This window comes from Acinetobacter sp. WC-141 (assembly GCF_000313935.1).
Classification (GTDB): Bacteria; Pseudomonadota; Gammaproteobacteria; order Pseudomonadales; family Moraxellaceae; genus Acinetobacter.
This window is the reverse complement of sequence record NZ_AMSS01000073.1, coordinates 1-55,503: the sequence shown is the minus strand read 5'-3', so window position 1 is coordinate 55,503 and position 55,503 is coordinate 1. Positions and strand designations below refer to the sequence as shown.

General features: G+C 40.4%; 52 protein-coding genes, 2 rRNA genes and 1 pseudogene. 24 read left to right on the top strand and 31 right to left on the bottom strand.

The window, feature by feature from the left end; all coding sequences use genetic code 11:
• Window positions 1-77: ribosomal RNA gene (locus ACINWC141_RS14855) — 23S ribosomal RNA — on the top strand; the annotation flags it as partial.
• A 186-nt stretch (window positions 78-263) separates the two neighbouring features.
• Window positions 264-378: ribosomal RNA gene (gene rrf, locus ACINWC141_RS14850) — 5S ribosomal RNA — on the top strand.
• A 151-nt stretch (window positions 379-529) separates the two neighbouring features.
• On the opposite strand, the gene ACINWC141_RS14845 is transcribed toward rrf, so the two are convergent.
• Entirely contained in the window at window positions 530-1,231 is a 702-nt protein-coding gene (locus ACINWC141_RS14845) for a TIGR04219 family outer membrane beta-barrel protein (protein WP_009392414.1), read from the bottom strand.
• 644 nt (window positions 1,232-1,875) lie between these two features.
• Here ACINWC141_RS14845 and ACINWC141_RS14840 point away from each other — a divergent pair.
• Together ACINWC141_RS14840 and ACINWC141_RS19785 are read left to right on the top strand one after the other, a co-directional pair.
• On the top strand, window positions 1,876-3,354 hold the full coding sequence (locus tag ACINWC141_RS14840) for a sodium-dependent transporter (RefSeq protein WP_009392420.1): 1,479 nt from the start codon (window positions 1,876-1,878) through the stop codon (window positions 3,352-3,354).
• A 12-nt stretch (window positions 3,355-3,366) separates the two neighbouring features.
• The gene (locus tag ACINWC141_RS19785; protein ID WP_009392435.1) at window positions 3,367-3,510 is read left to right on the top strand and encodes a methionine/alanine import family NSS transporter small subunit; all 144 of its coding nucleotides are present in this window, start codon (window positions 3,367-3,369) and stop codon (window positions 3,508-3,510) included.
• 39 nt (window positions 3,511-3,549) lie between these two features.
• On the opposite strand, the gene rsmB is transcribed toward ACINWC141_RS19785, so the two are convergent.
• Window positions 3,550-4,854, bottom strand: coding sequence for a 16S rRNA (cytosine(967)-C(5))-methyltransferase RsmB (gene rsmB, locus ACINWC141_RS14835; RefSeq protein WP_009392425.1), 1,305 nt, complete (start codon window positions 4,852-4,854; stop codon window positions 3,550-3,552).
• The gene (fmt, locus tag ACINWC141_RS14830; RefSeq protein ID WP_009392378.1) at window positions 4,851-5,813 is read right to left on the bottom strand and encodes a methionyl-tRNA formyltransferase; all 963 of its coding nucleotides are present in this window, start codon (window positions 5,811-5,813) and stop codon (window positions 4,851-4,853) included. Before fmt ends, rsmB begins: the two co-directional genes overlap by 4 nt.
• Window positions 5,814-6,161: 348 nt before the next feature.
• Between fmt and ilvD the strand changes: the two genes are divergently transcribed.
• From ilvD to ACINWC141_RS14815, 3 genes are all read left to right on the top strand, one after another.
• Window positions 6,162-7,991 carry a dihydroxy-acid dehydratase gene (gene ilvD, locus ACINWC141_RS14825; protein WP_034678775.1) on the top strand — a complete coding sequence of 610 codons (1,830 nt, stop codon included), beginning with the start codon at window positions 6,162-6,164 and terminating at the stop codon, window positions 7,989-7,991.
• Window positions 7,992-8,309: 318 nt separating this feature from the next.
• The gene (locus tag ACINWC141_RS14820; RefSeq protein WP_009392423.1) at window positions 8,310-9,599 is read left to right on the top strand and encodes a hypothetical protein; all 1,290 of its coding nucleotides are present in this window, start codon (window positions 8,310-8,312) and stop codon (window positions 9,597-9,599) included.
• 78 nt (window positions 9,600-9,677) lie between these two features.
• The gene (locus ACINWC141_RS14815) at window positions 9,678-10,409 is read left to right on the top strand and encodes a sulfite exporter TauE/SafE family protein (protein ID WP_034678773.1); all 732 of its coding nucleotides are present in this window, start codon (window positions 9,678-9,680) and stop codon (window positions 10,407-10,409) included.
• A gap of 9 nt (window positions 10,410-10,418) precedes the next feature.
• Here the strand turns inward: ACINWC141_RS14815 and ACINWC141_RS14810 are convergent, their stop codons facing one another.
• From ACINWC141_RS14810 to ACINWC141_RS14795, 4 genes are all read right to left on the bottom strand, one after another.
• On the bottom strand, window positions 10,419-11,309 hold the full coding sequence (locus tag ACINWC141_RS14810; RefSeq protein WP_009392385.1) for a LysR family transcriptional regulator: 891 nt from the start codon (window positions 11,307-11,309) through the stop codon (window positions 10,419-10,421).
• 79 nt (window positions 11,310-11,388) lie between these two features.
• Window positions 11,389-12,684, bottom strand: a complete 1,296-nt coding sequence (locus ACINWC141_RS14805; protein ID WP_009392374.1) for a solute carrier family 23 protein — start codon at window positions 12,682-12,684, stop codon at window positions 11,389-11,391.
• Between the two features lie 298 nt (window positions 12,685-12,982).
• Window positions 12,983-15,667: a phosphoenolpyruvate carboxylase gene (gene ppc / locus ACINWC141_RS14800; protein ID WP_009392449.1), complete on the bottom strand. Its 2,685-nt coding sequence runs from the start codon at window positions 15,665-15,667 to the stop codon at window positions 12,983-12,985.
• A 171-nt stretch (window positions 15,668-15,838) separates the two neighbouring features.
• Window positions 15,839-16,462 carry a TetR/AcrR family transcriptional regulator gene (locus tag ACINWC141_RS14795; RefSeq protein WP_009392461.1) on the bottom strand — a complete coding sequence of 208 codons (624 nt, stop codon included), beginning with the start codon at window positions 16,460-16,462 and terminating at the stop codon, window positions 15,839-15,841.
• A 150-nt stretch (window positions 16,463-16,612) separates the two neighbouring features.
• Here ACINWC141_RS14795 and ACINWC141_RS14790 point away from each other — a divergent pair, with 150 nt between their 5' ends.
• The 4 genes from ACINWC141_RS14790 to dnaJ all read left to right on the top strand — a co-directional run bounded on the left by ACINWC141_RS14790 (window position 16,613) and on the right by dnaJ (window position 22,574).
• On the top strand, window positions 16,613-17,719 hold the full coding sequence (locus ACINWC141_RS14790) for an efflux RND transporter periplasmic adaptor subunit (RefSeq protein ID WP_009392401.1): 1,107 nt from the start codon (window positions 16,613-16,615) through the stop codon (window positions 17,717-17,719).
• The gene (locus tag ACINWC141_RS14785; protein WP_009392386.1) at window positions 17,716-20,841 is read left to right on the top strand and encodes an efflux RND transporter permease subunit; all 3,126 of its coding nucleotides are present in this window, start codon (window positions 17,716-17,718) and stop codon (window positions 20,839-20,841) included. The genes ACINWC141_RS14790 and ACINWC141_RS14785 overlap by 4 nt, the downstream gene beginning before the upstream one ends.
• 139 nt (window positions 20,842-20,980) lie before the next feature.
• Window positions 20,981-21,358 carry a hypothetical protein gene (locus ACINWC141_RS14780; protein WP_009392393.1) on the top strand — a complete coding sequence of 126 codons (378 nt, stop codon included), beginning with the start codon at window positions 20,981-20,983 and terminating at the stop codon, window positions 21,356-21,358.
• A gap of 103 nt (window positions 21,359-21,461) precedes the next feature.
• The gene (gene dnaJ, locus ACINWC141_RS14775; RefSeq protein ID WP_009392415.1) at window positions 21,462-22,574 is read left to right on the top strand and encodes a molecular chaperone DnaJ; all 1,113 of its coding nucleotides are present in this window, start codon (window positions 21,462-21,464) and stop codon (window positions 22,572-22,574) included.
• 111 nt (window positions 22,575-22,685) lie between these two features.
• Here the strand turns inward: dnaJ and ACINWC141_RS14770 are convergent, their stop codons facing one another.
• Window positions 22,686-23,045: a hypothetical protein gene (locus ACINWC141_RS14770; RefSeq protein ID WP_009392471.1), complete on the bottom strand. Its 360-nt coding sequence runs from the start codon at window positions 23,043-23,045 to the stop codon at window positions 22,686-22,688.
• Between the two features lie 184 nt (window positions 23,046-23,229).
• Between ACINWC141_RS14770 and dapB the strand changes: the two genes are divergently transcribed.
• Both dapB and ACINWC141_RS14760 read left to right on the top strand, forming a co-directional pair.
• Window positions 23,230-24,051 carry a 4-hydroxy-tetrahydrodipicolinate reductase gene (dapB, locus tag ACINWC141_RS14765; protein ID WP_009392410.1) on the top strand — a complete coding sequence of 274 codons (822 nt, stop codon included), beginning with the start codon at window positions 23,230-23,232 and terminating at the stop codon, window positions 24,049-24,051.
• A gap of 50 nt (window positions 24,052-24,101) precedes the next feature.
• Window positions 24,102-24,755 carry an START domain-containing protein gene (locus ACINWC141_RS14760; protein ID WP_009392418.1) on the top strand — a complete coding sequence of 218 codons (654 nt, stop codon included), beginning with the start codon at window positions 24,102-24,104 and terminating at the stop codon, window positions 24,753-24,755.
• A gap of 39 nt (window positions 24,756-24,794) precedes the next feature.
• Here ACINWC141_RS14760 and ACINWC141_RS14755 read toward each other — a convergent pair whose 3' ends face one another.
• Both ACINWC141_RS14755 and dkgB read right to left on the bottom strand, forming a co-directional pair.
• Entirely contained in the window at window positions 24,795-25,985 is a 1,191-nt protein-coding gene (locus ACINWC141_RS14755; RefSeq protein WP_009392390.1) for an MFS transporter, read from the bottom strand.
• A 4-nt stretch (window positions 25,986-25,989) separates the two neighbouring features.
• Window positions 25,990-26,793, bottom strand: a complete 804-nt coding sequence (gene dkgB / locus ACINWC141_RS14750) for a 2,5-didehydrogluconate reductase DkgB (protein WP_009392437.1) — start codon at window positions 26,791-26,793, stop codon at window positions 25,990-25,992.
• Between the two features lie 120 nt (window positions 26,794-26,913).
• Here dkgB and ACINWC141_RS14745 point away from each other — a divergent pair, with 120 nt between their 5' ends.
• A complete protein-coding gene (locus ACINWC141_RS14745) occupies window positions 26,914-27,816 on the top strand; it encodes a LysR family transcriptional regulator (protein WP_009392422.1) in 903 nt (300 codons plus the stop codon).
• On the opposite strand, the gene ACINWC141_RS14740 is transcribed toward ACINWC141_RS14745, so the two are convergent.
• Window positions 27,800-28,174: a hypothetical protein gene (locus ACINWC141_RS14740; RefSeq protein ID WP_009392445.1), complete on the bottom strand. Its 375-nt coding sequence runs from the start codon at window positions 28,172-28,174 to the stop codon at window positions 27,800-27,802. The genes ACINWC141_RS14745 and ACINWC141_RS14740 overlap by 17 nt on opposite strands.
• 90 nt (window positions 28,175-28,264) lie before the next feature.
• Between ACINWC141_RS14740 and ACINWC141_RS14735 the strand changes: the two genes are divergently transcribed.
• Window positions 28,265-29,689: an aminotransferase-like domain-containing protein gene (locus ACINWC141_RS14735; protein WP_009392417.1), complete on the top strand. Its 1,425-nt coding sequence runs from the start codon at window positions 28,265-28,267 to the stop codon at window positions 29,687-29,689.
• Between the two features lie 2 nt (window positions 29,690-29,691).
• Here ACINWC141_RS14735 and ahr read toward each other — a convergent pair whose 3' ends face one another.
• The 8 genes from ahr to ACINWC141_RS19775 form a co-directional block, all read right to left on the bottom strand.
• Window positions 29,692-30,720, bottom strand: coding sequence for an NADPH-dependent aldehyde reductase Ahr (ahr, locus tag ACINWC141_RS14730; protein ID WP_009392436.1), 1,029 nt, complete (start codon window positions 30,718-30,720; stop codon window positions 29,692-29,694).
• Window positions 30,721-30,757: 37 nt separating this feature from the next.
• Complete coding sequence (locus tag ACINWC141_RS14725) at window positions 30,758-31,318, bottom strand: DNA-3-methyladenine glycosylase I (RefSeq protein WP_009392434.1); 561 nt, start codon at window positions 31,316-31,318, stop codon at window positions 30,758-30,760.
• A 30-nt stretch (window positions 31,319-31,348) separates the two neighbouring features.
• Window positions 31,349-31,594, bottom strand: coding sequence for a hypothetical protein (locus tag ACINWC141_RS14720; RefSeq protein ID WP_001287364.1), 246 nt, complete (start codon window positions 31,592-31,594; stop codon window positions 31,349-31,351).
• Window positions 31,595-31,603: 9 nt separating this feature from the next.
• Window positions 31,604-32,140: a M23 family metallopeptidase gene (locus ACINWC141_RS14715; protein WP_009392391.1), complete on the bottom strand. Its 537-nt coding sequence runs from the start codon at window positions 32,138-32,140 to the stop codon at window positions 31,604-31,606.
• Window positions 32,141-32,187: 47 nt separating this feature from the next.
• Complete coding sequence (mutY, locus tag ACINWC141_RS14710; protein ID WP_009392408.1) at window positions 32,188-33,222, bottom strand: A/G-specific adenine glycosylase; 1,035 nt, start codon at window positions 33,220-33,222, stop codon at window positions 32,188-32,190.
• Between the two features lie 143 nt (window positions 33,223-33,365).
• Window positions 33,366-33,728, bottom strand: coding sequence for an HIT family protein (locus tag ACINWC141_RS14705; RefSeq protein WP_005300389.1), 363 nt, complete (start codon window positions 33,726-33,728; stop codon window positions 33,366-33,368).
• Between the two features lie 183 nt (window positions 33,729-33,911).
• Entirely contained in the window at window positions 33,912-34,649 is a 738-nt protein-coding gene (locus ACINWC141_RS14700; protein WP_009392412.1) for a dienelactone hydrolase family protein, read from the bottom strand.
• Between the two features lie 170 nt (window positions 34,650-34,819).
• On the bottom strand, window positions 34,820-34,978 hold the full coding sequence (locus tag ACINWC141_RS19775; RefSeq protein WP_000490267.1) for a DUF1328 domain-containing protein: 159 nt from the start codon (window positions 34,976-34,978) through the stop codon (window positions 34,820-34,822).
• A 192-nt stretch (window positions 34,979-35,170) separates the two neighbouring features.
• Between ACINWC141_RS19775 and ACINWC141_RS14690 the strand changes: the two genes are divergently transcribed.
• From ACINWC141_RS14690 to ACINWC141_RS14680, 3 genes are all read left to right on the top strand, one after another.
• Complete coding sequence (locus ACINWC141_RS14690) at window positions 35,171-35,629, top strand: YcgN family cysteine cluster protein (RefSeq protein WP_009392380.1); 459 nt, start codon at window positions 35,171-35,173, stop codon at window positions 35,627-35,629.
• Window positions 35,630-35,739: 110 nt separating this feature from the next.
• Window positions 35,740-36,912: a PQQ-dependent sugar dehydrogenase gene (locus ACINWC141_RS14685; RefSeq protein ID WP_034678766.1), complete on the top strand. Its 1,173-nt coding sequence runs from the start codon at window positions 35,740-35,742 to the stop codon at window positions 36,910-36,912.
• A gap of 105 nt (window positions 36,913-37,017) precedes the next feature.
• Window positions 37,018-38,283: a replication-associated recombination protein A gene (locus ACINWC141_RS14680; RefSeq protein ID WP_009392433.1), complete on the top strand. Its 1,266-nt coding sequence runs from the start codon at window positions 37,018-37,020 to the stop codon at window positions 38,281-38,283.
• A gap of 38 nt (window positions 38,284-38,321) precedes the next feature.
• Here ACINWC141_RS14680 and ACINWC141_RS14675 read toward each other — a convergent pair whose 3' ends face one another.
• The 5 genes from ACINWC141_RS14675 to dapA all read right to left on the bottom strand — a co-directional run bounded on the left by ACINWC141_RS14675 (window position 38,322) and on the right by dapA (window position 41,963).
• Complete coding sequence (locus ACINWC141_RS14675; RefSeq protein WP_009392381.1) at window positions 38,322-39,158, bottom strand: formate/nitrite transporter family protein; 837 nt, start codon at window positions 39,156-39,158, stop codon at window positions 38,322-38,324.
• Window positions 39,159-39,297: 139 nt separating this feature from the next.
• On the bottom strand, window positions 39,298-39,501 hold the full coding sequence (locus ACINWC141_RS14670; protein WP_009392451.1) for a hypothetical protein: 204 nt from the start codon (window positions 39,499-39,501) through the stop codon (window positions 39,298-39,300).
• Window positions 39,502-39,692: 191 nt separating this feature from the next.
• Entirely contained in the window at window positions 39,693-40,412 is a 720-nt protein-coding gene (gene purC, locus ACINWC141_RS14665) for a phosphoribosylaminoimidazolesuccinocarboxamide synthase (RefSeq protein ID WP_009392416.1), read from the bottom strand.
• Window positions 40,413-40,448: 36 nt separating this feature from the next.
• Complete coding sequence (locus tag ACINWC141_RS14660) at window positions 40,449-41,054, bottom strand: lipoprotein-34 precursor (NlpB) (protein ID WP_081400179.1); 606 nt, start codon at window positions 41,052-41,054, stop codon at window positions 40,449-40,451.
• 15 nt (window positions 41,055-41,069) lie between these two features.
• The gene (gene dapA / locus ACINWC141_RS14655) at window positions 41,070-41,963 is read right to left on the bottom strand and encodes a 4-hydroxy-tetrahydrodipicolinate synthase (RefSeq protein WP_009392466.1); all 894 of its coding nucleotides are present in this window, start codon (window positions 41,961-41,963) and stop codon (window positions 41,070-41,072) included.
• Between the two features lie 329 nt (window positions 41,964-42,292).
• Here dapA and pncA point away from each other — a divergent pair, with 329 nt between their 5' ends.
• Both pncA and ACINWC141_RS14645 read left to right on the top strand, forming a co-directional pair.
• Window positions 42,293-42,937 carry a bifunctional nicotinamidase/pyrazinamidase gene (pncA, locus tag ACINWC141_RS14650; protein ID WP_009392459.1) on the top strand — a complete coding sequence of 215 codons (645 nt, stop codon included), beginning with the start codon at window positions 42,293-42,295 and terminating at the stop codon, window positions 42,935-42,937.
• Between the two features lie 40 nt (window positions 42,938-42,977).
• A complete protein-coding gene (locus ACINWC141_RS14645; protein ID WP_009392474.1) occupies window positions 42,978-43,940 on the top strand; it encodes a bile acid:sodium symporter family protein in 963 nt (320 codons plus the stop codon).
• Window positions 43,941-43,944: 4 nt separating this feature from the next.
• On the opposite strand, the gene ACINWC141_RS14640 is transcribed toward ACINWC141_RS14645, so the two are convergent.
• A complete protein-coding gene (locus ACINWC141_RS14640; protein ID WP_009392413.1) occupies window positions 43,945-44,415 on the bottom strand; it encodes a 2-thiouracil desulfurase family protein in 471 nt (156 codons plus the stop codon).
• 529 nt (window positions 44,416-44,944) lie between these two features.
• Between ACINWC141_RS14640 and hppD the strand changes: the two genes are divergently transcribed.
• Window positions 44,945-46,000 (top strand): 4-hydroxyphenylpyruvate dioxygenase, encoded by a 1,056-nt coding sequence (gene hppD / locus ACINWC141_RS14635; protein ID WP_009392376.1) that lies wholly within the window; start codon window positions 44,945-44,947, stop codon window positions 45,998-46,000.
• A gap of 65 nt (window positions 46,001-46,065) precedes the next feature.
• Here the strand turns inward: hppD and ACINWC141_RS14630 are convergent, their stop codons facing one another.
• The 4 genes from ACINWC141_RS14630 to fahA all read right to left on the bottom strand — a co-directional run bounded on the left by ACINWC141_RS14630 (window position 46,066) and on the right by fahA (window position 49,630).
• Window positions 46,066-46,845: an IclR family transcriptional regulator gene (locus ACINWC141_RS14630; RefSeq protein ID WP_005300427.1), complete on the bottom strand. Its 780-nt coding sequence runs from the start codon at window positions 46,843-46,845 to the stop codon at window positions 46,066-46,068.
• Between the two features lie 292 nt (window positions 46,846-47,137).
• Window positions 47,138-47,686, bottom strand: coding sequence for a VOC family protein (locus ACINWC141_RS14625; protein WP_009392377.1), 549 nt, complete (start codon window positions 47,684-47,686; stop codon window positions 47,138-47,140).
• A 17-nt stretch (window positions 47,687-47,703) separates the two neighbouring features.
• Window positions 47,704-48,336, bottom strand: coding sequence for a maleylacetoacetate isomerase (gene maiA / locus ACINWC141_RS14620; protein ID WP_009392442.1), 633 nt, complete (start codon window positions 48,334-48,336; stop codon window positions 47,704-47,706).
• A complete protein-coding gene (fahA, locus tag ACINWC141_RS14615; RefSeq protein ID WP_009392427.1) occupies window positions 48,323-49,630 on the bottom strand; it encodes a fumarylacetoacetase in 1,308 nt (435 codons plus the stop codon). Before fahA ends, maiA begins: the two co-directional genes overlap by 14 nt.
• A gap of 357 nt (window positions 49,631-49,987) precedes the next feature.
• Between fahA and ACINWC141_RS14610 the strand changes: the two genes are divergently transcribed.
• The 3 genes from ACINWC141_RS14610 (at window position 49,988) to zigA (ending at window position 53,633) form a co-directional block, all read left to right on the top strand.
• Window positions 49,988-51,376: an amino acid permease gene (locus tag ACINWC141_RS14610; protein WP_009392403.1), complete on the top strand. Its 1,389-nt coding sequence runs from the start codon at window positions 49,988-49,990 to the stop codon at window positions 51,374-51,376.
• 165 nt (window positions 51,377-51,541) lie between these two features.
• The gene (zrlA, locus tag ACINWC141_RS14605; RefSeq protein ID WP_009392469.1) at window positions 51,542-52,219 is read left to right on the top strand and encodes a D-Ala-D-Ala carboxypeptidase ZrlA; all 678 of its coding nucleotides are present in this window, start codon (window positions 51,542-51,544) and stop codon (window positions 52,217-52,219) included.
• 184 nt (window positions 52,220-52,403) lie between these two features.
• On the top strand, window positions 52,404-53,633 hold the full coding sequence (zigA, locus tag ACINWC141_RS14600) for a zinc metallochaperone GTPase ZigA (protein ID WP_009392375.1): 1,230 nt from the start codon (window positions 52,404-52,406) through the stop codon (window positions 53,631-53,633).
• Window positions 53,634-53,667: 34 nt separating this feature from the next.
• Here the strand turns inward: zigA and ACINWC141_RS14595 are convergent.
• Together ACINWC141_RS14595 and ACINWC141_RS14590 are read right to left on the bottom strand one after the other, a co-directional pair.
• Window positions 53,668-54,414: pseudogene (locus ACINWC141_RS14595) on the bottom strand (acyltransferase family protein); the annotation flags it as partial.
• Window positions 54,415-54,421: 7 nt separating this feature from the next.
• Window positions 54,422-55,447 carry an IS30-like element ISAba125 family transposase gene (locus tag ACINWC141_RS14590; RefSeq protein WP_004994718.1) on the bottom strand — a complete coding sequence of 342 codons (1,026 nt, stop codon included), beginning with the start codon at window positions 55,445-55,447 and terminating at the stop codon, window positions 54,422-54,424.
• Window positions 55,448-55,503 lie beyond the last annotated feature (56 nt).

The following is a 55,503-nucleotide window of genomic DNA, read 5'->3' as shown; positions in this document are numbered from 1 at the left end:
GACGTTGATAGGTTGGATGTGGAAGCATAGTGATATGTGAAGCTGACCAATACTAATTGCTCGTGAGGCTTGACTATACAACACCCAAGCAGTTGTATATAAAGCATCAATCGATTCATAAATATGCAAAGCAACTTGATTTAGTTATATGCTTAGCTAAAATGAACATCTAAAGTAAGACTCAATCAGCCCATCTGTAAAGATTTGGAAAACGCAACGTATCACAAAGTGAATAAAACGAAGCAAGTATCCATACCAGTTGTGCTGGCGACCATAGCAAGAGTGAACCACCTGATCCCTTCCCGAACTCAGAAGTGAAACCTCTTAGCGCTGATGGTAGTGTGGGGTTTCCCATGTGAGAGTAAGTCATCGCCAGCTCATTATTCTAAACACCCCCAACTCAACTGTTGGGGGTGTTTTTTTATGCAGAAATTAATCTGAAAAATGTAGGTAAGAAGTTAAGACAATAAAAAGGACTCTATTAGGAGTCCTTTTTTATATATGAGGGAAATTTTGAGCCCGTTCTAGTTTAGAAATGGGCTTCCAAACCTACATATGGACCTTTAAACTCAAACTTAAGGTCATTGTTATCATAATCATCTAAATCAATATTAAGTATGCGATAACCTGCTGTTAAACCAAGATCAATGAGTAAGTTATCTGCAAATTTATATTTTACTTCTGCTAATGCATCTGTAATTCGCGCATCATCAAAGTTTGTATAGGTTGCTTCACCTTTCGCACTTAAGCCCGTAAATGGGAGTTTGACTTCACCAGACAAATAAGCGATAGGATATGTTTTATCAATATCTACGCGTTTGCCTGTATAACTAGTGATATCACCATTTAGTACAGTTGCACCAAGTCCCGCATCTACACTCACAATATTGTCTAGTAACTCATAATAGAGAATAAAATCGCTATGATCTAAATCAACTTTATAGTTAGCTTGACCTAAGGTTTCCGCTTTAGTCTGACTATCTAAATTTACATAACGAATTTTTGCATTTGGAATAAAAGGGATTGGATGTTCTACTGCCAATGAAAGTTGAGCACTACCTTTTTGATCTAGATCTTGATCGTCAGGGAATTGAGAAGACATATTAGCTTTACCATCATAAAACCAGTAGCCTACCTCTCCCTTTACTCCAACAAAGTCTGCTTGAGCAAGGCCACTTAAGCCCATCCCGAGCGTTAATAAAGATATTTTTAATATTTTCACTTTAAACATCCGCATAAAAGAAATCTTTGAGCGCATGATATAGACATCTTGCTACAGATGCATTGATAAAAAATAAGAGAGTGTGAAGCGTATAGCCTTAATAATTTTTCTAAGTTGAATGAATTATTAATTATTTCAAATAATTAATATCTGTTTCTTAATTTCGATGATATTAACCCTCCTAAATATTTTAGTATAAATTTTGTCATATAAAAAATAGCTATTATCAAGTTCCATTAGAAATTGAAGAACAAATTAATGGATAAGTTGAGTAATTAAAGCGACCTTTTAAGGAATTGGAATAAAATATCATTGAACAATAATTTATAACTATAAGTGTTAGGACATAAAGTTAAGCTGAAAAATAACCAATCGTGATAAAAACTCATAAAATTCGTAAAATTTCTGACGGAAATTACAGTAAAAAGAAATAAAAACAGGTATTGTTCAGCTATATAGGAGCAAAAAATGGACAAAAATCTTTAAGGAAGAATTTTCTATTTTTGCTTGTTTGAAATGAAAATAAAAATACTCACAAGGTGCCTTTTATTCTCAATCAAACACAAAAGTATTCTTTTGGTTCTTTTTTTGCATGCGGAATAACAATCAACAATAGCAGTAAAAATAAGCAATCTTTTAACATTAGGTGTTTTATGACAGATTCTCGTGAAAACTGGACGTCACGATCTGGTTTTATTATTGCAGCCGTTGGTTCGGCTGTAGGCTTAGGTAATATTTGGCGCTTTCCATACGTTGCTTATGAAAATGGTGGTGGTGCGTTTCTTATTCCCTATCTATTGGCACTCATTACTGCTGGTTTACCGTTACTATTTTTAGATTATGCGGTCGGCCATCGTAGTACTGGTTCACCCCCAAAAGCATATCGAGCTTTATTTAAAGGCGGCGAAACATTAGGGTGGTGGCAGGTTTGTGTCTGTATCATCATCGGTTTGTATTATGCAAGTGTTTTGACATGGGCCGGTAGTTATGTTTACTTCTCTATTGGTCAAATGTGGGGAAGTGATCCGGAAGGATTCTTCTTTAATACTTACTTACAAACCTCAAAAGCGACTGGTTTTGATCTACAGTTTGTAAGTCATTTATTCTGGCCAATTGTTGGAATTTGGGCTCTGACTTTGATCATTCTTTATGGTGGAGTGAAAAAGGGTGTGGAATTATCTAATAAGATTTTCATGCCATTATTATTCATTCTATTTACTATTTTGGTGATTCAGTCATTGCGTTTGCCGGGTGCAGTTCAAGGTTTGAATGCATTCTTTACACCAAACTGGTCAGCAATGATGGACTATAAAGTGTGGTTAGCTGCGTATGGCCATACTTTCTTCTCATTATCGGTTGGTTTCGGGATCATGGTCACCTATGCATCCTATTTAAAACCAAAAACGAATTTAACTGGCTCTGGTTTAATTGTTGGTTTTGCAAATGCATCAACAGAGATTCTGGCGGGTATTGGTATTTTTGCAGCGCTTGGCTTTATGGCACACGCTGCTGGTACTGAAGTTAAAGATGTCGTAAGTGGTGGAATTGGATTAGCATTTATTGCATTCCCGAAAATTATTTCAAGCTTAGGTGCCGGGGCTGATTTATTTGGTCTTTTATTCTTCTCTTCACTTTTCGTCGCAGGTATTTCTTCGATGGTTAGTATTTTGGAAGTGCCTATTGCAGCAATGCAAGATAAGTTGAAATGGGGCCGTAAAAAAGCTGTAACGATTATTGGTGGTGGTAGTGCACTTGTATCAATTATTTTATTCTCAAGTGTAAATGCAATTAAGCTGGTTGATATTGTTGACCACTTTATCAATAACATTGGAATTATCGGTGGCGCATTAATATCTATTATTAGCGTAGCTTGGTTTAAACGCTCAGCTCTTAAAGAACTGAGTGAACATATAAATCGTATCTCAACCATTCAAGTGGGTAAGGGATGGGATTTCACTTTAACGGTTATTACCTCTTTAATCTTGTTAACTACACTCTGTATGACTGTTTTTAATTTGATCAAAAATGGCTATGATACTTATAGTATGAGCTTACAAGGTGTATTCGGCTGGGGCAGTGTGATTTTCTGTGCGGTCGTTGCAATCGTGTTAAGCAAAATGAAAGATCGCTAGGAGGATAAAATAATGAATACTTCGGCAATCGTAATGATGGTAATTTCGATGGTGTTTTTATGGGGTGGATTGGTTTTATCCATTCTACATTTATCGAAACATCCTGAAGAGTTAGATGACGTTTTAGAAGATGTAAAAGATCAGCATACGCTTTGATGCTGATCTAGTAAAAAGCAGGCTTAAAGCCTGCTTTTTTTATGCAATTTTTTGAATTTTACAATAATAAAATCCATCACCAGACTGCGCTTGCGGTAATAATTGTCGACCATGAATTTGTTCAAGCCCCCAATTAGCTTCAATCTTAATTTCTTTTGCATCGATATGTTCTGCAAAGAAATTTATCATTTGCTGTTCATTTTCAGCTTTTAAAACTGAACATGTAATGTAGAGCAGCGTACCGCCAACTTTGAGCTGTTGCCACATATGTTCCAGAATCTGCTTTTGTAGCTCAATCGTTTGGGCTATATCGCCAGATTGGCGCAATAAACGTATATCTGGATGGCGACGAATAACTCCCGTAGCAGAGCAAGGGGCATCTAATACGATACAATCTACAGGCTCTGTGGGAACCCATTGGGTCGCATCAGCTGCCAAAATTTCTGTTTGACTTTGATCAAGTGCTAAGCGGTTTAAATTTTCAGTTACACGGACTAAACGGTTAGAATCTTGGTCAATGGCAATGAGTTGAGCTGGTTTAAACTTTTCGAGTAAATGAGCTGTTTTTCCTCCTGGTGCTGCACAGGCATCAATCACTGTTTTATTATTTAAATCTGGTAATAATGTTGCACATAGCTGCGCGTGTTCATCTTGTACAGAAAACCAGCCTTCTTCAAAACCGGGTAGCTGGGTAATTTGTACAGATTGTTCAAGAACAATACCTGCTTCAGATAAAGTGCATGCACGTGCTTGAATATCTAGACTTTGTAATTTTGTTAGATAAGCATCGCGTCCAATATGACGTTGGTTAACTCTTAAGGTTAAAGGTGCGACTTGTTTTAATGATTGGCACAGAGATTCAGTTTGTTCTCCCCAATCCTTTTTTAACCTTTTGAAAAGCCAACTTGGTAAGCCATGCGCTTGCTGTAAACCTTGCTGAAAGTCATCAGTTTCACGAGTAGCTCGGCGCAAAATAGCATTTACAATACCGCTGAGTGCGGGAAAACCAAGTTGTTTGGTGGCATCTACTGTTTCTGATATAGCAGCGTGCGCTGCAATACGCGTGCATAAAACTTGATAAAGCCCAACATACAGACAGGTTTCAACAGTTTCATTATTTAAAGGTTTGCTGAGCAAAGGTAGGCTAATTGATTTAAGAGCAAACCATTGGCGTAGCGTACCTAGAACAAGTTCATGAAATAGTGCGCGGTCACGTTCTGCAACTAAATTCAGCTGTGTATTTAAAATACTAGCGAGTGATTGGCCTTGCTGAACTTTTAATAACGTTTGGACGACTTGAGCACGTAAGTTAAATCGTGACGAATTTGATGAAACCTGACTCATGGCAGAATTTGTCCTACATGAAGTTTTTGAGTTTGAGCAATTTGTTGCGCATTCATTGCTTTACCGCCCGGCCATTGCACACTAGTCAGACAAATAAAGGAATCTTGACCACAAGCAACATGTACGCCTTGTTTATCGATTGCAATAATTTCACCCGCTTGAGCATTTACTTTGCTTTGACTAGAAGTTGTTGAGTTCCAGACACGCAGCGCATTATTTTCATCAAGCTGAACGAAGGCAACGGGCCAAGGGTTAAACGCACGGATATTTCGGTCAAGTTGAGCAGCATTAGTTGACCAGTCAATACGAGCTTCTGATTTCACCAACTTATGCGCATAGACTGTTAGGCTTTCATCTTGAACTTCACGTTCTGCCAAATATTTTTGCAGTGTTTCTTCTGACTCGAGTACGTCACAAATTGCTGTTGCACCTTGAGCTGCGAGTTTGTCATGCAAAGTCGCTGATGTATCTTCTGCTGTGATTGGACAGTAGGTTTTATACATCATATCGCCTGTATCTAAACCAGCAGCCATTTGCATGATTGTGATTCCGGTTTCTTCATCACCTGTTGCAATCGCACGCTGAATTGGTGCTGCACCGCGCCAACGTGGTAATAATGAACCGTGAATATTTAAACAACCGTATTTAGGCATATCGAGCACAGCTTGTGGCAGAATCAAGCCATAGGCTGCAACGACCATCACATCTGCACCTAAAGCTGCAAGTTCTTGTTGAGCTGCGAGCCCTTCTTCTGTAGATGCTTTAAAGTGAAGTGGTTGGTAAACAGAGATACCATGTTCAAGTGCTAGCTGTTTTACAGGAGATGGCGTTAGTTTTTGTCCACGGCCCGCTTTACGATCTGGCTGAGTATAAACGGCGATAATTTCATGGGAAGTTTTTAATAATGCCGCCAATGCTGTTGCAGCAAATTCGGGGGTGCCAGCAAAAATAATTTTCACAAATGCAATCCAAAAAGAGTTTATGGGTAGTATACGTGAAAAACGATTGAAGCCCTAAACTCATGGCTATTGGACATTTGAGTTTTTAAATAGTGAACAAAAAATTATTCAAAAAATTTTATTGATAAAAAAAGGTTATGAAAAAATAAAAAATTATTCATGTAAGTTTTGCTAAATATTGACTGACTATTACTGTTCTTGGCTTTCCGAATATTATTTGCTTCTATAGAATGGAGAATGATCAAATTATGATGATGAGTCAATATTCCGACTGATCTAACGCTATATCAGTATCATTCAGCCAGAGTGGAAGAAATTCCGCTCAAGCACAACTTGTTGGAAACACTAATGCCTGACTATCGTTCAAAAACATCGACACACGGAAGAAATATGGCTGGCGCACGTGGCTTATGGCGTGCAACAGGAATGAAAGATGAGGATTTCGGCAAACCGATTATTGCGGTGGTCAACTCATTTACTCAATTTGTTCCGGGCCATGTACATCTTAAAGATCTAGGGCAGCTTGTTGCAGCAGAAATTCAGGCATCAGGTGGTGTTGCTAAAGAGTTTAATACAATTGCAGTAGATGACGGGATCGCAATGGGGCATGATGGCATGCTTTATTCATTACCATCACGTGATTTGATTGCTGACTCAGTTGAATACATGGTAAATGCTCATTGCGCCGATGCAATGGTATGTATTTCAAACTGTGACAAGATTACCCCAGGAATGCTCATGGCTGCGATGCGCTTGAATATTCCTGTAGTTTTTGTGTCAGGCGGACCAATGGAAGCGGGCAAGGTCAAGTTCCGTGGTAATGAAAAAGCGATTGACCTTGTTGATGCAATGGTTGTTGCGGCTGATGAAAGTTATACAGATGAAGAAGTTGAAGAGTTTGAACGTTCAGCATGTCCAACATGTGGTTCATGTTCAGGTATGTTCACTGCAAACTCAATGAACTGTTTAACAGAAGCTTTAGGTTTATCTTTACCGGGTAATGGTTCAATTGTTGCAACACATGCCAATCGTGAAAAATTATTTTTAAGAGCAGGTCAGCTTATTGTTGAATTAGCTAAGCGCTATTACGAACAAGAAGATGCAAGTATTTTACCTCGTTCAATTGCAACTAAGGCGGCGTTTAAAAACGCGATGACCCTTGATATTGCAATGGGTGGTTCAACCAATACGGTTCTACATTTATTGGCTGCGGCAAGTGAAGCCGAAGTTGATTTTACAATGGACGATATTGACGAGTTGTCACGTCGAGTTCCTGTATTGTCTAAAGTAGCGCCTGCAAAACAAGATGTTCACATGGAAGATGTCCACCGTGCTGGCGGTATTATGGCCATTTTAGGTGAGCTTGATCGTGCGAATTTACTCGATGTCTCTGTACCGACTGTACACGAGAAAACGTTGAAAGATGCATTAGATAAGTGGGATATTATTCGTACTGAAGATGCAGATGTGTATGAGTTCTATCGCTCATCTCCGGGTGGTGTTCCAACTCAAGTGGCGTTCTCTCAAAATCGCTACTATGCAACTTTAGATGGCGATCGTGAAAAAGGCGTTATTCGTAATGCAGAACATGCATTCTCTAAAGATGGTGGTTTAGCAGTTCTATACGGCAACATCGCGCTTGATGGCTGTATTGTAAAAACTGCGGGTGTAGATGAATCGATCTTGAAATTTACGGGTACAGCGCGTGTGTTTGAGAGTCAAGATGCGGCTGTAGATGCAATTTTGGGTCATGACATTAAAGCTGGCGATGTGGTTGTTATTCGTTACGAAGGCCCTCGTGGTGGTCCGGGTATGCAAGAAATGCTTTACCCAACCAGCTACCTTAAATCGAAAGGTTTAGGAAAAGACTGTGCATTGGTGACAGATGGACGTTTCTCTGGTGGTTCATCAGGTCTTTCAATTGGACATGTTTCGCCAGAAGCTGCTGAAGGTGGTGCAATTGGTTTGGTTGAAGATGGTGACACTATTGAAATCGATATTCCAAACCGTACTATTCACTTGAACGTTGATGATGCGACTATGGCGCACCGTCGTACAGTTCAAGAAGCAAAAGGCTGGCATCCGAAAGAAGAACGTAAACGTAAGGTATCAAAAGCGTTAAAAGTTTATGCAATGCATACAACAAGTGCAGCGAAAGGAGCTGTACGCGTTCTATAAAATATTCAATTTTATTAATTGAATAGAAACTATGCATCCATTTGCACGATGAATTATTATCATGCTGATGGGTGCATTTTTTACGTCTGTTCGAAAAAATAGGCTTGTAGATGAAGGTGTGGCAAGTCATTCTATGGGTTTCTCATAAAATGATGATAAAATCTTCACCGATGCAGCAACACGTGCAATAACATGATCTTTGTTCTGCGTAAGCAGAGCTTGTCAGCATTTTGTATATGAAGTTTCTGCGGCACCGTTGTACTGCGATCAAAGCAGTTTTTGGTCTTGCTTAGGATTTTTTTTAGAGGCTCTACTCTCATGTCACTGCTACGCCGTTGGTTTGACCCTATCCGATCGAGTTGGTTTTACCAAAAACCTTCTCGTCAAGCGGTGTTACCCACGGAAAATGGTTTAAGTATTTATTTACGACTTGATGATGTGTATAGCTACTTAGCTGTTCAGCAATTATCTCAGCTCGATGAGATTTTAAGTGATGAGCTTAAACCTTTAAAAATTATTATTTCCCATACGGCTTCTGAACCTCCGAATGGTATGTCGCATGAAGAGTGGCAAAATTACTGTCTGAATGATGCCAAAATATTAGCCAAACAGCATCGTTTTGCTTTTGATGAATTTCCAGAAATACCAAGCCAAGAATCTTTAAAACAAGCGGCAGTTATATTAAAAAGAACCCCATTACAAGGTCAGAATTTCTTACATTTACTAGAAGATATTTTTCACATGCTTTGGCAGCAACAATATGGAAAGCTGCGTACTTTACATGCCATGGCAGTTAAACATCAGCTTCCTCAACATTTTTCAGAACGTATTTTTACTGATGAGCCTGTACCGGCCGCATACTTTGAGTTTGGTGGCCGTAAATATCATGCAGTAGATGATTTATTACGTTTAACCCGTCGTTTAAAACAGCAAAAGCTGCTGACCGGTAATCCAATTTTTTTAATTAATCATATCGAATGGCGTGAACATTTGATTAATGATGCTGAGGCACTTACCGAAATTCAGACACTTCGTCCCGAACTTGATATATATATTGCCTTAGAAGATCCGATGAGTTGGCTATTACTTGCTTATATTAAGGAAGAACTGGCTGATTATTATGATATTCAATTAAAAGTTTACCCCTTAAGCTACCAAGGCCGAGATTGGTTTGATTGGAGTTTGGCAACACGTGTTTCTAAACGCACAGGTGTAGCTTTTACACCTTTTTGCCGTCCTACAGAAGAAAGTACGCTTGAGATGGCAAAGCTTTTCTATAGTGTGCAGGAAAATCAGCAAATCGATACGATTTTTACGATCTTGCAGGCCGTTTGGACAAAAGGTAAAGATTTATCTTTCCAAAAGCATTTTCAGGAATTACAGCAGCAGTTAGGAATTGAGCAGTTAACCGAGCAGGATGTGCCAGCTGTTTTGGCACAAAATGATGCTTATTGCAGAGATAAGCATCAACCTGATTTGCCAGTTTTAGAGTTGCGTATTGATGGTCAAAGCTATGTATTTAATAGTTTGTACCGTGTTTGGATGATTGAAAGTATTTTTAGCAATGTGTTAGAAGAAAAATATAAAACGGCCTCAACTTTTAATTGAGGCCTTCTCCTAAAAACAAGAATAGGGCAAAGCCTGTTTTTTCCGTAGCATAACCTTGTAAGGAATCGGAGATAAACAGTGACATTTCTAGCAATTATTATGATGGTGTTTGCCTTTGCTGGCATGATTAAAGGCATGATCGGCTTAGGGCTGCCAGCAGTATCGATGGGCTTACTCACTATCGCAATGAGCCCTTTTCAAGCAGCCTCTCTTCTGATTGTTCCTTCGATGGTCACCAATGTCTGGCAGCTTTTTGCGGAAGGACATGTCTGGTCTTTTATTCGCCGTTTCTGGACTTTGCTCGTAGGCATTTTAGTGGGGTCAATATGGAGCTTTCTACCCACTTTAAGTCAAAGTCATGGGCACAGTAGTGAAATTTTATTAGGCTGTATGCTGGCTTTATATGGGCTTTATGGCCTGTGTGTTAAAAAACTTCCGCACTTAGGGAAACATGAGCGATGGCTATCGCCTATCATTGGTTATATAGGTGGGGCAGTCACTGTAGCAACAGGCGTCATTATTATTCCAATAGTGCCGTATTTGCAGTCTTTGCATTTAAAACGTGACGAGCTGGTACAGGCTTTGGGACTAACATTTACGGTGTCTACCATTTGTCTTGCCGTCTTTTTACACCATAACCCGATGTCGGGCGTAACACTGGACTATCGTTTATCTTTTGCTGCGTTGGTGGCGGCACTTGTTGGAATGTGGTTAGGTAAAAAAATTCGCTATCGACTCAACGAGCAGTTATTCCGTCGTATCTTTTTTATAGGTTTGGTGTCATTAGGGCTTTATATGATTGTGCACTAAGCCAAGTGTTTAAGGACGATGTTGCAATAAAAAATCTGCAAAGTGTTGGTAACTGCTAGGCAGCTGGTTGAAGTTTTGTGTGGTTAAAAGTAGTTTTCGGTTTGCCCATGCACCGAGTAATTGGATCGAATGAAAATCATAATTTGATTGCAAACGCTGTGCAGCACGAGCTGGCATAATCGCAATTCCTACGCCTTTGGCGACTACCTCAGCAATTGCGCCAAAATTAGGTAAACGCAAACGGTACTGTATGTTAAAGCCTAGTAATTTAGCTTGGGTTTCGATGGACTGTTGCAAAGAGTGATGGGATTTAAGGCCAATAAAACCATAGCTTAGAGCCTCTACCAAATTCAGCTCTTGGTATTGAGCTAACTCATGTGTAGCGGGGCAAATCAGAACTAAAGGATCACTCGCAAATTCCTTAGTTTGCAAATGTCTGGTATCAAAAAAACTTGAGACCAGCCCAAGGCTTGCAATTCCTTGGGTTAATGCATCTACAATTTCTGAGCTTTCTGCCTCGTGTAAATCAATATTCATTTCGGGATGAAGCACCAGATATTGCGGTAATAACGTAGGCAAATATTCACTTTGAGCAGAAGAGTTACACCAAAGCGTTAATGCCTCTGTGGTAGGGTGCCTAAACCGCTGCATTTCTTGTTCGAGTTGATCTTTTTGTGCTAAAAGCTGACGAGCATGCTCAACAAAAGCATGTCCAGCTGTGGTGAGTTCTACCCCAGTGGTTTGGCGAATAAATAAGGGTGTCTCAAAATATTGTTCGATTTTTTTTATACGCTCGCTCGCTGCTTGAAGTGAAATCGCAGAGCGGTCTGCACCTTTGGTTAGGCTACCAGTCGAGACAATATGAAGAACCAACTGTAAATCAAAAAAATCAAAACGCATGATAGGAACGTATTGAAACGCAAAAATTCATCATACTAAATCGTAATGAAAAAAGGCAGCTTACGCTGCCTTTTTGAATTTAAGTTTTATCTTTTAAACTAAACAACCAATTTAGAATAATGGCCGCAAATGTTGCTGTACCAATGCCACCTAAATTGAAATTACCAAACATTAATTCAAAATTTCCGGCACCTAAAATAATTGTTACAGAAGCAACAATCAGGTTTTTATTGTTAGAAAAATCAACTTTGTTTTCAATCCAGATTTTTGCACCTGCAATGGTAATTAAACCAAACACAACAATAGATGCACCTGTTAGGACAGCACTTGGAATCGTACTAATTACCGCACCAAATTTTGGAGATAAACCCAAGAAAATAGCAAAGACACCAGCAATCACAAAAACAATGGTTGAGTAGACACGAGTGACTGCCATGACTCCAATGTTTTCACCATAAGTGGTCATACCCGGTGCACCAACGCTACCAGAGAGTGTTGTTGCCAGACCATCTGCGACAAAAGCTTTACCTAATTGTGGAGTCAGATTTTCACCTGTCATCGCGCCAACTGCTTTAATATGGCCTAAGTTTTCTGCTACTAAAATAAGTGCAACTGGCGCAATAATTAGCATAGCCTTGGTATCAAAAGTAGGATGTGAAAAGCTTGGAATTCCAAACCACGCAGCTTGTGAGATCTGGCTAAAATCGATTGGTTTACCAAAACCTAGCCCATTGGTAGTGATGGCATAAATTGCGTAAGCCAAGATTAAACCAACCAATAGAAGGAGACGTTGCAATAAGCCGCGAGTAAAGACTGCAATGCTTCCCATACAAAGTACGGTAATTAAGGCCATCCACATTTCAAAGGGTTGTCCTGCAACACCTTTAATGGTAACTGGTGCAAGGTTTAGACCAATAATCATCACAATGGCGCCAGTCACAACAGGCGGCATGAGTTTTTCAATCCAGCGTGTACCTGTAAGCATCACAATAAAACCGATAATGGCATAAAAAATACCACATGCTACGATTCCACCTAAAGCCATAGAGAGATTTGGATTTGCACCTGAACCTGTAATATGTCCAGTTGCTGCTGCAACTACACCAATAAACGCAAAACTTGAGCCTAAGTAACTCGGAACACGACCACCCGTAATTAAAAAGAACAGGATGGTACAGATACCAGACATTAAAATGGCAAGGTTAGGATTAAAGCCCATGAGTAATGGTGCTAAAACAGTTGCTCCAAACATGGCAAACGCATGTTGAATACCTAAAATAGCACTCTGAACTGGGGGGAGATATTCGTTGGTAGAGACCGGTCGGTGGTCAATATCACCTTGGTAAGGCTGCCATTTTGGAAACCAATTGGACATAAAATAAGCTCGTTATTCTTTAATTGGTGCCATGATACTCTTTCTTGAGAATGCATTTAATCTCTAGAGAGAAGTATGTTAGTGAAAAGTAATTATTTTTTAACGATTGGTATAATTTTATGAATTCTAAATATAAGGAATTAGTTATTTTTTTCTTATAAAGACTAATTTTTTGATTTTAAAAAAATTTTCAAAAAAATAGAAAATCAGGGAAAATTTAAGAAAACCGGGGAACTTTGTAAGTAAAAAGCAGTGCATCAGTGATGCACTGCCTTGTTAAACAATTGGTAAAATTAGCTTAGCCTGTATTACGTAAACCAGCAGCAATACCCGCAATACTCACCATAAGTGCATGGTCAACAGGTGTGTTCTCTGCCTGACGTTCAGCGAGATAATCACGGCGGCGTTTCATGAGTTCCGCCTGTAAAAGATGCAAAGGAAGTAAGTAAGGCTTACGAACCTGCATTGATTGATCAAGAACTTCGTTGTTACTAAGAAGCTTTGATTCATCTTTTAACGCAAGTAGCGTTTCAACAGCATCTTTTAATCGCTGACGTAATTGGTTGCCGAGTACTTTCAAATCTTCATCATCAGTCAAATGCGACTCGTAATAGAGTGCAATATTGGCATCGGCCTTAGACAATACCATTTCCAGCATATCAATAAGCGTCTGGAAATAAGGCCATTGCTGGAGCATTTCATCAAGTGTTGCTTTTTGCTGATCGGCAATCACTTCATTAATGGCTGCACCAGTACCTAGCCATGCAGGTAACATCAAACGGATTTGAGTCCATGCGAATACCCATGGAATCGCACGTAACGACTCAATACCCCCACTCACTTTACGTTTTGCTGGACGTGAGCCTAATGGCAACATTTGTAATTCAAGTTCAGGCGTAACGGTCCGTAAATACTTCACAAAATGTGGATTTTCACGCACTGTCTGGCGATAAACCTTCACAGAATGATCTGTCATACGATTCATGATTTCACGCCACTCGGCTTTAGGCTCCGGCGGTGGTAATAAGGTCGCTTCGAGTGTTGCTGCGGTATAGATTTCAAGGTTTTGCATGGCAATCCCTTCTAAACCGAACTTGAAGCGAATCATTTCACCTTGTTCTGTGACACGGATTGCACCAGAGATCGAACCCGGGGGTTGTGAAAATAGTGCCTGTTGTGTTGGAGCACCACCACGACTAATTGAGCCACCACGGCCGTGGAACAGCGTCAACTGTACACCGTGTTTTTGAGCAATTGCAGTTAGCTCTTCTTGAGCACGATATTGCGCCCAGTTGGCTGACATGAAACCGGCATCTTTTGCAGAGTCGGAGTAACCGATCATCACTTCATGTTTGCCCTGAATGTGCTGTTTATACCAATGCATATTGAACAGCGTATTCATGGTTGTTGCAGCGCCATCTAAATCTTTTAAAGTTTCAAATAGAGGAACTACACGTAAAGGGTGCTGAATACCTGCTTCTTTTTGCAATAACAACACCGCTAAAACATCACTTGGATATTCAGCCATCGAAATAATATAAGCCCCTAAAGACTCAGGCGGTTGGTCTGCCAAAGTACGCATGGTTGCAAATACTTCTTGTACATCTAGGTGACCAATTAAACTGCCTTCAGGTTCATTAATATATTTCGGTAAAAGTGGGCGTTTGCTTTGTAATTCCTGAATCAGGAAGTTTTGGCGCGCTTGTTCAGTCCATGACTCAAAATTACCTAAACCTAAATATTCGGTAATTGCTGAAATGGCTTGACGATGGCGCCCTGATTCTTGGCGAATGTCGAGTTTAAGTAGTTCAATACCAAAACAGTTCACACGGTAAATAAAGTCGAGGAGTTGACCATTCGCAATTTCAGGCAAGTTGCTGTCGATTAAAGACCGGTAGCACAGCAATAAAGGCTGTAAAAGCTCATCTTTGCTTTTAATGACATTGCTGTCATCTGCTTCTAAGCCTTGTAGGCGCTGCGCTAACCAGTGGCGAGTCGCTTTTAAGCGTTCGCGTGTTGCACGTAAATATTCACGATAAGGTTCTGCATGTTGGTTACCAATGGCCTGAATCATTTCTTCAGAACAGGTTTGAATTGAAAGTTCCCAACGTAAGTTTTCAATATCTCTTAGGTAAAGGTCTGCAGCTTGCCAGCGTGATAACCACAGTACTTCTTGGGTAATTTGATGAGTAACATTTGGGTTGCCATCGCGATCTCCACCCATCCAAGATGCAAAACGTACTGGTGCAATGTTAAGTGGTAAATTTTGTTGGCAATTTTCTTGGACCAACTCATTTAACTCACGAATAAATTTAGGTACAGCATTCCAAAGTGTTTGTTCGATGGTTGCAAAGCCCCATTTTGCTTCATCGACAGGGGTCGGGCGATGTTGACGAATTTCATCTGTTTGCCATGCTGAACTAATTTGTTGCTTTAAGTTCGCAAGTGCACTTTGACGCTCTCGTGGAGTGAGTTTTTGCTGATCAAGCTGAGACAAACACGCATTGATATCATCATATTTTTGGATCAGGGTACGACGGCTAACTTCGGTCGGATGCGCTGTAAGCACTAGCTCAATATTGAGATCGCAAATTTGCTGGAACAGTTTTTCTGTTGAAATACTTTTATCTTTAAATTTTTCAAATAGGTGAACAAGAGGATTCGGAGAGTTGGCATCCGAATCAAATTCTGCCTGTCTGCGGCTACGAACCACATGATATTGCTCGGCAATATTGGCAAAATTGAGGAAATGAGAAAAAGCACGAGTAAGAGGGAGTAGCTCTTCATCGGGCAGTTCCAAAAATAATTGTTCTAGTTGCTTTTCGGCTTCAGCTTGACCATCACGTGCACCTTTGGCAAGAGCACGGATTTGCTCGATCTGATTAAACAGTTCTTGTCCTGCATGTTGTTTTAGGGTTTCACCTAACAAATTGCCAAGTAAACGCACATCCTCACGCAGTGGCGCATCGATTTGCTGAACCATGCTATTTTTCTCCTGTTCTTATTCTTATCGAATATAGCGCGATTAACAAACATTCCAAGCTTTGAGCGTAAGAAAATGTGAATTTTTGCTTAAAAAATAACATTTAATTCGCTTATGGCGTCTTAAAAGAAGACATGCACTCAGTGTAACTTTTGGCAATCGGACTTTGGTTTAATTCTGATATTTGAGTAGGAATAACGTAATTGCATCCTGAATAATTTTCTCTAGCTCTTGAGCATTTGGGACAGCAATGATTCTAAGTAGAACCTTATGGTGACGTACGCCAAGCAACAAAGTTAGTAGAAGCTCTGTTTGATAAACTGGATCATCGGCTTGGATAAAACCTAATGCTGCTGCTTTTTGGAAGAAGGCAGCTAACTGATTTTGAAGTCGGGTATGAGATGCATCAAAAAACTGTAGGGCAAGTGGACTCTGTTCTGCTGCGAGTTCAAATAATACATGTTCAAGCTTTAGTGCTTCAGGTGAATAAATAATCTGCAAGGCGCGTGAACACACGAAATAGAGTGCTTGATAAAAGTCTGCCGATGCATCTAATTCAAATTGTTTATTACTCAGCGTCTCTTCACAGGTTTGTGTAATTGCACAGATAAATAAGTTCACTTTGTCTTGAAAGTGGTTATAAACCGTGAGCTTAGTAACTCCTGCTTCCTGTGCAATCTGGTTCATGCTAGTACCGTGATAACCGGATTTCAAAAAAATGGCTTTCGCAGCTTGCAAGATACGAGCACGTTTTTCCAGATCTTTGGGGCGTCCACTTTGATTGACTGTTTGCACAAAATCCTCTGATAAAAATTTAAAAAAAATATCAATTTATAAGTTTTTCTTTAATTAATGTACCCATGAGTATATTAATTAAAAAATAAACAATTTATGATGCAAGCATATTGTGCCTTAAAAAATCAGTTTGAATAAGAGCGATAAGATATGAATCTGTTAAAACCTCTCATCATGAGTATGGTGATTGTTTGTACGGTCACATTAATGGGGTGTAGTAAAGAAGCTCCCAAAACAGAAGAAATACCCTATGTGATGGTGGCTCAACCCTTGACCACCCTCAATGAACAAAAAAGCTATGCAGGAGATGTGCAGGCCAGACAACAAACGGCTTTAGCATTTCGAGTCGGTGGACAGGTGACTGCACGTTATGTAGATGTAGGTGATCGAGTTAAAGTCGGACAAGTTTTAGCAAAGCTTGACGTGGCAGATGCTCAGTTACAATTAAATGCCGCTAAAGCCCAACTTGACAATGCACAAGCTTCAGCAAAAACAGCAGCAGACGAACTTAAACGTTTTCAGCAATTATTGCCGATTAATGCGGTGAGTCGTTCGCAATTCGATACGGTAAAAAATCAATATGACGCTGCGCAAGCGGCTCTACAGCAAGCTCGTTCTAACTATGAGGTTTCTGCGAACCAAACTGGTTATAACCAACTCGTTTCTAATAAAAACGGGGTGATTACTGCGCGAAATATTGAAATTGGACAAGTGGTTGCTGCGGGACAAGCGGCTTATCAACTGGCCATTGATGGAGAGCGTGAAGTTGTCATTGGCGTGCCAGAACAAGCGGTTGCCGAGATCAAGGTTGGCCAAGCAGCATGGGTGACTTTATGGTCTAAACCGAATGACCGATTTGCGGGTTATGTGCGTGAAGTTTCCCCAGCAGCGGATCAGTCTCGTACATTTACAGTCAAAGTTGCACTCAAAGAAGGTCAATCTGTTATTCAGCTTGGACAAAGTGCACGCGTATTTTTTAGCTCAACTCACACCAATGTGATGAGTGTCCCACTTTCGAGTGTTTCAGCAACAGATAATCAGCCTTATGTCTGGGTGGTTAATGCGAATCAGACATTGCGTAAAGTACCTGTAACGATTGGTGCATATGGCAAAGACAGCGTACCTGTGTTATCTGGCTTGGGACCAAATGATTGGGTTGTGATTGGCGGCGTGCATTTGCTACGTGATAAACAGAAGATTCACCCGATTGATCGTGAAAACCGTGGGGTGAAAATTCAGGGAGCGACCCAGCCATGAAATTCAATCTCTCGGAATGGGCACTAAATAATAAAGGTATCGTCCTTTATTTTATGCTGTTGCTTGGCATTATCGGTGCAATCTCTTATTCAAAATTATCTCAAAGTGAAGATCCGCCATTTACTTTTAAGGTCATGGTGGTACAGACCTACTGGCCTGGGGCGACTGCCAAAGAAGTTTCTACTTTAGTTACGGACCGTATCGAAAAGGAACTCATGACAACAGGGCAGTATGACAAGATTATGGCTTACTCCCGTCCGGGTGAGTCGTTAGTCACTTTTGTGGCTAAGGATTCACTGAAGTCAGCCCAGATTCCTGATGTTTGGTACAACGTTCGTAAGAAGGTGAATGATATACGCCATGAACTACCAAACGGTGTACAAGGTCCATTTTTCAATGATGAATTTGGAGACACTTTCGGCAATATTTATGTACTGACAGGCAAAGACTTTGACTATGCAGTTCTGAAAGAATATGCAGATCGTTTGCAATTACAGCTTCAACGGGTCAAGGATGTCAGCAAGGTCGAATTAATTGGTTTGCAAGATCAAAAAATCTGGATTGAGATTTCTAACACCAAAGCGGTACAGCTTGGTATTCCAGTTGCAGCGATTCAAGACGCCTTACAAAAACAAAATAGTATGGCAAGTGCAGGTTTTTTTGAAACAGGCACAGACCGTATTCAGATTCGGGTAAGTGGTCATTTACAAAACATTGATGAAATTAAAAAACTGCCTTTACTGGTAGGTGATAAAACCATTCAGCTCGGAGATGTTGCTGATGTCTACCGTGGTTTTAGTCAACCTGCTCAGCCACGTATGCGTTTCATGGGTGAAAATGGCATTGGTATAGCCTTATCGATGCGTAAGGGCGGTGACATTATTGCCTTAGGTAAAAATCTAGAAACAGAATTTGCCCAACTACAAAAAACTTTGCCTTTAGGCATGAAACTGCAAAAAGTTTCTGACCAACCTGTAGCAGTACAACGCAGTATTCATGAGTTTATAAAGGTACTCGCTGAAGCAGTTATTATTGTCTTGTTAGTGAGTTTTTTCTCTTTAGGTTTCCGTACTGGATTGGTTGTCGCTTTTTCTATTCCTTTAGTTTTAGCAATGACCTTCGCGGGTATGAGTCTATTCGATGTCGGCCTGCATAAGATCTCGCTTGGTGCCTTGATTCTGGCGCTAGGTTTGTTAGTCGATGATGCCATTATTGCCGTCGAGATGATGGCAATTAAGATGGAGCAGGGTTATAGCCGAATTAAAGCCGCCGGATTTGCATGGAAAACAACAGCATTTCCGATGCTGACCGGAACGCTGATTACTGCGGCTGGTTTCTTACCCATCGCTACGGCTCAGTCTGGTACAGGTGAATACACACGCTCTATCTTTCAGGTGGTGACAATTGCCTTATTAGTGTCTTGGGTCGCGGCAGTTTTATTCGTACCTTATTTAGGCGAAAAGCTATTACCCGATTTTACTAAAACAGGGCATCAGGCACCTTGGTATGTCCGTTTATGGGCGAGATTAACCAAAAAACCGCAACCGCAAACTGTGGCCATTTCACAGGACCATCACTACGATCCTTATCAATCTAACTTCTATTTACGTTTTAGAAAGATGGTCGAGTTTTGTGTGACCTACCGTAAAACCGTGATTGCAACGACGGTGGGTATTTTTGTGCTATCTGTGCTGATGTTTAAGATCGTTCCTCAGCAGTTTTTCCCACCTTCGAACCGTGCCGAAATTTTAGTCGATTTAAAACTTGAGGAAGGTGCTTCTTTAACAGCGACAGAACAAGCGGTGAAAAAGGTTGAAAAATTCCTGTCTAAACAAAAAGGTATTGATAATTATGTGGCTTATGTCGGTACAGGTTCACCACGTTTTTATTTACCGTTAGACCAGCAATTACCGCAAGCCAGCTTTGCGCAGTTTGTTGTACTCGCATCATCGCTTGATGATCGTGATGAAATCCGACGCTCGTTAGACAAACAAATTAGACAATTGCTGCCGCAAGTTCGTACTCGCGTGTCATTACTAGAAAATGGCCCTCCTGTTGGCTATCCATTGCAATATCGTGTGTCGGGTGAAGATCAAAATCTGGTTCGTCAAGAAGCACAGAAAGTCGCTAAACTGATTAGCGAAAATCCGAATACCACTAATGTGCATTTAGATTGGGGTGAGCCGAGTAAAATTATTTCAATTCAAATTGACCAAGATCGTGCTCGACAAATGGGTGTGTCTAGTCTGGATTTAGCGAACTTCATTAATGCATCAATTACAGGTAGTGCGATTGAGCAATATCGTGAAAAGCGTGAACTCATCGAAATCCGTTTACGTGGCGATCAGAGCGAACGAGTTGAAGTGGCTTCACTGGCAAGTCTAGCTGTACCAACGAACAACGGAACGACTGTGCCTTTAGCTCAAATCGCTAAAATTGAGTATAAATTTGAAGATGGTTTAATTTGGCATCGTAACCGCTTACCGACCATTACTGTTCGCGCAGATATCCGCACTCAATTACAACCAGCGACAGTAGTTGGCGAGTTAGCTGAATCAATGGATAAGTTACGTGCTGAATTACCAAGTGGTTATCTTGTTGAAGTTGGTGGAACTGTAGAAGAGTCTGCACGTGGGCAAAATTCCGTTAATGCGGGTATGCCACTGTTCTTGGCTGTGGTCATGACATTACTAATGATTCAGCTCAAAAGCTTATCTCGCTCGACCATTGTGTTGTTAACAGCACCACTAGGTCTAATTGGTGTGGTTTTATTCTTACTTCTATTTAACAAACCATTTGGCTTTGTGGCCATGTTGGGCACAATTGCGCTTTCTGGCATGATCATGCGTAACTCGCTTATTTTGATTGATCAAATTGAACAAGACAGGCAGGCAGGGCATCCAACCTGGGAAGCGATTATTGAGGCAACAGTGCGTCGATTCCGTCCGATTATTTTGACTGCTTTGGCAGCCGTATTAGCGATGATTCCACTTTCACGGAGTATTTTCTTTGGTCCGATGGCAGTTGCGATCATGGGTGGATTGATTGTTGCCACCTTACTGACATTATTTTTCCTACCTGCACTGTATGCAGCATGGTTTAAGGTGAAAAAAACCGCATAAAATACATAAATTTTTTGTGAATAAAGGTGCGAAATATTGAAAACTCCAATATAGTAGCACCTGTCTTTACACAAAAAATACAGGATTATTTCACTGCATAAAAAATAGGCAAAATGCAGTGGATTGAGGTGAAATACAGATGGGGCAAGACCATATCGAACAGCATCGCCGTTATATAGTCATTTCTTATGCGTTCATGTTTCTTGCATTGTTTACGGTTATTTTTGCGGCCTTTGCTTATTTGGTCGCTCGTAAAGTGGCGGTTGTAGATAATGCAGAAGTTTGGATTCATGCGCATGCACTATGGATTATGCGAAACGGGATTCTATTTCTTTGTATGGCAATTTTTGCTGTGGTCTGGTTTATTCCGCTCTTCTTTTTTGCATGGGATAGTAATCTTTGGGTAACCGCTACTACAGTTGCTGGTGTAGTTTTTAGCGCTATTGCGTGGTTATTTCTATTAAATGCATGGTTAAAAGGCTTGTCTAAATATTTAAAAAATAAGGCAGTTTTTTAATATATCTATTTTTTAAACATTTTCCCCTTGTAAATTCGGCTAAAGCACCCCATTTAGTCGGCAATAGAGTATTGATAAAATTCCGTGAGGAGCACCGCCAAAAATGGCTAAACGTGATTATTATGAGGTTTTAGGCGTTTCAAAAACCGCAAGTGATGATGAGATCAAAAAAGCCTACCGTAAATTGGCGATGAAATATCATCCTGATAGAAACCCTGACAATGCCGAAGCTGAAGAGAAATTTAAAGAAGCTTCTGAAGCTTATGAAGTTTTATCGGACAGCGAAAAGCGTAGCATGTACGATCGCATGGGACATAATGCGTTCGAAGGTGGCTTTGGCGGCGGTGGTGGTGGCTTCGGCGGATTTAGTGCAGAAGATATTTTTAGTCAGTTCGGCGATATCTTCGGCGGTGCATTCGGTGGTGGTGGACGTCAACAGCGTCAACGTCGCGGATCAGATTTACGCTATGTCATGGAACTTACCCTTGAAGAAGCTGTAAAAGGGGTGAAAAAAACCATTACCTTTACTGCTCCAGCACCATGTGATGTGTGTGATGGTAAAGGTTCAAAAAATCCAAAAGATGTTGAAACCTGTAAAACTTGTCATGGTTCAGGACAAGTACGTATGCAGCAAGGTTTCTTCTCTGTACAACAAACATGTGGTACTTGTCGTGGTCAAGGTAAAATTATTAAAAACCCTTGTCAGGCATGTCATGGTTCAGGTGTAGCTGATCGCCAGCAAACGTTGGAAGTTACAATTCCAGCAGGTGTGGATAATGGTGACCGCGTTCGTTTGAGTGGTAAAGGCGAAGCAATTCGTGATGGCCAATCAGGTGACTTGTACGTTGAAGTGGTTGTTCGCGAACACGAAATTTTCCAACGTGATGGTGCCGATCTTTATATGGATGTACCAGTGAGCATTGCTGATGCTGCACTTGGTAAAGAAATTGAAATTCCTACTTTGGAAGGTCGTGTTAGCTTGAAGATTCCTGAGGGAACTCAAACAGGCAAATTATTCCGTTTACGTGGCAAAGGCGTTCGTCCAGTACGTAGCAGCATGGTAGGTGACCTACTCTGCCGTATTGTGGTAGAAACACCGGTCAACTTAAATTCTCGTCAACGTGAATTACTTAAAGAGTTGCAAGCTTCGTTTGATGGCGAAGACAGTGCTTCTTCACCAAAGAAAAAATCATTCTTTGATCGTTTGTTCGATTAATACTTGATTAGATAAGAAATTAAAAAGAAGGCGGATATTGATAAAATATCCGCCTTTTTATTGCGCTGATTCATCTTATTATTTTTATTCTGCTTAAAAAATTACTTCTGCTTACTCTGTAGGGTGGGCTACATCAATATCATCAACACTTACAGTCGGTTCACTAGAAGCTAGAGTCGGAGCACTTTCGTTAACTGGTGCGGCTACTGCTTCTGTCTGTAGAGCTACTTTAGGTGTTTCTGTTGTTTGGCCAATAATCGGGTCAATATCTTCAACTTTGACGTCGATATTGGTATCGGTTGCTACGCTCGTTTGAGCTGTAGGCATTGCTGTTTGAGTGCTTACGTTAGTTGTAATACGTGCTTTAGATAAGCTTTCTAATGTGTCTCCTGGCTGGATTGCAGGTTCTGCAAATGCCATTGAACTCATAATCCCCATCATCACTGTAAAGCCAATAATTCTCGAATGCATGCTGAACTCCTTAATAGTCATTTTTTTTCATTCGTGGCTGAGTAGTGTGCCGATCAATTCTTTAACTTTTGTGAAAACAGATTAAGTTTCAGCTGATCTTAAAAAATAATTTTTACTTTTTATCGTGAGCAAAGAGTTTTGATATAGTAGACAAATTACGTAAAACAGAAGATTGAGAAGGATTATGTCAGCAGCTCCACGCATTGGTATTTTAGGTGCAGGCGGTCGTATGGGCCGTACGCTTATTCAAGCAGTTCAACAGGCAGGCTATCAATTGGCCGCTGCGGTAGAGCGTCCGGAAAGTAGTTTGGTCGGCACTGACGCAGGTGAGCTTGCTGGTATTGGTTCAGTGGGTGTGAAGGTTTCAGGAAGCTTGGCAGAGGTTCTTAAAGACTGCGATGTAATTATTGATTTTACTGCACCAGTTGCGACTGCTCAGCATTTGAAGCTTTGCCGTGAAGCTGGGGTTGCCATGGTCATTGGCACAACGGGTATGTCAGATGAGCAAAAAGCTGAGTTAGACGAAGTTGCCACTCATACACCTGTGGTTTACGCTGCGAACTATTCAGTGGGCGTAAATGTATCGATCAAGTTACTTGAGCTTGCAGCAAAAGTATTTGGCGATACAGTAGATATTGAAGTGATTGAAGCGCATCACCGTCATAAAGTAGATGCGCCGTCAGGTACAGCGCTCATGATGGGTGAAGCAATTGCAGATACTTTAGGTCGTAACTTAAAAGAAGTTGCTGTGTATGGACGTGAAGGGCATACAGGACCACGTGATCGACAAACGATTGGCTTTGAAACCATTCGTGGTGGTGATATTGTTGGTGAACACACTGTCATGTTTATTGGTGAGGGTGAGCGCGTTGAAGTGACTCATAAAGCAACGAACCGTATGAACTTTGCTGCTGGTGCAGTACGAGCTGCGGCATGGGTTGTGGGCCGTGAAGCGCGTAAATATGATATGAAAGATGTTTTAGGATTGAATGACGTACAGGTTTAAAACCCTGTACGTATTCCATGTGTAGCGAGAAAAACAAGATAGAGCAGAAAATGAATAAAAAACAACTTGCCTTGACCACTCTTCTTTGCTTGAGCAGCCTCTGGACGGGGGCTGCTTCTACAGAAAAAGCTAAACTCAGCTTAGACCGTAATAATATTAAAGTCTGGACTTATCAAAAGACTGATAATCCAGTTTTTCAATATAAAGCAGAAACGACTTTTGATGTGCCACTTGAACGTGCTGTCGCTGTGATTTTAGATGTAAATCGTGCCGATCAGTGGGTGCCTTATATGGGCAAAGTTCAGATGTTGTCTCAAGATGAGAAAAAAGGTGAGTTCACACTCTATATGCTGTTGGATTTTCCGTTTCCCTTGAAAGATCGCGATGTCGTTGTTAAAGGCAAAATGAGTAAGGCTGCAAATGGAGTTGTGACAATTAAGAATACTGCAATTAGCGGAAATTATCCGATCCAACCCGATGTAGTGCGCTTAACACGTTACGAAGGCGATTGGACGTTCCAGAAACTTGGAAATAATAAGGTGAAAGTAACCACCAGTGGCTATGCAGACCCTGCTGGTGCAATTCCACTGAGCTTCGTAAATATGTTTGTTCAACAACAACCTTACCAGATGTTGCTGAAAATGAAGCGGGAAGTAATTAGTCCGATTTATGAGCAGCCGAAATTACCAGATATTTTAAAATAAAGAATTAAAAAAAGCGCCTGGGATCAGGCGCTTTTTTTATTAATCTGAACACTGCTGTAACGCTTGGGCAGGGCTGCTTTCGCGTTTGATCTGGAATAAAACCAATAACAAACCTAACCCAGCCAGCAATGCACCAGCAAATGACACTGCGCTATAACCCCAACCTAAATTGAGTACTAACGCACCTGCTGCTGCACCTACGGCATTACCTAGGTTAAACGCACCGATATTTACTGAAGAGGCAAGTCCTGGTGCTTCATGAGCAACTGACATTACACGCATTTGTAAAGGTGGAACTAAAGCAAAGGTTGCTGCCCCCCAGATCACTAATGCAATGGCTGCTCCAATCTGGCTTTGTGCAAGGATTGGGAAAGTCACCATCATCACAATCAACAGAACCAAGAAACCAATCAGAGTTTTGTTAATAGACAAATCTGCAAAGCGTCCACCTAAATGGTTACCAACTGAGAAACCGACACCAATCAACATCAACATAAAAGTAATGAAGGTCGGTGAAGCATGGGTAAACTCAGTCAAACTTGGCGCAATATAGGTATAGAGCGTAAACATTGCACTTGCACCGAGTACGGTGGTGAGCAACGCAAGTATTACAGGAGTACGCATTAATACTTTCAATTCAGCTTTTACATTTGGTTTTTTGGCAACCATACCTTGTGGGAGTGCTTTCCATAAAGCGAGCATAGTAATCACACCAAGCAAGGAAATCGCAAGGAAAGACATCCGCCAGCCAATATTTTGCCCAACCCATGTTGCTAAAGGCACACCACCAATGTTGGCAATGGTTAAGCCCATAAACATGGTTGCTACCGCACTGGCCTGTTTATGTGCGGGCACAATGCTTGCTGCTACAACTGAACCGATCCCGAAGAAAGCACCATGGTTCAAACTTGTGATGAGACGCGCACCTAATAAGCTCATATAGCTGGGTGAAAACGCGGCTATCAGGTTACCTACCGTAAAGATCGCCATAAGTAAAATAAGCGCATTACGTCGTGCAAAACCACCAAACCACAGGGTCATGAACGGGGCACCTAGCATGACGCCAAGTGCATAACCCGTAATTAACATTCCGGCTGTTGGAATTGAAATCCCTAAATCATTCGCGATATTCGGTAACAATCCCATTGGTGAGAATTCAGTGGTGCCAATGGCAAAGGCACCAATGGCTAATGCCAATAACGAGAACGCCGTATTTGATTGAGTGTTCATGAGTTTAGTCCCAAACTGGTGCCCATGGCTCTGGGCTAACTTCACGACTGTTACGATCAAGTTTGGCAATCATTTGCATTTCAGCTGAAGTTAACTCGATATCCTGTGCTTTTAAGTTGCTAATCAGGTTTTCACGTTTAGTCGAAGATGGAATAACTGCAAAACCACGTTGCAATGCCCACGCAAGTGCAATTTGCGCTGTCGTTGCTTTATGAGCTGCTGCAATTTCAGTTAAAACTGGGTCTTGAAGCACTTTACCGTACGCAAGCGTCATATATGAAGTGACATCAATATTCTTCTCTTGTAAGAAATTTACAAGTTTATGATTTTGAAGATAAGGGCTTAACTCAATCTGGTTAGTTGCAATATGCTCTAAACCAATTGTGTCAATTGCTTGTTGAGTAAGCTCAATATTGAAGTTTGAAATACCAATTTGTTTAGTAAGACCTTGTTGCTTTGCTTCAAGTAAAAGCTTCATGATTTCAGGAATTGAAACGCCTAAATCTGGTGCTGGCCAATGAATCAAAGTTAAATCGACATGGTCAGTACGAAGCTTTTGTAAGCTCTCTTTTAAGCTTGGAATAAACTTATCTTGAGCAAAATTATCTACCCAGATTTTTGTAGTTAAAAATAAGTCCTGACGCGATACACCGCTTTCGGCAATGGCTTGACCAATCGCTGCTTCATTGTCATAAATTTGAGCAGTATCAATGACACGGTAACCTACGTCTAAAGCAGTTTTCACAGAATTAATGACTGCTTGTTCTTTAAGACGGAAAGTACCTAGACCAAAACGTGGAATATTCATGTGTTTACCTAAATTTGAATAATCATTTAACTTGATGTGCATTTTGCTTTTTTTATTGTTGCGAAAAAATAGATGAATAAGCAAAATATCTTTGATCATTAGTCAATAATGGAATAAGACATGAAATCAACAATTGAAGAACTTGTCGCGTTTATTGCAATCGTTGATACGGGGTCTTTTGTTGCGGCAGCAGATCACCTGAAACAAACACCTTCAGGAGTTAGCCGCTCTTTAACGCGCTTGGAAGCGAAGTTAGATGTGACTTTGTTAGAGCGAACGACGCGTAAGTTGAAACTCACTCAAGAAGGGCAGCAGTTTCTTGTGAAGGCTCGTAAAATTTTAAATGAGCTGAATGCTGCCGAAGAAGAATTACAAAAGTCTGATCAAGACACTTCTGGTCTTATACGAATTGATTCGGCTACGCCTTTTGTTTTACATGTAGTTGCTCCATTAATGCATGCTTTTCGCAAGCGATATCCACATATTGAAATTGAACTCAATAGCAATGATCAGGTGATTGATCTATTGCAGCATAAAACTGATGTCGCATTCCGATTTGGTGAGCTACATGACTCAAGTATGCGTGCCAAATTGGTATGTAAAAGTCGGTTATATATGGTTGCTAGTCCTGAGTATTTAAATCAGGCAGGCTATCCACAGAAACCGAATGAGTTAAATGAACATGAACTTATTGGTTTTACGAAACCTGCTCATTTAAATATTTGGCCGCTTAAGGTGGGCAGCGATTATTTTATAGCTCAACCCCATATTAAAGCTTCAAATGGAGAAACAGTTCGGCAGCTTGCACTACGTGGGCATGGAATTACATGTTTATCAGAGTTTATGGTTTGGAAAGATTTAGAAGAAGGTCGTCTGGTCGCTTTATTTGAAGATGAGATAGAGCTGAGACTTCAAAGCATCCATGCTGTGTACTATCAACAAGAGCATCTACCAAAACGGATCCGTTTATTTATTGATTTTTTGGCAGAACAGTTAAAAGATGGTTTTAAAAACGCTCTCTAAAAGTAGCATAACTATCAGTTGGAAAATGAACTTCTAAAATGGGAGTGATTTGTCCTTCTGATACATGCTGGGCCAGGAAAAAGCTTTTTTGCTGTTGTCGGCAACTAAAATATAATTTTGAATAAACCGAATTCACCATGACAACTTCATTTGAGCTATTACGCTTATATTGATAATGAGAGATCGTATTGGTCTCATCATCCGTGCGCTGTTCCATTTTATAGTCTTGTTGATTGGTCATTTTTAAATAACCTTCGATCAGACTTTGGCAAACTGCATGTCTGTACTGCTCATTTTTCGGCTCAGGTTGGCAACCTGTTAAAATAATAGTAAATAATAATATAGCTTTTAATTTCATGATCTTGCTACTCTTTAAGTTGATTTCTATAGCGTAAAGGTGTTCTATAAACCAGTACAGATACAGAAATTTTTAAAAAAGCAGCACAGAATGACTTTCCAATATCAGGTTCTTGCCAATCAATTAGCACATCGAATTTATCAAGATGAGCTTAAACCTCATCAGAAGCTTATTTCGTTACGCGATTTTGCTCGTCAGCACAGCATTAGTTTAAGTACCGCTAAAAGTTGCTATGAATTACTTGAGGCGAGGGGACTGATTTATGTAAAACCGAAGTCAGGTTATTTTGTGGTTGCGCGTACCCAATCTAGCCCTATTCCTGATAGCCCAGATTTTTTGTCTTTACCTCGGCAAGTCTCAAATCTAGAGTTGCATAATCAAATTCAAGAAGCCGCCTTACAAAGCCATCTCGTACCGTTGGGTTCAATTCAGTTGACGCCGCATTTTATTCCGGTAGAGGGTTTACGCCGTTCTATTCAGCGAGCTTTAAAAAATTGTCAGCCACAAGACTTTCTCTATTGTAATAAACAAGGACATGAGCAATTAAGAAAAGCGCTATCTGATCATTGGCGTGAAGATGGAATATTCATTGCAACAGAAGATATTTTTATTACCAATGGTTGCATACCTGCTTTGTCTTTGGTCATCCAGCACCTAACAGAAGTCGGCGATAGTATTTTGATCCCGACGCCTACTTTTAATGGACAACTACAGCTTTTAGCCAGTTTAAAACGGCAGATTATTGAAATTCCCGCAGATCATCGTGGTATTGATTTGGAACGTTTAGAGTCATTGATGCAGCAGGGTTTAGCAAAGGTTTGTCTGATGACAGCCAATTATCAAAATCCTTTAGGGTATTGTTTAACGAATACAGAAAAACAAAAGATTGCCGAATTAGCTGCAAAGTATCAGTGCTTTATTATTGAGGACGATATTTTTGGTGAATGTGGTTACAGTAATGAACGCCCGCTACCGATTCGCTATTGGGACCGTGAAGGCTATGTCATTTGGTGTGGGTCGGTTTCTAAGTCGTTGTCGAGCGCATATCGGGTAGGGTGGTTTTGTTTAAGTGCAAAGCTACAGCATTTAAGACTTGAGCTGCTGGCAAGTAATATTGGCGTGAATACGCCCCTACAATTGGGTCTGGCCGATTTTATTTATAGCCGTGGTTATCGAGAGCATTTAGAGCAGTTAAGACCCAACTTGATGCGGCAAGTCGAAGAGTACCGCAGTTGTATTTTGAGAGCCTTTGAGGGCATTCCAATCGCATTGAGTCAGCCAGAAGGGGGGTATGCACTCTGGATACAGTTACCTAAGAATGTAGATACCTTAGCGCTTTATTACACTGTGAAAGCTGAAGGTATTACGGTTGTTCCGGGTCATGTTTTTGGTGAGGATGAACGATATCGACATTTTATTCGTTTAAACGCAGGCCATGAGTTAACAGCAGAGGTCCGCCAAGCAATTAAAGACTTGGCGGAATGGTCACGACGACAGATGAAAACCGTGAGTTAGTTTTATTCTGCAAAGTCTGCCTTAAGCACAATGCGGTAACGTGCCTGACCTGAGTGTAAACGTTCAATTGCCTCATTAAGCTGTGACATTGGAAATAGCTCAATTTGAGGCGCAATTTTTTTGCGTGCAGCAAACTTCAAAAGTTGACGTAGTGCAGCAGGTGAACCCGTCGGGGAGCCTGTCACTGACTTAGCACCACTAATAAGTGAACCAACAGAAACAGGAACAGGTTCAAGGGTGAGTCCCAAGAAGTGCAAAGAACCGTTTGGTGCTAGCGTAGAAATGAAAGCACGCCAGTTTAGGGTCACATTTACTGTGCTCAGCAATAAATCAAATTTTCCTTTTTGTGCTGTTACCGCGTCTGTATCGCGGCTATTCACCACATGGTCAGCACCCATTGCTTTAAGTTCCTCTGTTTTATCAGGGTTGGAACTAAATGCGGTGATCTCACAGCCCCAAGCTTTAAGTAGCTTAATGGCTATATGACCTAAGCCACCAATGCCAATCACACCGACATGATGTGTTGCTTGAATCTTATGTTTAAGCAGCGGGTCAAAAACGGTAATCCCGCCACAAAGTAAAGGACCGGCACTTTCAGCATCTAAATCTTCAGGAAGGGGAATAGCCCACTGCCAGCCTGCACGGACTTTATCGGCAAAACCACCCGCATGTCCCACGATTGTTGCAACACTTCCGCCCGTACAAAGTACTTGCTGACCACCAATGCATTCATCACAGGCTTGGCAGCTTTCAGCCGTCCAGCCAATACCGACACGTTGCCCGATTTGTAGACCTTTGGCTTCTGAGCCCAAAGCAACAATTCGTCCAATAATTTCATGGCCTGCCACCACTGGGTAAACAGTTGAGCGCCATTCATTGTTCAGAACAGAAATATCAGAATGACATAAACCACAATATTCAACTTTTACCTCAACCTGATGCGGTTGCAATTCACCTGCATCAAATTGGTAAGGAACCAGTTTCTCACCTGACTGCATTGCAGCATAAGCTTGAATCGTATTATTGCTCATCGGAACTCCTTAAGCGGATTTGAACCGTTATGGTGGGTTATGAAGCTTTAAATTGACAATTATTTTCATGATCATTGACCATGCCTACTGCTTGCATAAAAGCATAGCAGGTGGTTGGTCCGACGAATTTGAAGCCATTCTTTTTAAGCGTTTTTGAAAGTTTTACGCTGAGTTCAGTTTGTGCTGGGGCTTGGCGGTAATCTTCAACATCATTGTGTTTTGGCGCTGCATCTACAAACTGCCAAAGCCAAGTAGGAACATCGCCGACTTGCGTTTTGAGGGTTTGCCAAGCAATCGCATTGTCGCGAATAGCCTTAAGTTTGCCTAAGTGGCGAATTAAACCAGCATCGGATAGTTTTAGTTCTAGGAAATCATCCGTGAATGAAGCAATATCAGCAATAGGATGATTAAAGAAATGCTCTCGGTAACTTTCTCTTTTTTTTAGTACGGTAATCCAAGATAAGCCAGCTTGCTGACCTTCGAGACAAAGCATTTCAAATAGTCGAGCTTCGTCGTGTTCTGGTTTACCCCATTCTTCATCATGGTAGGCAATATAGAGGGGATCATTGGAACACCATCCGCAGCGTTGAGTTTTCATGATGATGCTCCTTATATTTATCTTAGAATTTTAAAGTTTAAACAGCACCCATTCATTTGGGCGAGTATCCCAATAATACAGTTCAGCTTGAGTTAAGTCTTCAAACTTTAACCAAAAGTCTTTACCTACTTTATCTGAAAAACCGGTACTGATTAGCAGGGCATCATCACTGATTTCCATGATCCAGCCTTGATAGCTATTGCCATTTAAAATGATCTTTTGCTGATTGCCTGACTCGGCAAACTCTACTAAGCGATTGATCAGCGCTTCCGACATAAAGTGTTCCTAGCGTAAATAAGAATAAGGGTTAACAGCTCCACGACCTTTACCATCTAGATAAAGTCCGTAATGAAGATGTGGTGAAGTATAACGTGCATTACCTGTATTGCCGACATAACCAATTAGATCACCTTTTTTGATGTAGTCACCTACATTTAGTCCACGTTTGTGACCATCAAGATGAGCATAATAATGCCATGTTCCTGCTGGGCCTAAAATCCAGATCACTTTGCCGCCTAAATTGTTATTACGAAGATCGGCAACAAGCCCTTCGGTTGTACTGTACACTTTGGTTCCACGTGGAGCCAAAATATCAATTCCTTCGTGACTACGACCCTGACTGCGTGCCGCTCCCCATGTGTCTTTTAATTCATCTCGATCGACCCCTTTCACAGGTACAGGTAGCCGATTTGCGAGTTGCATACTTTTAAGCTTGCTGACTTGGGCGGGGGAAAGTGGTGCAGGTTTTTTGGGGGTACTGGCACAGGCAGCCAATAGAATAATTAGAAATCCAAGTGAGAAATGAGAAACAAAACGTCGCACAAAAAACTCCCTGTCACAGCCATATCAAAATTATTTGATCCACTATGTCATGAACGGCTTGTCGAGATCAATTTTTTCATGGCAGTTGGAACACCTTTGGCAATGGCCTGTTCTGGACTCAGCCATTGGCCTTCAAGTTCAATGGCCAGATGCTCTTTTTGGTCAGGTTCCACGTGGAACACATGAGCATTAAGTAACCAAGTAAAGTGAGTGAAGCTATGGCTGATCTGAAAAGCTTGTGGTTGAGGCTGTAGTTTAAATTGCTGACTCAAGCTCAGTCGTTCATGTTCATTTTCTAAAATGGGTAAACAGAACAAACCACCCCATAAACCATGAGCTTGGCGTTGTTGCCAGAACCATTCATCTTCACACTGGATAATAACAACATCTGCTGTTCTAACAGGCGGAGTTTTTTTCGGTTTCTTAAAAGGCAGTTCTTGTTCTAAACCTTGCTGGTAAGCCTGACAATGAGCTTGCATTGGGCAATATAAACAAAGAGGTTTTTTAGGCGTACAGATCGTTGCGCCCAAGTCCATAATTGCTTGAGTGTAGTCATGATTACGATGTGTCGGGCAAAGCTGTTCAGCGAGTTTCCACATTTCACGTTCGTGCTGTGGCTTGCTTAAATCATCTTCAATGGCAAAAAAACGGGCTAATACGCGTTTCACGTTGCCATCCATAATCACGCCGTACTGACGTAAACCCAAAGACATGAGTGCACCTGCGGTAGAGCGACCAATGCCAGGTAGCGCAATCCATTCTTCTAGTGTTTCAGGAAACTTACCTTGCTGAGTGACAAGACCAGCTGCTTTATGCAAATTGCGTGCACGAGCGTAATAGCCGAGACCTGCCCAATAAGGTGCTACTTCATCCCAAGTTGCATGACCTAAAGCTTCTACAGTTGGGAAGCGCTCCATAAAGCGGTCAAAATATTGCAGAACTGTTTTAACCTGAGTTTGCTGCAACATAATTTCAGAAACCCAAACTTTGTATGGATCATCTGCGACTTGCCACGGCAAATCATGACGACCATGTTGATCGAACCAGTTTAAAAGGGCATCAGAAAAAGAAAAGTCGGGCATGAACAGCTATAGAAGAAAAGTAAGGGCTAAATTATAGCTGAAATTTGTGGGTAAATTTTGTTTAAAGCAGGCAAAGAACGAGGAGATCTTAAAACAGAGATTACCTGTTAATTAAGCAATCTCTGCTTCATGGAGAAAAAGGATTAATCCTTTTGTACCCCCCAACGTTGATCAAGTTTCAACGGTTGGTTTTTGTAGTACGGAATGACATGAATGTGGAAATGATCTGAATTTTGTCCGAATACTTCACCATCATTGAAGCCGATATGGAAACCGTCTGGTTGATGGCGAAGTTGTGTTTCGTGACGCGCAATTTCAAGAAGTGTAAGCAAGCCTTGATGTTCTTTAGACGTGATATCAAAAAAAGAACGAACATGGCGTAGTGGTGTTACCACACAGTGGCCTTTAGATAGCGGATTAGAATCAGGCAAAATTACAGCAAATTCATTCTTATCAATGATGTCATATTCATCAAATTCGCAATACGGACATTTCTTGTCAGTCATTGTTGTATCCTCTCATGTTATTCCATTAAACCCCGAGTGCGGGAAATAAGACTAGGCTTTGCTCTAGCTCAACGGGAGTATAGTTATTGAAGTATGGTTTAAAAAATACAGTAAAAATATTGCAAAGTCATAAACATTTAAGGGAGCAAATGCGAAAAAACATTTGCTCCAAATTGGCTTCTTTTATTTTAAAGTACGATCTAACAACGCGTACATTTTAGCAAGACCTTGTTTTTCCGCTTCGCTATTGTAGCCAAGGTCTACACCGTTCGCTTTAGCTTTTTCATCTGCAAGCGGGTTACTAAAGCCATGTTTAGCACCTTCTAAAACCACTACTTCGTGTTTAACCTCAGCAGCTTGCATCTCTTTTTCAAAATTAGCAACATCTTCTAAGGTGACCATGCTGTCTAGTTCACCATGTAGTACTAAAACTTCACCTTGAATGCTGCCTTTTTGAGCAGGTGCTTTCGGAGTTAATGTAGCATGGAACGTTATAATTGATTTAAGTGGCGCACCTGCGCGAGCAAGGTCTAACACGACTTTGCCACCATAGCAGAAGCCAATTGCAGCAAGTTTTTCACTGTTTACTTCTGGTTGGGCCGCTAGAGTTTGAAGCGCTGCATTGGCACGATCGGTAACCGTATCTAAATTTTCAAATGTCTGCATCATCCATTCATAGGCTTGAGCTGCAGTCGAGGTCACTTTTTTATCGCCATACATATCAATTGCAAGCGCAGCATAGCCATGTTCAGCAAGCTCACGTGCACGTTGTTCCGTATATTCATTACGACCCCACCACTCAGGACCAACAATTACACCCGCAACAGGTGTTTCACTATCTGGAGCCGCAAAGTAACCAATGAGTTGGCTGCCATCTGGTGCAGTATATTGAATTTCACGGGTTTTAATTGCTGTAGTCATAACCTTAATCCTGAAATTTAAAGAGATTTAAACACGCTTGATTAAAGCATAAAAAGATAAAAGTAATATAAATAACAATGTAAGAATCTACATCAAAACAAAAGATAGAAATTTAGCGCAATAAAAAAGAAGGAAACTAGTTCCTTCTTTTTTATGTGGTCATGATTAAATTAAGTCCGGCCGCGCGAAATGAATCCAATTACAGCAAGAATTACAGCTATAACTAATAAAATCACGGCAAAGTCTTTAGATAACCCTGCAACACCACCAAACCCTAATAGACTGGCAATGAGTGCAATCACTGCAAAAATTATCGCCCAACGGAACATATGCTGTCCTCCTTATTTTTCATTGTCGTTTTACTATATAGCGTGTTTTTTACACCGAATGTGTCGTTTATGTGGTTGAAATGTATATTAAACAATCATTTTGTGATACTACGAATACAGCTTCTTTTTTCGTATATAGCACTTCAATGCTATACTTAGACACTGTTTCATCTCATCAGCTGCTAAAAAATTATGTCTACCGAGACCTCACTTCGTCCACTCTTTTGGAAAAACTATCCGCTAGAGCAACTGACTCAAATCGAGTGGGAAGCTTTATGCGATGGGTGTGGTTTGTGCTGTCTGGTAAAACTCGAAGATGAAGATACCCATGAGGTGGCTTATACCAAAGTGGCATGTAAGTTACTTGATTGTAGTACAGGACGTTGTTCGGACTACTCTAATCGTCAGCAACAAGTGCCTGACTGTTTGCAATTAACAGTAGAGTCTTTAAAAACAATCCACTGGTTACCATCGAGCTGTGCTTATAAGCGTTTGAATGAAGGAAAAAATTTACCTTCTTGGCACTATTTGAATACGGGCTCTAGACAAAGTGTGGTTAAGGCGAAAAAGTCAGTTGCGGGACGTTGTATTTCTGAAGTTGATGTCCATGAAGATGATCTTGAAGATTATGTCGTACGATGGGTACGTTAATTCAGTCTACAAAAGAGATATCTAATTACAGCGTATAATAAAGTAACACTTTTATCGTAAATTTTTTGCTCATCTCCGTTATATAACAATAAAAACAAAAGGAGATAAAAATGATGAGACGACTAGCAGCCCCGTTATTATGTAGTAGCTTTCTTTTGTTAATGGCTTGCGGCTCTAATAATACCAATTCAAAAAATCTTGAACAAAATACGGCTGCAAAAACAGAAAAGCCCGTTCCAGTTAAACAAGCATATCAAGTTGAAACAGTTGCCAATTTAAATGAACCTTGGGCAATAACCAGTTTGCCAGATCAGCGCTTATTACTGACAGAGCGCCAAGGTAAATTAAAAATTTTTAATCCTAAAAATAAACAAATGTTGGATGTCCAAGGGGTTCCAGCGGTGAATTACGGTGGGCAAGGTGGGTTAGGAGATGTGGTTTTACACCCTGACTTTGCTAAAAATCACTGGATTTATCTAAGTTATGCTACAAAAGGGCAAGGCGGATCTGGAGCGGTGATTGCATGTGCGAAATTAGATTTATCTAACCCCAATCAGCCTAAACTTACAGAGATGAAGCAAATTTGGCAGCAAGTACCCAAAGTTTCGGGGCAAGGCCATTATGGGCATCGTATACTTTTTGGCGCAGATGGTAAGCTTTGGGTGAGTTCAGGTGAACGACAAAAGTTTGATCCTGCCCAAAACATGAAAAGCAATTTGGGTAAAATTTTACGCTTAAATGAGGATGGTTCAGCAGCCGTAGGTAACCCTTTTTATAAGCAAGGTGGAGTGACTGCTGAAATATGGTCACTGGGACACCGTAATCCTTTAGGTATGGCTTTTGATCGCCAAGGACAGCTCTGGGTGGTGGAAATGGGGCCTAAAGGTGGTGATGAGCTTAATATCATCGTGAAGGGAGAAAATTATGGTTATCCAATCGTTTCAAATGGAGACCATTATTCAGGCCAACCTATTCCAGATCATCATACTCGCCCAGAATTTAAAGCACCTGAAATTGACTGGACTCCTGTAATTTCTCCGTCAAGCCTGATTATTTATCGCGGACAACAATTTCCTGCATGGCAAAATAAAGCCTTAATTGGTGGGTTATCTTCAGAAGCAATTATTGTTGTGGATTTACAGCATAAACCTGTGAAAGAAGTACAAAGGCTAGATATGAAAAAACGTATTCGTGGTTTACACGAAGCACAAGATGGTTCGATTTGGGTGATAGAAGATGGCTCAAATGCACGGTTACTGAAGCTGAGTAAAAAAGCATCTTAATGCTATGAACTAGCTTGTAAATAAAGGAGGTGTCTCATAGATTCAAATTGTAGATTTCTGTGAGACACAATAGACTATAGTGAAAAGACGATAAAGCTATTTGAAATGTCAGACACCCATATTCCACTTCCCGAACGCCTGCGCCCGAGAGACTTGTCTGAAATTATTGGGCAAGATCATTTATTAGGTGAACATGCACCCTTACGTCAAATGATTGATCAGGGGCATTTGCCTTCTATTATTTTTTGGGGTCCACCAGGTGTAGGTAAAACAACAATTGCTTTGCTTTTGGCTCAAGCGATAGACCGTCCATTTGTAAGCTTATCTGCGCTGAATACGGGCGTAAAAGAATTACGTGAAGTCATTGCAGAAAGTGGTGATTTACTGACCCCTGTGGTTTTTATTGATGAAATTCATCGTTTTAATAAGTCACAGCAAGATGCTTTATTGGGGGCAGTTGAAAAAGGCAAAATTACTTTAATTGGCGCGACTACCGAAAATCCATCTTTTGAGGTAAATAGCGCGCTTTTATCTCGTTGTCAGGTCTACACTTTAAATAGTTTAGACAGTGAGGCAATCCAGACGCTAATTAATAATGCACTTCAAGCCGATAAATTCTTAAAAGACCGTTACATTCATATTGAAGAGTATGACGCGCTTATTCAATTTGCGGCAGGTGATGCTCGAAAAGCACTGAATTTACTAGACCTGATTGCAAGTACCTTTGAGCCAGAAGTTGAAAACACGATTACCAATGCGGTTGTGGTGAAAGTCGCTCAGCAGAATATTGCGCGTTATGACAAATCGGGTGAGCAGCATTACGATTTAGTTTCTGCCTTTATTAAATCAATTCGGGGTAGTGATCCAGATGCAACCCTGTATTGGATGGCACGTATGCTTAAAGGCGGAGAAGATCCTGTCTTTATTGCCAGACGTATGCTGATTGCTGCCTCAGAAGACATCGGAAACTCTAATCCAAATGCGCTATTACTCGCAGGTGAGTGCTTCCGCTCTGTACAAGCGGTAGGTATGCCTGAGGCTCGAATTATTCTAGGCCAAACTGCGGTTTACTTAGCAACCAGTGCAAAAAGTAATAGTACTTATTTAGCAATTAATAAAGCTCTGGAACTTGCTGAAAAAACAGCGAATTTACCTGTGCCTTTGCATTTGAGAAATGCTCCAACCAAGCTCATGAAACAACAAGGCTATGGGATTAATTATCTCTATCCACACGATTATCCTGAGCACTTTGTATTGCAAGACTATTTGCCGCCTGAGTTAAAAGGCACAAGACTTTATGAGTCTGCAAGAAATAAGCGTGAGGTTGAAGGTGAGCGCTTGCAACAACGTAGATGGCAGCAGGAACAATAACCTATTGATTGCATCAGGCTGCATATAGCAGTCAGTAGCTATTCCAATTCTTCAGTTACCTGACCATAGATCAGCAGCGTAAACACGCCTGTACCACCCACAATGTTGCCAATGGTAGTGGGGACTAGAAAAGTAAATAGATAGTCATTAATGGAAGCTTCTCCTTGCCAGACCAGATAGGACATTTCTGTAGAACCGACCACTACATGGGTAAAGTCACCTAGTCCTATCAAATAGGTCATGAAAAAGATGAGCAGAAATTTATTACTGACAGAGGGCAACATCCAGACCAATGCAGCAATTAACAGCCCTGACATAATACCTTTGAGCAGATTTTGGGTGGCAGAAAAGGAACCCACATGAAGGGCGAGTTCATCTAGTGCCTTGTCGATATCTGGAGTAAACAGGTGAGTAGTGAGGAAAAATAAACTCGCCAAAGCTGTTCCAATGATGTTGCATAGAATCACAATCCCCCATAATCGGCCCACCGCTCGTAATTTATCGAGAGTAAATGGCTTGAATAAAGGTACAACTGTGGTGATGGTATTCTCGGTAAAGAGTTGCATGTGGCCTAAAATAGCGATCAGGAAGCCAATGGTATAACCAATATTGGTGATTAAATCGGTCCAGATTGCATCAGCCGGAAGATAAGAAGCAATAATCGCTTTAAATACAAATGAAAAACTGATGACCAAACCTGCTGCTATTCCGGAAAAGATCAGTGCAGCTGTCGGGCGGTCTAGTTCCTCAGCACCATCACGGCGGATAATTTCATAGACCAGTCGGGGTGACAGCTTCTCATGTTCTTCTACTGCCATTTTTTCACGCCAGCTTAAGGTTTGATCGACCTTTTTTTCCTCTATTTCATGATCCATCAGATTTACTCCTTACTGAATAAATATTTTATATTTCTAGTTTTTATTTATTGTTAAGACAGTATTTGAGATAAATCTAGTCGATTCCTAACAGCTTTATGTGTCTTTTTATAAATTGAATGAGGCGACAGTAATAAATTTAAAAGAATGTATAAGCTCTCAAGGTACGGATAAGTGCCATATAGTCGCCTTGAGAGGCTTTAGCAATAACGGATTCAACCTCTGCCTGACTCCAGCCTTGTTTTAAGGCAGAACTGCTAAAGTTGGTTAATAAGACTACAGGATTTTCACCAAAATGGATTGGATGATTCATTAATCTCTTTTCAAGCTTAGATATTTCCATAGCTTTATCCTAGTTTTGAAATTTAATTATTGTGAAGTACTTAATGTTTTTTTTGATTTTAGTGTTTTAAATTGAATTTGTGCAAGTGATAATTTATTTTAATAGACAAATCTGTCTACATTATTTATTTTCTAAAGTACCTAATGTAAAAAAACCGGGCTAAAGCCCGGTTTTTTATGAAGTTTGAACGATTAGATGTCAGATAAATCTACGCCTAAACGAGCAGCAACTTCTTCATAAGCTTCAACAACACCGCCTAAACCTTGACGGAAACGGTCTTTGTCGAGTTTCTTCTTAGAGTCTTTATCCCATAGACGGCAGCCGTCTGGAGAGAATTCATCACCAAGCACGATACGGTCATGGAAAACACCGAATTCAAGCTTGAAGTCCACCAAGATCATGTTGCCTTCAGCAAATAATGCTTTTAATACATCGTTTACTTGGTAAGTTAACACTTTCATTTGCTCTAATTGTTCAGCAGTCGCCCAACCTAAAGCAATCGCTTGAGATTCGTTAACCATCGGGTCGCCTAAACCGTCATCTTTATAGAACAATTCAAATGTAGGAGGAGTTAACTCTTTACCTTCTTCTACACCTAAGCGACGGCATAGAGAACCAGCTGCGTAGTTACGGATTACACATTCAACTGGAATCATTTGAAGTTTTTTAACAAGCACTTCAGTTGGAGAAAGCAATTTTTCAAAATGCGTTTCAATACCCGCCGCAGCAAGTTTTTCCATGATGAAGGCGTTAAAACGGTTGTTCACCTTGCCTTTACGATCTAGTTGTTCGATTTTTTCGCCGTTGAACGCAGAGGCATCATCACGAAAGACTAAAATCAGATGGTCGGCATTGTCTGTTTCATATACAGATTTTGCTTTACCAGTATAGAGCAAGGTTTGTTTTAACATGAGGGAACCTTTTTAAAAAAAATGCCTAGTAAACGGCTAGGCTGGCCAATTTTGGTAAATCTGGTTTAACACTTCAGCAGCCACATCTGGGCTTGCAAAAGTGTTGTCTACATTAAATAGAGCAAGAGTATGACTTGAACCTACACCAGTAAGTTTAAGCACATAAGTATTGTCATTTACTTTAATCGTCGCCTGATTACTGCCTTGGGCGATGATGTTGTAATTTAAAGTGCTTAGGGTTGCTTTGGTGTATTGCCAGATCTCGGTTGTATTCCCATCAACTTTTAATAATGGGTTTTTATTACCGTCGGTCACAAGCTGAGGGCGTCCAAGCGCAGTTGTCGTTTGAGCAGATGCATCTGCTGTTGCATTGCCGCCCTGTGTTTGTTCAGGACGTGGCAATGCAAAACGGTTACCACGCTGGTTTTCAAACTTCGGCGCGTGCTCGATAGCGAGCTGGTCAACAGTTGGTGCAGGATACAAAGGTGTCGCTGGTCGTACAGTTGCATCGGCAGGATACTCAAGCGGGGCAAGTTGCTTGGCATTTTTATAATCTAAAGAATGATTATTAATTGCGAAGCGACCACAACCAACTAAACTTAAGGCTGAAACTGCAAGGACTAAACCAAGACGTAATTGCATCATAAATTGCTCTTATTAAATAATTCCCGCATCTTTTAGGGCATTGCGGAGAGGTTCGCGATATTGCTCAGCGAGAGGAGTGAGTGGTAAACGAATACCAGTATCAATCAGTCCCATCTCATGTAGTGCCCATTTCACAGGAATTGGGTTTGATTCGCAAAATAGAATATTGTGTAAATTTGCAATCTTATTGTTAATCGTCTTCGCTTGTTGTTCATCTTTGGCAATTGCAACAGCGCATACTTCACTCATTGCTTTAGGGGCAACATTTGCTGTAACCGAGATATTACCGTCTGCACCAAGAAGCATAAGTTCCCATGCAGTCTCATCATCACCTGAATAGACAGCCATTTTGCCATTTAAAGCTTCGATTAAAGCTTTACCACGAGGTACGTCACCTGTTGCATCCTTAATACCAACAATATTAGGGATCTCTGCTAAACGTACAGCGGTGTCGTTTGCAAGATCTACACCAGTACGGCCTGGTACGTTATAAAGAACAAGAGGTAATTCTACGGCTTCAGCAATCGCTTTATAGTGTTGGTAGAGGCCTTCTTGAGTTGGCTTATTATAATATGGCGTAACAAGTAAGGCTGCATCTGCGCCAAGCTCTTTAGCAGCTTTAGTTAATTCGATTGCTTCACGGGTTGAGTTTGCACCAGTACCGGCAATAATTGGAATACGTTTATTGGCTACACGAATAATTTCTTTAATAACCTGTGTGTGCTCTTCCATGCTCAATGTTGAGGCTTCGCCGGTTGTACCGACGGCTACAATACTGTTTGTACCTTGTTCTATGTGCCACTCAACCAGCTTCTCAAGACCCTTCCAATCTACACCGCCGTCTTTCAACATTGGAGTGACGATTGCGACGATTGAGCCTTGAATGGTCTGTGCTTGCTGAGTCATTTTTAAAAATATCCTATTTATCCATCCGAATCTGAGGTAAGAAAAACAAAATGTGGGATGGTTGCAGTATTTTGATTGTCCAGTTCTAACAATAACAGATTGTTGAATGACAATTATGCAAATTATGACTGATCAGACGCATAAGAACAATACGCCTAACAGATAATCGCGATGTAAACTTGAGGAAAAGATAGGATGTTGTCGTTATTGTAGGGGTGAGAAGGGGAGTAAATATAACAATACAGCTTGATTCAACTGAGCCTTACTTCATATGGGCTTTTTTTATGGCAAGATAGAATGCAATTTTCCCGGTTGGGATTGAAGATGACATGAAAATGAATAAACAACCACAAAATGCGGTTTTAATCGTAGTTGATGTACAAAATGGTTTTACACCGGGTGGAAATTTAGCAGTTGCCGATGCTGATACAATTATTCCAACGATTAACCAAATTGTTGATTGTTTTGAAAATGTCGTTCTGACGCAAGATTGGCATCCGGATAATCATATCTCTTTTGCACAAAACCACTCGGGCAAACAGCCATTTGAAAGCATTGAACTGGACTATGGGCCGCAGGTGCTCTGGCCTAAACATTGCGTACAAGGCACTCAAGATGCCGAGTTCCATCCAGATTTAAACATTCCGAAAGCTCAACTCATTATTCGGAAGGGTTTTCATGCTCATATTGATAGTTATTCGGCTTTTATGGAAGCAGATCAGTCCACAATGACGGGTTTAACGGGCTACTTAAAAGAGCGTGGCATTGATACGGTGTATGTGGTGGGGATTGCTACGGACTTTTGCGTAGCATGGACTGCCTTAGATGCAGTTAAACAAGGTTTTAAAACTTTAGTGGTTGAAGATGCTTGTAAAGCTATTGATTTGAATGGTTCGTTAGAACAAGCATGGCAAACCATGCAGCAACAAGGAATTGTTCGTATTCAATCTATGGATCTGTTGGGTGACCGCTAAGTCTATTGGTCTAGTATTTTAATTTTTAGGGATAGAAAGTATGTCTGCATTACTGCGCTTTACCCAATTTATTCAAAAAACCTTTGCCCTATGGGTCATTGTTTTTGCAGCACTAGCGCTATGGCAGCCTGAATTTTTTGTTTGGCTTAAAGCTTATATTCCATGGATTTTGGGCATTATTATGCTTGGCATGGGAATGACCATGACCGTTGATGACTTTAAAGGAGTATTACAGAGCCCTAAAGCGGTGTTGATTGGGGTAGTGGCGCAGTTTGTGGTGATGCCAGGTTTAGCATTTATCTTATGTAAGTTATTTAATTTGCCTCCCGAAATTGCGGTTGGTGTCATTTTAGTGGGGTGCTGTCCAGGTGGAACAGCTTCAAACGTGATTACCTATATGGCCAAAGGCAATGTGGCTTTATCTGTGGCTTGTACATCGGTATCAACGCTTTTAGCACCAGTATTAACACCAGCGATTTTCTACCTGCTTGCTAGCCAATGGTTAAAGATTGATGCAGCTTCGATGTTTATTTCGATTTTGCAGGTGGTTTTGCTTCCCATTGTGATTGGCCTGATTTTAAGAATATGGCTCAAGCGTCAGGTCGAATCTTACATTCAAGTTATGCCTTTAGTTTCAGTCATCGCAATTGTAGCGATTGTTGCAGCCATTATTGGTGGCAGCAAAGCCGCTATTCTACAGTCGGGCTTACTCATTTTAGCCGTAGTGATCTTACATAATGGATTGGGATATTTGTTAGGCTTTACAGCAGCGCGTTTCTTTAAATTGCCTTATGCAGACAGTAAGGCAATTGCTGTTGAGGTGGGAATGCAAAACTCAGGCTTAGGTGTTGCGCTTGCAGCAGTACATTTTGCAGCGTCGCCTATTACAGCAGTACCAAGTGCCATTTTTAGTCTTTGGCATAATATTTCTGGTCCTGCACTTGCGACTTATTGGGCAAGTCGTAAAGATGAAAATGAAACCACTAAAAGCAAAGTTGAGTAATTTTTTAAAGAGGGTTGGTTGCTAACCAATCTTCAATTTCATTTTCAGAAATTACTTTAAAACCATGGCGCTGTAAAAGTGCCGTGGTGATACCAGTTCCCACAATTTTTTCACCTTGAAAAGTACCGTTATAAATTTTTTGACTACCACAAGACGGACTATTTTCTTTTAAGACGACGCAGCTTGCTTTTATTTGCTGTGCAATTTCTAGAGTGCGGTAAGCACCTTTTAAATATAAGTCTGTCACATCTAAACCGGATGAATCGGTAATTTTTGCCTTGCCATCAAGTACCTCTTGACCTGTTCCTCCCATAATTTCTGCGGGTAAGCGTGGAGTAGTAAAACCACCTAACAACTCTGGACAAAGTGCATGGACTTTTTTATTGATTAATAGCTGCTTTAGTAAAGTATTTGGACAGGATTTACCGTCATATCGAACAGGTTCACCAATTAAACATGCGCTGACTAAAAGCATAGTTTTCCAAACTCAAAGCAAGAGAGATTTTTGTAGATAAAAGAATCATAAACAGAATATGAAATATGACAATTCATTTTAAAAACAGACAAATTAAAAGATTACCAAAATTATGCAATTCATAATTAAGTTATGTATTGCATAATTTAATAGTTTTTAGTAGCATCTAATTCAAGGTAAATGGCCATTGGAGATCCAACAAGGATGTTGGTCTCCATAAATCTATAAATGATTTTTAGGAAAAGACGATTTTTAAGGGTTTAGTGAAAAATCTCAATCGTACTTTTAGATAAGAAAGGACAATGTGTATGGAAAATAAACACCACATGGAACGGGAATTCATCATCAAAGGCTCCACGCTCATCATAACTTCATTTTAGTGACTCGTTTTTTTCTCATAGGATGCGTTGGGTTAAGGCATTTTGACGGTTCAAAGTCTCACCCAATGACGACGTATTCTATAGAGAAAGGAGCTGAGTTCATCAGCAATAGAGATAAACGGAACAGGTAATCACCAGAGGGAAACTAGATGGATATTTTAGAGAACCCATTAGAATTATGCGGTTTTGCATTTATTGAGTTTGTTTCAAAAGAAAATGAATTAGATCCAGTTTTTGAAACAATCGGCTTTTCAAAAGTAGCCAAGCATAGATCGAAAGAAGCGTACTTATGGCGTCAAGGAAATATCAATATTATCCTGAATTATCAGCCAGAATCTTATGCTTCATTCTTCTTTAATGAACATGGTCCATCTGCTTGTGCAATGGGCTTTAAAACACGTGATGCAGCAAAAGCTTTCCAAAAAGCGGTAGAGCTTGGTGCTGAACCAATGTATTCAAAAGTTGGGCCAATGGAGCTCAACATTCCGGCAATTAAAGGTATTGGTGGCATGCCAATCTTTTTAGTTGACCGCGATATTTATGAAAATGACTTTGTGTTCTTTGATGACGCGAAAAGACATCCAGTGGGTGCCGGCTTAAACGAAATTGACCATTTAACTCATAATGTCTACAAAGGTCGTATGGAGTATTGGGCAAACTTCTACGAAAAAATCTTTAACTTCCAAGAAATTCGCTACTTTGATATTAAAGGTGAATATACTGGCTTAACGTCTAAAGCATTAACAGCGCCAGACGGTAAGATCCGTATTCCGTTAAACGAAGATTCGGACAAAGGAAACGGCCAAATTGCAGAGTTCCTATCTGACTTTAATGGCGAAGGTATTCAACATATCGCGTTTATTTGTGATGACTTAATTTCGACTTGGGATAAATTAAAAGCCCTCGGTCTGAAATTTATGACACCGCCACCAAATACGTATTATGAAATGCTACCAGAGCGTTTACCTGAGCATGGTGAACCGACTGAAGAGTTAAAACAGCGCGGTATTTTGCTAGACGGTAATACTAAAGATGGTCAGAAGAAACTGTTATTGCAAATTTTCTCTGAAAACATGATTGGTCCAGTCTTCTTTGAATTTATTCAACGTAAAGATGATGATGGTTTTGGTGAAGGTAACTTCAAGGCATTATTTGAGTCGATTGAACGTGACCAGATCCGCCGTGGTGTTTTAGAAACTAAATAAGCCGAGCTTTATTCCTGATCTAAAAAAACCAAGAGTTTGATCTCTTGGTTTTTTATGGCTGTTGATTAGCGACTTTTAATATATTGATTGATGAGCTTCACTTCATTTTTCAAGATTTCAATCGTTTTACTGTGAGGGTCGACTGGCAAAAACATTTCACTGTCCAATGCGACAATACAAAACTCAATGCTCTGGTTTGAGTTAAACACAGGTAAACCCACTGCATTAATTCCTGTCAGTAAGTCACCTTTCGCTGCCGACATTTCTTGCTGGCGAATGGTTTCTTTGAGCTCTGTAAACGCTTCCCAGTTTTGTGGTGCGATGTTTAGACCAAGCTCTTGATGCTTTTGCCATTCTGTTTCCATTAAGGGGCGAACAAAATGCTCTGGAAGATAAGAAGCAAATAAACGTCCCGCAGCAGAATTGACTAAAGGCATAATTGAGCCGACTTTAGTGACAATCGAAATAGGGTGGTTCGATTCAATCGATTGAACAACCACAGGGCCTTTCGGCGACCATTTACTAATTTGTATGCCGCAACCAATTTTGTTTTGTAGGTCGTAAATTAAATGCTGTACCAGCTGTAATGTGTCGCTATGTTGAACACAGTTTAGACCTAAGCGCCATGCCTGATCACCCAAAGCGTATTGCCCATCATCAAGCTGTTTTGCATATTCCATGCGTATTAGGCTGACCAGATAGCGATGCACTTTGGCAGGATGCATTTCTAGTTTACTAGACAGGTCTTTGAGAATAATAGGTTGATTGTGCTCTAAAAGGGCGTTTAGTACAGATAAACCGACTTCAAGTGATTGAACCCCCCCAGATACTTTTTCTTCAATCATTTAAATACCCTTAATAAAGTTACTTCAGCTGTTAAACAGTGATGTTCAAAACATAAATTGAAATTGCTGCGTTTTACATCATGCCTGAGCCTAGTGAAAAATAGAAATCACCTTTTTCTATTAGCGAAATTGACATGTTTAATAATCAACATTTTTCTAAAATCACGATGCTCTCATTTATAGCGTAATTTTCTAAAAATTTAGCAGTTTTGCATAATATAAATCGGCATTGATATAGAGCTGTTTTTAACAATTCTAATCAATGCCGACTTTTTAGTTGACCCTTTTTAAATTAGGTTCCTAACTCTGCTTCATGTAAGAAATGAGTGTGGTGCGGAGCACGTTTGGTTTTGCTCCATTCCTCTAGCATTTCAGTTTTCATTTCTTCAGTAATTTTTGCAATTTTTTCTTCAGCATGTGCATCGTTATAAGTCAGTTCTAAACGATGGCCATTTGGGTCGAAGAAGTAAATTGAGTGGAAAATACCATGATTGGTTACGCCCAAAACTTTCACGCCATTTTCTTCTAAATGTTGCTTCGCAGCCATCAAAGCATTTAAATCTTCGACTTCAAAAGCAATATGTTGTACCCATTGCGGGGTATTTTCATCTCGGCCCATGTCTGGTTGAGTCGGCAATTCAAAGAAAGCCAAAACGTTGCCTTGACCTGCATCTAAGAATAAATGCATGTATGGGTCAAAGGCTTTAGTTGAAGGCACATGGTCTTCAGCAAAGGCTAAAATAAAGTCCATGTTGAGCATTTTTTTATACCACTCAACAGTTTCTTTCGCATCCTTACAACGATATGCAACGTGATGTATTTTTTTAATGGCAAATGTCATATTAAAACTCCTTTTTACTATTCCCAATCTGGTTGTTGTTCTGGTGCCGCGTTATAGAAGGCTGGGATAGACAAACAATGGTGATAAATCGATTCAATTTTTGGAAACGCAGATAAGTCAATCTTGAAGCGTTTCGCGTTGTAAACCTGTGGAATCAGACAGCAATCGGCAATTGTTGCGTCGTGTCCAAAGCAAAATTGTCCGTTTGAATTTTGAAGTAGCTGTTCGAGATTTTGTAAGCCTTCAATAATCCAGTGTTGATACCAATAATTTTTCTGTTCATCTGAAACGTTTAAATCATTTTTTAAATATTTCAGAACACGCAGATTGTTTAACGGGTGAATATCGCAAGCGATTGCCTGAGCAAAGGCACGGATTTTGGCTCTCTCTTGCACATCGCTTGGAAGTAATTTGGTTTCTGGATATTGTTCTTCCAGATATTCCAAAATACTTAAAGATTGTGACAAGGTTAAATCGCCGTCAATTAATGTCGGAACCAGAGCACTGCGGTTTAACTTTAAATAGTCTTCGCTTTGCTGTTCATTTTTTACCAGATGAACTGGAACAGTCTCATAAGCTAAACCTTTAATATTTAGACCAATCCGTACTCTGTAGGCTGCAGAGCTACGAAAGTAACTATACAGCTTCATAGTCTGGCTCCGAAGTTTCTGCAAAGTCGAACGTTAATGCAGGAATAACCGTATTTCGAACTTCACCGAAGCCAATGCGAATACCATTTTTCTCACAGTGGCCTTTCATAATGAGTGTATCGCCGTCTTGCAAGAAACCACGAGTTTCGCCGTTAGAAAGTGTCAGAGGTTTAGTGGTGTTCCATGTAAGCTCAAGCAAACTGCCATATGAATCTGGTGTAGAACCTGAAATCGTACCTGAACCCATTAAATCACCAACTTGAACGTTACAGCCTCCAATGGTGTGGTGAGTGAGCTGTTGAGACATAGACCAATACATATATTTGAAATTGGTTTTGCAGATCACGTCGCTTTGCGCCGATTTCGGGCTTTGAATTTCAACACTCAAATTAATGTCGTAACTGTTGGCGATATTTTCTTGTAAATAAGCTAAAGGTTTAGGCTCTTGTTTTGGGCCTTCCACTTTAAATGGCTCAAGTGCTTCAAGCGTTACCACCCACGGTGAAATGGCACTGGCAAAGGATTTTGAATTGAAAGGACCTAAAGGCACATATTCCCATTGCTGGATATCGCGTGCTGACCAGTCATTGAGTAATACCATTCCAAAAATATGGTCCCACGCATTTTCAATCGAGATCGGCTGGCCAAGCTCTGTTGGTTTACCAATAACAAATGCTGTTTCAAGTTCAAAATCGAGTTTACGCGATGCAGAAAAAACTGGGCGCTCTTCATTTGGAAGTTTAATTTGTCCAGATGGACGCACAACTTGAGTGCCACTCACGACAACAGAGCTAGCACGACCGTTATAGCCGACAGGCAATTCAGTCCAGTTTGGCAGTAAAGCATTTTTAGGATCGCGGAACATACAGCCTACATTGGTCGCATGCTCTTTAGACGAATAGAAATCGGTATAGCCAGGGACTTGAAGGGGTAAATGCAAAGTTACGCTGTCTTGCTTAACCAAAACTTCTTGGCGCAATGCTTCATTTTCTTGCAGCGTTAAATTATCAACCGAGAGAAGAGACTGAAGTGTCTTACGAACTTTTGACCAGTTGGCTTTGCCAGACTCGATAAATTTATTCAGTGTCAGCTGATTAAAATATGTGTCTTGTTCTGAAAGTTTTAAAAGACCATGTTTTTCAAGAGCTGCGAGATCGAGTACCCAATCGCCAATAGCTACACCGACTTGGCGTTCGCCATCGGCAGTTCTACTAAAAATACCATAAGGTAAATTATGAATTGTGAAATCTGATTGAGGTGAAACTTCAATAAAAGAGTTAAGTTTTTGTTCCATTTTCGCGTCCTTGTCTTTATCTCGGGTCTTATACAAATAAAAGTTCGGCCTAGGACTGAGCTACTCAATAAGTTTTTAACCTTTGCTTAGATCATCTTTTGTCTTATGAGTTTGATATAGACCGAGCACAACCAATTGCTTCATGTCTCTATAATACTGAATTCATCAAATTACGCAATACATAATTTAATTACACATTTCATAATAATTGTCATTTCTTGTATTTTCTGTTTTCATTCGCGGTCATGAGAAAAGTCACGCAATTATTTTTTCATCAATCTCTATGAAAGTTTGATCAATTTATGATATACGTAATTTATTGGAAAAAAATTACGTGACACGGATGAGAATAATCATATGTCAGCACAAGAGCAAGGAAACCTGAAACATGGTTTGAGTAATCGGCACATCCAACTTATTGCATTGGGTGGGGCGATTGGCACAGGGCTTTTTCTTGGTATATCACAATCGATTAAATTAGCAGGTCCATCGGTCATCCTTGGCTATGCAATTGCAGGATTTATTGCTTTTTTAATGATGCGTCAGCTTGGTGAAATGGTGGTTGAAGAGCCAGTCAGTGGTTCTTTTAGTCATTTTGCCTACAAATATTGGGGACCATTTGCAGGGTTCATGTCTGGTTGGAATTACTGGGTACTCAATGTTCTCGTCTGTATGGCAGAACTAAGCGCAATTGGTCTTTACATTCAATATTGGTGGCCGCAAATCCCAACGTGGGCATCTGCTTTAACCTTCTTTGTCTTAATTAATGGCATTAATCTGCTACACGTTAAGTTTTTTGGCGAAATGGAATTTTGGTTTTCTATTGTCAAAATCTTGGCGATTCTGGCAATGATTGGTTTTGGTTCATATTTACTTGCAACAGGTACAGCGGGACCACAAGCAAGCATTTCAAACCTTTGGGCACTCGGTGGCTTTTTCCCATTTGGTGTTGAAGGCTTAGTAATGGCAATGGCAGTCATTATTTTTGCTTTTGGTGGTATTGAGCTTTTTGGTATTACGGCGGCTGAAGCACGTGATCCTGATAAAACTTTACCTAAAGCTGTGAATCAAATTATTTACCGTATTTTGATTTTCTATATTGCGACACTGTTTGTTCTATTCTCGTTATTCCCGTGGAACCAGATGGCAGAAGGCGGCAGTCCATTTGTGATGGTATTTGCTTCTTTAGACAGCCAAGGAATTGCAACGTTATTGAACTTTGTGATTTTGACTGCTGCGGTTTCAGTTTATAACGGTACAAGTTATTGCAGTAGTCGTATGCTATTGGGCCTTGCACAACAAGGTAATGCACCAAAAGTATTTGCACACATTAATAAACGGGGTATTCCAACCAATGCAGTGATCCTGTCTGCTGCGGTGACTATTTTATGTGTATTGTTAAATTACATTTTCCCTGAAAAAGCTTTTGGGTTGCTCATGATGCTGGTAGTTGCAGCGATTGTGATTAACTGGGTGGTGATTTCATGGACACATTTAAAATTCCGTAAATATATGAAAAACCAAGGTCAAACCACTAAGTTCCCAAGCTTTATGTATCCATTTAGCAACTATCTATGCATCGTATTTATGTTGGGCATTTTAATTGTGATGTCTTTAACACCAGATATGCGTGTTGCGGTGATGATGATTCCTGGCTGGATCTTGTGTTTGATGGTGGCTTATCAATTTAAACGTCGAAAACTAAAAGCTGAGCAGTCTTTAACTGCTGTAGAAGCAGATATTTAATAACAGCGTAAGTTTTAGTTATAAAAAGGACGTATCTCATGCGTCCTTTTTTATTTTTAAAATTTAACAACAGAAATTAAAAGATTTTATTATTGTTATAATATAACATTTCTTCAATTTAATGATGAGCAGTCTTCCCATTTTTGGCGAAGATAGAGCATATTTATGAAACGTTATTTAGGTTTAATTTTATTATCTCTTACAGCGTGTAGTACTCAAACGCCCAAGCCAACAACTCCTCTACACACCCACACTTTGCCGCAGCCTAAAAAAACAGTGGTCAGGATAAAACAACAACCTGAAGATTATGTGGCTTGGATTGCAACCGCAGATCACGGACAGTCTGTACAAGCTTATAAGCAATTTCTTAAGCAAAAAGGGCTTGCCAATTTAGTTCCAGACCATGAGTTATTACGCTCGGCTCGCGATTGGCAAAAATGTGGAGTTGAGCCCTATGCAGTGCCCCCACGCGAGATTTGGTCCAATATCGTTCCGACGCTTAGCATTTTAAAAGCATTAGTTGATGATGGTGTGATTAACGATTTTGAAGTGACATCGGCCTATCGAGCTTTATCTTTAAACCGTTGTGCGGGTGGGGCTGATGCTTCTCGACATGTCTTTAATGCAGCGCTTGATTTTCGAATTGGACCAGAACAGCCAAGTGACTTAGACCAATTCAATATTCAACAAACCAAAACTAAACTTTGTCAGTTCTGGGAAACCAAGGGCCAAGCACTTAATATGGGGCTAGGTGTTTATGCTTCGGGACAAATTCATATTGATAGCCAAGGTTTTAGAGCTTGGGGACCTGACCATCACTACAAAACTTCAATTTGTCAGTAACTATAAAAGCAATTTTTTCAAAGACTAAGTGAATTGGCTTAAATAAAACTGGAATAAAAACTTGATCAATAATTATGTTATAACATAACATTGTTGTGGTTTAGAAATAGATTACGCCTGTGATCTGGCCTTACTTAAATGGTCAGTAAAGATCAGTTTAAATATTATTCAAAGAGATCAAGCCATGCGCACTGCAATCGCCAACTCATTTGCCAAGCTTCCCGTTACTGTTTTATCGGGCTTTTTGGGTGCAGGAAAGACCACATTACTCAACCATATTTTAAATAATCGTGAAGGCCGCCGTATTGCCGTGATTGTTAATGATATGTCTGAAGTGAATATTGATGCGGCATTAGTACGCGAAGGTGGGGCGGAGCTTTCAAGAACAGATGAAAAGCTGGTTGAAATGAGTAATGGCTGTATCTGTTGTACTTTACGTGAAGACTTATTGGTTGAGGTTAAACGTTTAGCCGATGAAGGGCGCTTTGATCAATTGGTGATTGAATCGACTGGCATTTCTGAACCACTACCTGTTGCAGAAACCTTTACCTTTGAAGATGAAGATGGAAACTCACTCAATGAGTTTGCTCGACTCGACACCATGGTCACGGTAGTCGATGCTTTTAATTTTCTTAAAGATTACGGTTCAGCCGACTCACTGCAACAACGGGGCGAGTCTTTAGGCGAGCAAGATGAGAGAACTGTGGTCGACCTTCTCATCGACCAGATTGAGTTTTGTGATGTAATCGTGCTGAATAAAATTGACCTGATTGATCAGGTTCAGCAAGACCAACTCATCGCGATTTTAAAAACTCTAAACCCGCGTGCTCGAATTGAAATTGCTCAATTTGGAAAGATCGATTTAGATAAAATTTTAAATACACAGCTATTCGATTTTGATGAAGCTGCACAAGCACCGGGTTGGTTAAAAGAATTGCGCGGCGAACATACGCCAGAGACCGAAGAGTATGGAATCAGTAGCTTTGTTTACCGGGCCCGCCGACCTTTCCATCCAGAGCGTTTTTATGATTTGGTGCAGGCTGAATGGCCGGGTGTCGTCCGTTCTAAAGGCTTTTTCTGGCTGGCTGCTAAACCGACATTGGCTTATTCATGGTCACAAGCGGGTGCGATGGCTCGGCATGGCTTAGCAGGTTATTGGTGGGCGGCTGTTGCAGAAGAAGACTGGCCAAGTGACTTAGACAGCATCGAACAAATTAAACAGGTCTGGGACGCTCAAACAGGTGATGCACGTCAGGAGCTGGTGTTAACTGGTATGCAAATGGATGAGCAAGCCTTAATAGAACGCTTAGACCGTTGTTTATTAAGTGATGAAGAAATGGCTTTAGGTCCACAAGCTTGGCAGAACTGGTCTAATCCTTTTAAGCAAGATGATGAAACCATGTTGATTGCTTAATTAAAAAAGCCCCTATTTTAAAGGGGCTTTTTTTTTATGATTTATCTTTAATGAAAACCTTTCGAATGTAGCTGTTAAGCGGTGTTGAATAATATTTTTCAATCGCGGCACTGATAATAAAGGTCAGAACCAAATAGCCAATTAAAAGCATAATTTTGATGCCCGCTTCAGTTTGAGCGGGAACAAAGGCAACTTTCATAAGACCCAGCACAACCAGATGAAACAAATAAGTTTCATAACTTCTTTGCCCCAACCAGACCATCACTTTTGTAAATAAGTTATGCGCTTGCGTTCTTGACGGATGTTGAAAACACAAAATCAGTAAGCCTGTGGCAAGAGCAAATAAGCTGATACCCCAAGTACTCACTTCTTTAATTGGTGCATATAAATATAGAGCGACCATGCTCAAAATAATCAACCACGAAAGAGGTTTTTTATAGACCCAATTTGGCTGGTATTTATGAGAGAAAATGGCAGTTAAACAGCCAATGGCTATACCATCAAAACTCGAAAAATAATGATATAAATAAGCGCCGCTTTCTTCTCCAAAATGGAGAGACCTAAAATAAGGTCCGTATAAAATGACTCCAATCAGTACAGCAATAAAGACCTTATTACTACGCGTGAATAGGCACAATAATGGAAAAACAAAGTAAAAAACTTCTTCTACAGAGAGCGACCACAACACGCCCAAAGCATAGTTTACCCAACCGAATTTAATAATCAGGATATTCATCCAGAAGGTTAAAGCCGCAAAAATTGTTAGTGGATAGGAAACCTCGGCGAATTCAAACATGAGGTGCGACAGTTTCAAAAGCCATATGATAATCAACAAGCTGAGCAAATTTCTCTAATGGTGTAAGCCAATCTAACGCCTTTCTAGGACGAGTATTCAGTGACATGGCAACTTGATTTAAATAATGCTGATCTGCCTGATTTAAATCAATCCCTTTAGGTAAATATTGCCTAATTAAACCATTCATATTTTCGCATGTGCCTTTTTGCCAAGGTGAATGTGGGTCACAGAAATATACATCTATGCCTAAATCTTCTTCGAGTATTTTATGTTCTGACATCTCGCGTCCACGGTCATAGGTCAACGTTTTACGCAGTTCTGCAGGTAAATATTTCAGAGCTTCAGTTAAAGCCTTGCGCACTGATTCTGCCTTTGCATCAGGTAATGTTGCCAAGATACAGAGCCGTGTATTTCGTTCAATAAGTGTTGCTATCGAACTTTTATTGTCTTTACCTTTAATTAAATCAGCTTCCCAATGACCCGGTATTTTTCTTTCTTGAACTTCGGCTGGGCGCTCATGAATAGTTTTAATATCCTGTAATATAGAATCTTTTTTAGGTTCACCGTTAGCTTTTCGCTTTTTATTTTCATGACGCAGACAGGATAATAAGTCTTTTTTCAACTCACCCTTTGGTAATGCTCGTATCGTTGAATAAATCGTTGTATGGCTTACATTCATTGTTTGATCCAAATCAGGAAATGTCTTTAAACGCTTTGCTATTTGCTGAGGAGACCATAAACAACGGATCGCTTCAACAATAAATTTCCAGAGGATTGAATCGATTTTGAGTTTTCTGTGACCACGTCTACGTCTAGCGAAGGTGTTATCAGAAGCATATCGAGCTTGATAAACGTCATTGATGCTATTTCTTTTAAGCTCACGATAGATCGTACTAGGATGTCTTTTAATGAGTTCAGCAAATTTTCTGGCTGAAAAGCCTTCTTTTCTTGACTCAAGCATTAATGCAGTACGATCTTCAAAGTTAAGATGATGGTATGACAATTTTATATACTCCATAAACCCTTTAAATTAATTAGGTGGTTTATGTCGCACTTCAAGTTTTACTCTGCCAT

Excerpts from the sequence above, each read along its gene's own strand:
- ahr (WP_009392436.1), bottom strand. The coding sequence starts at position 30,720 with ATGAGCAATAATACGATTCAAGCTTATGCTGCAATGCAGTCAGGTGAG.
- hppD (WP_009392376.1), top strand. The coding sequence starts at position 44,945 with ATGGATATTTTAGAGAACCCATTAGAATTATGCGGTTTTGCATTTATT.
- ACINWC141_RS14690 (WP_009392380.1), top strand. The coding sequence starts at position 35,171 with ATGTCTACCGAGACCTCACTTCGTCCACTCTTTTGGAAAAACTATCCG.
- rsmB (WP_009392425.1), bottom strand. The coding sequence starts at position 4,854 with ATGAGTCAGGTTTCATCAAATTCGTCACGATTTAACTTACGTGCTCAA.
- ACINWC141_RS14680 (WP_009392433.1), top strand. The coding sequence starts at position 37,018 with ATGTCAGACACCCATATTCCACTTCCCGAACGCCTGCGCCCGAGAGAC.
- ACINWC141_RS14810 (WP_009392385.1), bottom strand. The coding sequence starts at position 11,309 with ATGCGTTTTGATTTTTTTGATTTACAGTTGGTTCTTCATATTGTCTCG.
- zrlA (WP_009392469.1), top strand. The coding sequence starts at position 51,542 with ATGAAACGTTATTTAGGTTTAATTTTATTATCTCTTACAGCGTGTAGT.
- ACINWC141_RS14780 (WP_009392393.1), top strand. The coding sequence starts at position 20,981 with ATGGGGCAAGACCATATCGAACAGCATCGCCGTTATATAGTCATTTCT.
- ACINWC141_RS14670 (WP_009392451.1), bottom strand. The coding sequence starts at position 39,501 with ATGGAAATATCTAAGCTTGAAAAGAGATTAATGAATCATCCAATCCAT.
- ACINWC141_RS14660 (WP_081400179.1), bottom strand. The coding sequence starts at position 41,054 with ATGCAATTACGTCTTGGTTTAGTCCTTGCAGTTTCAGCCTTAAGTTTA.
- ACINWC141_RS14820 (WP_009392423.1), top strand. The coding sequence starts at position 8,310 with ATGTCACTGCTACGCCGTTGGTTTGACCCTATCCGATCGAGTTGGTTT.
- ACINWC141_RS14735 (WP_009392417.1), top strand. The coding sequence starts at position 28,265 with ATGACTTTCCAATATCAGGTTCTTGCCAATCAATTAGCACATCGAATT.
- ACINWC141_RS14785 (WP_009392386.1), top strand. The coding sequence starts at position 17,716 with ATGAAATTCAATCTCTCGGAATGGGCACTAAATAATAAAGGTATCGTC.
- ACINWC141_RS14770 (WP_009392471.1), bottom strand. The coding sequence starts at position 23,045 with ATGCATTCGAGAATTATTGGCTTTACAGTGATGATGGGGATTATGAGT.
- dapA (WP_009392466.1), bottom strand. The coding sequence starts at position 41,963 with ATGACTCAGCAAGCACAGACCATTCAAGGCTCAATCGTCGCAATCGTC.
- ACINWC141_RS14705 (WP_005300389.1), bottom strand. The coding sequence starts at position 33,728 with ATGACTGACAAGAAATGTCCGTATTGCGAATTTGATGAATATGACATC.
- ACINWC141_RS14740 (WP_009392445.1), bottom strand. The coding sequence starts at position 28,174 with ATGAAATTAAAAGCTATATTATTATTTACTATTATTTTAACAGGTTGC.
- ACINWC141_RS14840 (WP_009392420.1), top strand. The coding sequence starts at position 1,876 with ATGACAGATTCTCGTGAAAACTGGACGTCACGATCTGGTTTTATTATT.
- ACINWC141_RS14755 (WP_009392390.1), bottom strand. The coding sequence starts at position 25,985 with ATGAACACTCAATCAAATACGGCGTTCTCGTTATTGGCATTAGCCATT.
- ACINWC141_RS14745 (WP_009392422.1), top strand. The coding sequence starts at position 26,914 with ATGAAATCAACAATTGAAGAACTTGTCGCGTTTATTGCAATCGTTGAT.
- ACINWC141_RS14760 (WP_009392418.1), top strand. The coding sequence starts at position 24,102 with ATGAATAAAAAACAACTTGCCTTGACCACTCTTCTTTGCTTGAGCAGC.
- ACINWC141_RS14610 (WP_009392403.1), top strand. The coding sequence starts at position 49,988 with ATGTCAGCACAAGAGCAAGGAAACCTGAAACATGGTTTGAGTAATCGG.
- mutY (WP_009392408.1), bottom strand. The coding sequence starts at position 33,222 with ATGCCCGACTTTTCTTTTTCTGATGCCCTTTTAAACTGGTTCGATCAA.
- dnaJ (WP_009392415.1), top strand. The coding sequence starts at position 21,462 with ATGGCTAAACGTGATTATTATGAGGTTTTAGGCGTTTCAAAAACCGCA.
- ACINWC141_RS14700 (WP_009392412.1), bottom strand. The coding sequence starts at position 34,649 with ATGACTACAGCAATTAAAACCCGTGAAATTCAATATACTGCACCAGAT.
- zigA (WP_009392375.1), top strand. The coding sequence starts at position 52,404 with ATGCGCACTGCAATCGCCAACTCATTTGCCAAGCTTCCCGTTACTGTT.
- ACINWC141_RS14645 (WP_009392474.1), top strand. The coding sequence starts at position 42,978 with ATGTCTGCATTACTGCGCTTTACCCAATTTATTCAAAAAACCTTTGCC.
- ACINWC141_RS14720 (WP_001287364.1), bottom strand. The coding sequence starts at position 31,594 with ATGTCGGAAGCGCTGATCAATCGCTTAGTAGAGTTTGCCGAGTCAGGC.
- ACINWC141_RS14685 (WP_034678766.1), top strand. The coding sequence starts at position 35,740 with ATGATGAGACGACTAGCAGCCCCGTTATTATGTAGTAGCTTTCTTTTG.
- ACINWC141_RS14625 (WP_009392377.1), bottom strand. The coding sequence starts at position 47,686 with ATGACATTTGCCATTAAAAAAATACATCACGTTGCATATCGTTGTAAG.
- ACINWC141_RS14630 (WP_005300427.1), bottom strand. The coding sequence starts at position 46,845 with ATGATTGAAGAAAAAGTATCTGGGGGGGTTCAATCACTTGAAGTCGGT.
- pncA (WP_009392459.1), top strand. The coding sequence starts at position 42,293 with ATGAAAATGAATAAACAACCACAAAATGCGGTTTTAATCGTAGTTGAT.
- ACINWC141_RS14640 (WP_009392413.1), bottom strand. The coding sequence starts at position 44,415 with ATGCTTTTAGTCAGCGCATGTTTAATTGGTGAACCTGTTCGATATGAC.
- purC (WP_009392416.1), bottom strand. The coding sequence starts at position 40,412 with ATGTTAAAACAAACCTTGCTCTATACTGGTAAAGCAAAATCTGTATAT.
- maiA (WP_009392442.1), bottom strand. The coding sequence starts at position 48,336 with ATGAAGCTGTATAGTTACTTTCGTAGCTCTGCAGCCTACAGAGTACGG.
- ACINWC141_RS14725 (WP_009392434.1), bottom strand. The coding sequence starts at position 31,318 with ATGAAAACTCAACGCTGCGGATGGTGTTCCAATGATCCCCTCTATATT.
- ACINWC141_RS14790 (WP_009392401.1), top strand. The coding sequence starts at position 16,613 with ATGAATCTGTTAAAACCTCTCATCATGAGTATGGTGATTGTTTGTACG.
- ilvD (WP_034678775.1), top strand. The coding sequence starts at position 6,162 with ATGCCTGACTATCGTTCAAAAACATCGACACACGGAAGAAATATGGCT.
- fahA (WP_009392427.1), bottom strand. The coding sequence starts at position 49,630 with ATGGAACAAAAACTTAACTCTTTTATTGAAGTTTCACCTCAATCAGAT.
- ACINWC141_RS19785 (WP_009392435.1), top strand. The coding sequence starts at position 3,367 with ATGAATACTTCGGCAATCGTAATGATGGTAATTTCGATGGTGTTTTTA.
- ACINWC141_RS14675 (WP_009392381.1), bottom strand. The coding sequence starts at position 39,158 with ATGGATCATGAAATAGAGGAAAAAAAGGTCGATCAAACCTTAAGCTGG.
- dapB (WP_009392410.1), top strand. The coding sequence starts at position 23,230 with ATGTCAGCAGCTCCACGCATTGGTATTTTAGGTGCAGGCGGTCGTATG.
- ACINWC141_RS14805 (WP_009392374.1), bottom strand. The coding sequence starts at position 12,684 with ATGTCCAATTGGTTTCCAAAATGGCAGCCTTACCAAGGTGATATTGAC.
- ACINWC141_RS19775 (WP_000490267.1), bottom strand. The coding sequence starts at position 34,978 with ATGTTCCGTTGGGCGATAATTTTTGCAGTGATTGCACTCATTGCCAGT.
- ppc (WP_009392449.1), bottom strand. The coding sequence starts at position 15,667 with ATGGTTCAGCAAATCGATGCGCCACTGCGTGAGGATGTGCGTTTACTT.
- ACINWC141_RS14590 (WP_004994718.1), bottom strand. The coding sequence starts at position 55,447 with ATGGAGTATATAAAATTGTCATACCATCATCTTAACTTTGAAGATCGT.
- ACINWC141_RS14845 (WP_009392414.1), bottom strand. The coding sequence starts at position 1,231 with ATGTTTAAAGTGAAAATATTAAAAATATCTTTATTAACGCTCGGGATG.
- dkgB (WP_009392437.1), bottom strand. The coding sequence starts at position 26,793 with ATGAATATTCCACGTTTTGGTCTAGGTACTTTCCGTCTTAAAGAACAA.